Origin of the sequence: Mycobacterium asiaticum DSM 44297 (assembly GCF_000613245.1) — a bacterium.
Lineage (GTDB): Bacteria > Actinomycetota > Actinomycetes > Mycobacteriales > Mycobacteriaceae > Mycobacterium > Mycobacterium asiaticum.
The window spans coordinates 1,381,142-1,425,118 of record NZ_HG964936.1; the positions used below are offsets into that span (position 1 = coordinate 1,381,142).

Annotated in this window: 46 protein-coding genes; 20 read left to right on the top strand and 26 right to left on the bottom strand. The window is 67.3% G+C overall.

The genetic code is table 11. From position 1 onward, the window contains the following. A partial coding sequence (locus BN972_RS06655; RefSeq protein ID WP_148305387.1) for a PE family protein occupies positions 1-896 on the bottom strand: 896 nt, incomplete at its 3' end. A gap of 250 nt (positions 897-1,146) precedes the next feature. Here BN972_RS06655 and BN972_RS06660 point away from each other — a divergent pair. Then, a complete protein-coding gene (locus BN972_RS06660) occupies positions 1,147-1,482 on the top strand; it encodes a DUF3349 domain-containing protein (protein WP_036356787.1) in 336 nt (111 codons plus the stop codon). Here the strand turns inward: BN972_RS06660 and BN972_RS06665 are convergent. Both BN972_RS06665 and BN972_RS06670 read right to left on the bottom strand, forming a co-directional pair. Beyond that, positions 1,471-2,511, bottom strand: a complete 1,041-nt coding sequence (locus BN972_RS06665) for an NAD(P)-dependent alcohol dehydrogenase (RefSeq protein WP_036354274.1) — start codon at positions 2,509-2,511, stop codon at positions 1,471-1,473. The two genes, BN972_RS06660 and BN972_RS06665, sit on opposite strands and share 12 nt — an antisense overlap. Before the next feature lie 89 nt (positions 2,512-2,600). Further along, positions 2,601-3,677 carry an iron-siderophore ABC transporter substrate-binding protein gene (locus BN972_RS06670; protein ID WP_036354277.1) on the bottom strand — a complete coding sequence of 359 codons (1,077 nt, stop codon included), beginning with the start codon at positions 3,675-3,677 and terminating at the stop codon, positions 2,601-2,603. A 201-nt stretch (positions 3,678-3,878) separates the two neighbouring features. Between BN972_RS06670 and ctaD the strand changes: the two genes are divergently transcribed. The 8 genes from ctaD to BN972_RS06710 all read left to right on the top strand — a co-directional run bounded on the left by ctaD (position 3,879) and on the right by BN972_RS06710 (position 12,325). Continuing rightward, on the top strand, positions 3,879-5,639 hold the full coding sequence (gene ctaD / locus BN972_RS06675; protein WP_036356792.1) for an aa3-type cytochrome oxidase subunit I: 1,761 nt from the start codon (positions 3,879-3,881) through the stop codon (positions 5,637-5,639). A gap of 12 nt (positions 5,640-5,651) precedes the next feature. Next, the gene (serB, locus tag BN972_RS06680; RefSeq protein ID WP_036354280.1) at positions 5,652-6,887 is read left to right on the top strand and encodes a phosphoserine phosphatase SerB; all 1,236 of its coding nucleotides are present in this window, start codon (positions 5,652-5,654) and stop codon (positions 6,885-6,887) included. A 43-nt stretch (positions 6,888-6,930) separates the two neighbouring features. Next, positions 6,931-7,782, top strand: a complete 852-nt coding sequence (locus BN972_RS06685; RefSeq protein ID WP_080696717.1) for an ABC transporter ATP-binding protein — start codon at positions 6,931-6,933, stop codon at positions 7,780-7,782. Further along, positions 7,779-8,597 carry an NUDIX hydrolase gene (locus tag BN972_RS06690; RefSeq protein ID WP_036354282.1) on the top strand — a complete coding sequence of 273 codons (819 nt, stop codon included), beginning with the start codon at positions 7,779-7,781 and terminating at the stop codon, positions 8,595-8,597. Before BN972_RS06685 ends, BN972_RS06690 begins: the two co-directional genes overlap by 4 nt. A 1-nt stretch (position 8,598) precedes the next feature. Further along, complete coding sequence (locus tag BN972_RS06695; protein WP_036354285.1) at positions 8,599-9,366, top strand: enoyl-CoA hydratase; 768 nt, start codon at positions 8,599-8,601, stop codon at positions 9,364-9,366. A 10-nt stretch (positions 9,367-9,376) separates the two neighbouring features. Then, positions 9,377-10,360 (top strand): class I SAM-dependent methyltransferase, encoded by a 984-nt coding sequence (locus BN972_RS06700; RefSeq protein ID WP_036356799.1) that lies wholly within the window; start codon positions 9,377-9,379, stop codon positions 10,358-10,360. Further along, positions 10,318-11,550: a THUMP-like domain-containing protein gene (locus BN972_RS06705; RefSeq protein WP_080696798.1), complete on the top strand. Its 1,233-nt coding sequence runs from the start codon at positions 10,318-10,320 to the stop codon at positions 11,548-11,550. Before BN972_RS06700 ends, BN972_RS06705 begins: the two co-directional genes overlap by 43 nt. A gap of 82 nt (positions 11,551-11,632) precedes the next feature. Further along, positions 11,633-12,325, top strand: coding sequence for an esterase (locus BN972_RS06710; RefSeq protein ID WP_036354292.1), 693 nt, complete (start codon positions 11,633-11,635; stop codon positions 12,323-12,325). Between the two features lie 3 nt (positions 12,326-12,328). Here the strand turns inward: BN972_RS06710 and BN972_RS06715 are convergent, their stop codons facing one another. Continuing rightward, on the bottom strand, positions 12,329-13,645 hold the full coding sequence (locus BN972_RS06715; RefSeq protein ID WP_051545103.1) for an outer membrane protein assembly factor BamB family protein: 1,317 nt from the start codon (positions 13,643-13,645) through the stop codon (positions 12,329-12,331). Between the two features lie 79 nt (positions 13,646-13,724). Here BN972_RS06715 and BN972_RS06720 point away from each other — a divergent pair, with 79 nt between their 5' ends. Beyond that, positions 13,725-14,471: an acyltransferase gene (locus tag BN972_RS06720; RefSeq protein ID WP_036354295.1), complete on the top strand. Its 747-nt coding sequence runs from the start codon at positions 13,725-13,727 to the stop codon at positions 14,469-14,471. Positions 14,472-14,511: 40 nt separating this feature from the next. On the opposite strand, the gene BN972_RS06725 is transcribed toward BN972_RS06720, so the two are convergent. The 4 genes from BN972_RS06725 to BN972_RS06740 form a co-directional block, all read right to left on the bottom strand. Then, positions 14,512-14,847 carry a DUF4333 domain-containing protein gene (locus BN972_RS06725; RefSeq protein ID WP_051545104.1) on the bottom strand — a complete coding sequence of 112 codons (336 nt, stop codon included), beginning with the start codon at positions 14,845-14,847 and terminating at the stop codon, positions 14,512-14,514. A 110-nt stretch (positions 14,848-14,957) separates the two neighbouring features. Further along, positions 14,958-16,292 (bottom strand): cryptochrome/photolyase family protein, encoded by a 1,335-nt coding sequence (locus BN972_RS06730; RefSeq protein ID WP_036354297.1) that lies wholly within the window; start codon positions 16,290-16,292, stop codon positions 14,958-14,960. Between the two features lie 9 nt (positions 16,293-16,301). Next, positions 16,302-16,781, bottom strand: a complete 480-nt coding sequence (locus BN972_RS06735; RefSeq protein WP_036354300.1) for a TspO/MBR family protein — start codon at positions 16,779-16,781, stop codon at positions 16,302-16,304. Further along, complete coding sequence (locus BN972_RS06740) at positions 16,778-18,838, bottom strand: MMPL family transporter (RefSeq protein ID WP_036356806.1); 2,061 nt, start codon at positions 18,836-18,838, stop codon at positions 16,778-16,780. Before BN972_RS06740 ends, BN972_RS06735 begins: the two co-directional genes overlap by 4 nt. A 73-nt stretch (positions 18,839-18,911) precedes the next feature. On the opposite strand from BN972_RS06740, the gene BN972_RS06745 reads away from it, so the two are divergent. Next, on the top strand, positions 18,912-19,406 hold the full coding sequence (locus BN972_RS06745) for a MarR family winged helix-turn-helix transcriptional regulator (RefSeq protein WP_036354303.1): 495 nt from the start codon (positions 18,912-18,914) through the stop codon (positions 19,404-19,406). A 27-nt stretch (positions 19,407-19,433) separates the two neighbouring features. On the opposite strand, the gene BN972_RS06750 is transcribed toward BN972_RS06745, so the two are convergent. Together BN972_RS06750 and BN972_RS06755 are read right to left on the bottom strand one after the other, a co-directional pair. After that, on the bottom strand, positions 19,434-19,832 hold the full coding sequence (locus tag BN972_RS06750; protein WP_036354306.1) for a hypothetical protein: 399 nt from the start codon (positions 19,830-19,832) through the stop codon (positions 19,434-19,436). A 9-nt stretch (positions 19,833-19,841) separates the two neighbouring features. Continuing rightward, positions 19,842-20,279, bottom strand: a complete 438-nt coding sequence (locus BN972_RS06755; RefSeq protein WP_080696718.1) for an STAS domain-containing protein — start codon at positions 20,277-20,279, stop codon at positions 19,842-19,844. 405 nt (positions 20,280-20,684) lie between these two features. Here BN972_RS06755 and BN972_RS06760 point away from each other — a divergent pair, with 405 nt between their 5' ends. Genes BN972_RS06760 through BN972_RS06770 form a run of 3 tightly spaced genes read left to right on the top strand, consistent with a single transcriptional unit; the run spans position 20,685 to position 23,624 of the window. Then, complete coding sequence (locus BN972_RS06760) at positions 20,685-21,278, top strand: SOUL family heme-binding protein (protein ID WP_315968785.1); 594 nt, start codon at positions 20,685-20,687, stop codon at positions 21,276-21,278. After that, the gene (gene fni / locus BN972_RS06765) at positions 21,275-22,321 is read left to right on the top strand and encodes a type 2 isopentenyl-diphosphate Delta-isomerase (protein ID WP_036354311.1); all 1,047 of its coding nucleotides are present in this window, start codon (positions 21,275-21,277) and stop codon (positions 22,319-22,321) included. The genes BN972_RS06760 and fni overlap by 4 nt, the downstream gene beginning before the upstream one ends. 10 nt (positions 22,322-22,331) lie before the next feature. Continuing rightward, positions 22,332-23,624, top strand: a complete 1,293-nt coding sequence (locus tag BN972_RS06770; RefSeq protein WP_036354314.1) for a glycosyltransferase — start codon at positions 22,332-22,334, stop codon at positions 23,622-23,624. On the opposite strand, the gene BN972_RS06775 is transcribed toward BN972_RS06770, so the two are convergent. The 12 genes from BN972_RS06775 to BN972_RS06830 all read right to left on the bottom strand — a co-directional run bounded on the left by BN972_RS06775 (position 23,553) and on the right by BN972_RS06830 (position 32,908). Further along, positions 23,553-24,125 (bottom strand): MarR family winged helix-turn-helix transcriptional regulator, encoded by a 573-nt coding sequence (locus BN972_RS06775; RefSeq protein WP_036354318.1) that lies wholly within the window; start codon positions 24,123-24,125, stop codon positions 23,553-23,555. The two genes, BN972_RS06770 and BN972_RS06775, sit on opposite strands and share 72 nt — an antisense overlap. A gap of 84 nt (positions 24,126-24,209) precedes the next feature. Beyond that, positions 24,210-24,545: a DUF3140 domain-containing protein gene (locus BN972_RS06780; protein ID WP_036354321.1), complete on the bottom strand. Its 336-nt coding sequence runs from the start codon at positions 24,543-24,545 to the stop codon at positions 24,210-24,212. A gap of 7 nt (positions 24,546-24,552) precedes the next feature. Then, positions 24,553-24,771 (bottom strand): hypervirulence associated TUDOR domain-containing protein, encoded by a 219-nt coding sequence (locus tag BN972_RS06785; RefSeq protein ID WP_036354324.1) that lies wholly within the window; start codon positions 24,769-24,771, stop codon positions 24,553-24,555. 28 nt (positions 24,772-24,799) lie between these two features. After that, positions 24,800-25,177: a DUF2784 domain-containing protein gene (locus BN972_RS06790; protein ID WP_036354327.1), complete on the bottom strand. Its 378-nt coding sequence runs from the start codon at positions 25,175-25,177 to the stop codon at positions 24,800-24,802. Positions 25,178-25,401: 224 nt separating this feature from the next. Next, positions 25,402-26,412 (bottom strand): DUF5914 domain-containing protein, encoded by a 1,011-nt coding sequence (locus BN972_RS06795; RefSeq protein ID WP_036354330.1) that lies wholly within the window; start codon positions 26,410-26,412, stop codon positions 25,402-25,404. Further along, positions 26,409-27,932: an FAD-dependent oxidoreductase gene (locus BN972_RS06800; protein WP_036354333.1), complete on the bottom strand. Its 1,524-nt coding sequence runs from the start codon at positions 27,930-27,932 to the stop codon at positions 26,409-26,411. Before BN972_RS06800 ends, BN972_RS06795 begins: the two co-directional genes overlap by 4 nt. Next, positions 27,929-28,681 carry a class I SAM-dependent methyltransferase gene (locus tag BN972_RS06805; protein ID WP_036354335.1) on the bottom strand — a complete coding sequence of 251 codons (753 nt, stop codon included), beginning with the start codon at positions 28,679-28,681 and terminating at the stop codon, positions 27,929-27,931. Before BN972_RS06805 ends, BN972_RS06800 begins: the two co-directional genes overlap by 4 nt. Further along, positions 28,678-28,995 (bottom strand): lycopene cyclase domain-containing protein, encoded by a 318-nt coding sequence (locus BN972_RS06810; protein ID WP_036354338.1) that lies wholly within the window; start codon positions 28,993-28,995, stop codon positions 28,678-28,680. The genes BN972_RS06805 and BN972_RS06810 overlap by 4 nt, the downstream gene beginning before the upstream one ends. Beyond that, positions 28,992-29,315, bottom strand: coding sequence for a lycopene cyclase domain-containing protein (locus BN972_RS06815; RefSeq protein WP_036356812.1), 324 nt, complete (start codon positions 29,313-29,315; stop codon positions 28,992-28,994). Before BN972_RS06815 ends, BN972_RS06810 begins: the two co-directional genes overlap by 4 nt. Continuing rightward, positions 29,312-30,247, bottom strand: a complete 936-nt coding sequence (locus BN972_RS06820; protein ID WP_036354341.1) for a phytoene/squalene synthase family protein — start codon at positions 30,245-30,247, stop codon at positions 29,312-29,314. The genes BN972_RS06815 and BN972_RS06820 overlap by 4 nt, the downstream gene beginning before the upstream one ends. Next, positions 30,244-31,764, bottom strand: coding sequence for a phytoene desaturase family protein (crtI, locus tag BN972_RS06825; RefSeq protein WP_036356815.1), 1,521 nt, complete (start codon positions 31,762-31,764; stop codon positions 30,244-30,246). Before crtI ends, BN972_RS06820 begins: the two co-directional genes overlap by 4 nt. 19 nt (positions 31,765-31,783) lie before the next feature. Further along, a complete protein-coding gene (locus BN972_RS06830; RefSeq protein ID WP_099051005.1) occupies positions 31,784-32,908 on the bottom strand; it encodes a polyprenyl synthetase family protein in 1,125 nt (374 codons plus the stop codon). 321 nt (positions 32,909-33,229) lie between these two features. Here BN972_RS06830 and BN972_RS06835 point away from each other — a divergent pair, with 321 nt between their 5' ends. Together BN972_RS06835 and BN972_RS06840 are read left to right on the top strand one after the other, a co-directional pair. Beyond that, a complete protein-coding gene (locus tag BN972_RS06835) occupies positions 33,230-33,928 on the top strand; it encodes a hypothetical protein (protein WP_036354343.1) in 699 nt (232 codons plus the stop codon). Continuing rightward, entirely contained in the window at positions 33,925-35,004 is a 1,080-nt protein-coding gene (locus BN972_RS06840) for an NAD-dependent epimerase/dehydratase family protein (protein ID WP_036354346.1), read from the top strand. The genes BN972_RS06835 and BN972_RS06840 overlap by 4 nt, the downstream gene beginning before the upstream one ends. Positions 35,005-35,132: 128 nt before the next feature. Here BN972_RS06840 and BN972_RS06845 read toward each other — a convergent pair whose 3' ends face one another. The 4 genes from BN972_RS06845 to BN972_RS06860 form a co-directional block, all read right to left on the bottom strand. After that, a complete protein-coding gene (locus BN972_RS06845; RefSeq protein WP_036354350.1) occupies positions 35,133-36,488 on the bottom strand; it encodes a TIGR01777 family oxidoreductase in 1,356 nt (451 codons plus the stop codon). 9 nt (positions 36,489-36,497) lie between these two features. After that, entirely contained in the window at positions 36,498-37,742 is a 1,245-nt protein-coding gene (locus BN972_RS06850) for a glycosyltransferase family 4 protein (RefSeq protein ID WP_036354353.1), read from the bottom strand. Positions 37,743-37,869: 127 nt separating this feature from the next. Next, entirely contained in the window at positions 37,870-39,420 is a 1,551-nt protein-coding gene (locus BN972_RS06855) for a 1,4-alpha-glucan branching protein domain-containing protein (protein ID WP_051545315.1), read from the bottom strand. 35 nt (positions 39,421-39,455) lie between these two features. After that, positions 39,456-40,268 carry a class I SAM-dependent methyltransferase gene (locus BN972_RS06860; protein WP_036354359.1) on the bottom strand — a complete coding sequence of 271 codons (813 nt, stop codon included), beginning with the start codon at positions 40,266-40,268 and terminating at the stop codon, positions 39,456-39,458. 206 nt (positions 40,269-40,474) lie between these two features. Here BN972_RS06860 and BN972_RS06865 point away from each other — a divergent pair, with 206 nt between their 5' ends. The 4 genes from BN972_RS06865 to BN972_RS29495 all read left to right on the top strand — a co-directional run. Continuing rightward, on the top strand, positions 40,475-41,266 hold the full coding sequence (locus BN972_RS06865; protein WP_036354362.1) for an electron transfer flavoprotein subunit beta/FixA family protein: 792 nt from the start codon (positions 40,475-40,477) through the stop codon (positions 41,264-41,266). A 30-nt stretch (positions 41,267-41,296) separates the two neighbouring features. After that, on the top strand, positions 41,297-42,253 hold the full coding sequence (locus tag BN972_RS06870; protein WP_036354364.1) for an electron transfer flavoprotein subunit alpha/FixB family protein: 957 nt from the start codon (positions 41,297-41,299) through the stop codon (positions 42,251-42,253). Positions 42,254-42,418: 165 nt separating this feature from the next. After that, positions 42,419-43,246, top strand: a complete 828-nt coding sequence (locus BN972_RS06875) for a GNAT family N-acetyltransferase (RefSeq protein WP_036354367.1) — start codon at positions 42,419-42,421, stop codon at positions 43,244-43,246. Continuing rightward, positions 43,243-43,977: lysophospholipid acyltransferase family protein (locus BN972_RS29495; RefSeq protein ID WP_036356822.1), on the top strand; the 735-nt coding region annotated here is incomplete at its 3' end. The genes BN972_RS06875 and BN972_RS29495, both read left to right, overlap by 4 nt.

A 43,977-nucleotide genomic window follows, 5' to 3' on the forward strand; every position in this document is an offset into this window, starting at 1 on the left:
TTGCCGCCGCTGCCACCATGGCCGCCACCGGAACCGGTGTCTGCGCCGCCGATGCCGCCCTGGCCACCCTGGCCGCCGCTGCCACCCTGGCCGCCGTCGCCCGCGTGTCCGGACAGGGGTGAGCCTTGGCCCCCGGCGCCGCCCGCGCCGCCGTTGCCGCCTTGGCCGCCGCTTGTGCCGTTGATCGAGGTTGTCGGGGTGATGCCGGACCCGCCGGTTCCGCCCATGCCGCCGATGCCGCCAGCCCCGCCGTTGCCGTACAGCAGCCCCCCATTGCCGCCGGCGCCGCCCGCACCCCCGGCGCCACCGTTGCCGCCCTTGGTGCCCCCGCCGGACACCGAGCCTGTGCTGCCGGTGGTGCCCGTTCCGCCGGCACCGCCCTGCCCGCCGTTGCCGAATAAGAAGGCGTTACCGCCTCTGCCGCCGGGCTGGCCGGGCGCGCCTGACCCGCCGTCGCCGCCATCGCCCCACAGGATGCCGCCGGGGCCGCCGTTCTGCCCGGTCCCGGGCGCCCCACTCGAGCCCTTACCGATCAGCGGGGTCCCCAACAACAGGTTTGTAGGGGCATTGATCACCGCCAGCACGCCATCTTCGAACGTCTGCAACGGCGAGACGCTGGCCGCATCGGCGGCGGCATAGCTAAGCCCGGCCTGCCACAGACCCTGGATGAACTGGGCCTCAAACGCCGCCGCCCGCGCACTCAGCGCCTGATATGCCCGACCCTCTTCGGAGAACAGCAGAGCAATCGCCGCCGACACCTCATCGCCGGCGGCGGCCGCCAGCGAGGTGGTCGAAGCCGAAGCCGCCGCGTTGGCCGCTCTCAGCGATGAGCCAATGCTCGCCACGTCGACCGCTGCGGCCGTCATTATCTCCGGGACCGCAAACACTTGTGTCATCGCCGCCCTCCAACCTGCTCATCACCGGTCATCTGGATACACCTGTAAAAGGTATGAGAACGATGTGAGGAGTGTATGCCTCTTTAGCCGGGTTATTTCGTTTTCCGGACCAGGGATTTTCGCCCCGCGAGCCACGCAGGCGTGAACGCCGTATGAATTGTGCGAAGGTTGCGGCCGCGCTGTAGCGCGGTGAAGCGCTTGCAGTGACACTAGGCGGGTGACTGTGTCCGCTTCCAAGAGCGCCGCCTCGGTGTCCGCGTTCTGTGCCTCGGTGCTGCGGTGGTTGCGCGCCGGTTATCCCGAAGGGGTTCCAGGTCCGGACCGAATGCCGCTGTTGGCCTTGCTGCGCAACACCCCGCTGACCGAGGAGCAGATCAGGCAGGTGGTGCGCGACATCACCGCCGAGGGCTCACCCGCCACCGTCGACGGGGTGATCGAACGTGACGAGATCGCCGAGTTCATTTCCGAGGTGACCCACTACGACGCGGGACCGGAGAACATTGCGCGTGTCGCCGGCGTCCTGGCCGCGGCCGGGTGGCCGCTGGCTGGGATAGACGCCGACGACGCACCTACCTCACAGGGTTGAGATATCGATGACGAACCGGTACCGCACGTCACTGGCGAGCACGCGCTCGTAGGCCTCGTTGACGTAATCGGCTTCGATGACCTCGATTTCGGGCGTCACGTTGTGCTCGGCGCAGAAGTCGAGCATCTCCTGGGTCTCGGCGATCCCGCCGATGTTCGACCCGGACAGGCTGCGTCGCGCCAGCGCCAGCCCGAACGCAGGCACCTCCATCGGGTGCTCGGGAATGCCGAGTTCGACCATGGTGCCGTCGACGTCGAGCAGGTTCAGGTACTGGCCCAGATCGAGGTTCGCCGAGACGGTGTTCAGGATCAGGTCGAAACTGCCGCGCAGTTTCTTGAAGGTGTCCGGATCCGAGGTGGCGTAGTAGTTGCTTGCGCCCAAACGTATTCCGTCTTCCATCTTCTTCAGCGACTGTGACAGCACGCTGACCTGGCACCCCATCGCCGCGCCCAGTTTCACGCCCATATGCCCCAGGCCGCCCAGGCCGATGATCGCCAGCCGGGTGTCCTTTCCGGCCTTCCAGTGCCGCAGCGGCGAGAACAGCGTGATGCCCGCGCACAGCAAAGGTGCGGCGGCGTCCAACGGCAACGATTCGGGGATGCGCACGACGAAGTTCTCGTCGACGACGACCGCCTGGCTGTACCCGCCCTGGGTGGAGGTGCCGTCCTTATCAATCGAGTTGTAGGTGAAGGTCGCGCCGTTCTTGCAGTACTGCTCCAGCCCGGCCACACAGCTGCTGCACTGCCCGCACGAGTTCACCATGCAGCCGACGCCGACGTGGTCGCCGACCTTGTGCTTGGTCACCTCCGAGCCGACCGCGGAAACCACACCGGCGATCTCGTGGCCCGGGACAACGGGATAGTTCGGTACGCCCCATTCGGCTTTGACGGTGTGGATGTCGGAGTGGCAAATGCCGGCGAACTTGATGTCGATGGCCACGTCGTGCGGGCCGGGTTCGCGGCGCTCGATGGTGGTCTTGGTCAGCGGTTCGGTCGCCGACATGGCGGCGTAAGCGTTGACGGTGCTCATTGACGTATCCCTCTTCGGTCGCGTGTACTACAAGAAAGCTTAGCTAAGGTAATGGTTACCGGCCAGCCGCGGGCGGGTGGGCACCGTCACTAGTTGATCGGCGCGCTGATCCAGCCGACATCGGTCAACACGCCGCGGGCGGCGATTAATCCCTCGCCGGTTTGCCAGATCTCGTCGTTGACCACAAAGATCCGGTTGTCGCGGTTGGCGCCCAGTTTGCGCCAGGGGCCGCTATCCAAAACCGTCGCCGCACGCTCGGCGGCGTCGGGGGAGGCGCACGACACATAGATGATGTCGGCGTCGGCTGCCGAGAAGTCCGCATCCTTGGCCAGGTCGGCATCAGTGGCGCCGAACTCGACGAACGGCTTGTCGGTGAACCGCTGCGATGCTGGCCGGTCCACCCCGACCGCCGCCAGCACACTGGCCGGGAAGTTATTGGACCCGTAGACCCGCAGGGTGCTGGTAGTTAGCTGGACCACCGATACCTGAAAGTGGGCCGCGTCGTGCTTGGCTCCCACCTCGGCCGCGCGCTGGGTGAACCCGCTGAGCAGGGCATCGGCGGCGCCGCCGCGGGCCGTCGCACCTCCCACGCCGCGCAGGTTGTCCTGCCAGGCGGCGCCCGGGGCGGCTGTGAACACCGTCGGGGCGATAGCAGCCAGCTGCGGGTAGAGCGACGGGGTGAGTGCTGCCGAGCCCAAAATCAGGTCCGGGCGGGCGGCCGCGATCGCGTTCAGATCCGGGGCGGTGCGAGAGCCAACTCCGGGCACGTCGTGAATTGCCTTACCAAGGTAGGACGGCTGGCCCGACGACCCGTCGGCCAGCGCCGCCCCGACGACCCGCGACTGCAGTCCGAGTGCGCACAGCGCGTCGAGCTGGTCGCCGGAGAGCACCACGATCCGCTGCGGATCGGCGGGCACCTGCGCAACGTCCGGGGTGATACCGGGGGCGTTGCGCGCCGGCCGGGTGGGCGGGCCAGGATCGGGCGCGGCCGGCTCCCGCCCGCACGACTCCTCGGGTTTGCGGTCGTTACCCAGGACGCCGGCGCCGGCGATCTGGGTGGTCGGGGTTACCAACGTCGACGAGGACCCCGTTTTGTCGGAACCGCAGGCGCTGCACGTCAGTACCAGCGCGGCGGCCACGCTGAGAATCAGACCGCCGGATCGCACACGGTCGACGTTAACATCCGGCCAGCTCAAGCCTGGTGAAGCGGGACTGGGCGCCCACCCCTGTTGCTGAAGGCCCCCGCAGGTCCGGCACAATTACGACAGTTTGTAGGACCAGACCTTCCGCCGACCTGATGGCGGGCTAAGATTCGGATAAGTGCGCGCGTTCTGCGCCCCTGTCCGGATGGATGTTTGGAGGAGCTGTTGACAGCCGAAGCGCCCCCCTTGGGAGAACTCGAGGCAGTTCGTCCGTACCCGGCTCGGACGGGCCCGCGAGGGAACCTGGTCTACAAGCTGATCACCACGACCGATCACAAGCTGATCGGCATCATGTACTGCGTCACCTGCTTCGTGTTCTTCTTCGTCGGCGGCCTGCTGGCGTTGCTGATGCGCAGCGAGCTCGCCGCGCCCGGCCTGCAGTTCCTGTCCAATGAGCAGTACAACCAGCTGTTCACCATGCACGGCACGATCATGTTGCTGTTCTACGCGACGCCGATCGTGTTCGGTTTCGCGAACCTGGTCCTGCCGCTGCAGATCGGCGCGCCCGACGTCGCGTTCCCGCGGTTGAACGCATTCTCGTTCTGGCTGTTCCTGTTCGGCGCCACCATCGGTATGGCCGGCTTCATCACTCCCGGCGGCGCCGCCGACTTCGGTTGGACCGCCTACACCCCGCTGACCGACGCGATCCACTCGCCCGGCCCCGGCGGGGACCTGTGGATCATGGGCCTGGTGGTCGCCGGTCTGGGCACCATCCTGGGTGCGGTCAACATGATCACCACCGTGGTGTGCATGCGCGCGCCCGGCATGACGATGTTCCGGATGCCGATCTTCACCTGGAACATCCTGGTGACGTCGATCCTGGTGCTGATCGCCTTCCCGCTGCTGACGGCCGCGCTGTTCGGACTGGCCGCCGACCGGCACCTGGGGGCGCACGTCTATGACCCGGCCAACGGCGGAGTCCTGTTGTGGCAGCACCTGTTCTGGTTCTTCGGCCACCCCGAGGTGTACATCATCGCGCTGCCGTTCTTCGGCATCGTCACCGAAGTGTTCCCGGTGTTCTCCCGCAAGCCGATCTTCGGCTACACGACCCTGGTGTACGCGACGCTGGCGATCGCCGCGTTGTCGGTGGCGGTGTGGGCACACCACATGTTCGCCACCGGGGCCGTTCTGCTGCCGTTCTTCTCGTTCATGACGTACCTCATCGCGGTGCCGACCGGGATCAAGTTCTTCAACTGGATCGGGACAATGTGGAAGGGGCAGTTGACCTTCGAGACGCCGATGCTGTTCTCGGTCGGCTTCCTGCTGACCTTCCTGCTGGGCGGCCTGACCGGTGTGCTGCTGGCCAGCCCGCCGCTGGACTTCCACGTCACCGACAGCTACTTCGTCGTCGCACACTTCCATTACGTGCTCTTCGGCACGATCGTGTTCGCGACCTACGCCGGGATCTACTTCTGGTTCCCCAAGATGACCGGCCGGTTGCTTGACGAACGGCTGGGCAAGCTGCACTTCTGGTTGACGTTCATCGGGTTCCACACCACCTTCCTGGTGCAGCACTGGCTGGGTGACGAGGGAATGCCGCGCCGCTACGCCGACTACCTGCCCAGTGACGGCTTCCAGGGCCTGAACATCGTCTCGACGATCGGGGCGTTCATCCTGGGAGCGTCGATGTTCCCGTTCGTGTGGAACGTCTTCAAGAGCTGGCGCTACGGCGAGGTGGTGACGGTCGACGACCCGTGGGGTTACGGCAACTCGCTGGAATGGGCAACCAGTTGCCCGCCGCCGCGGCACAACTTCACCGAGCTGCCCCGGATCCGTTCGGAGCGCCCGGCGTTCGAACTGCACTACCCGCACATGGTGGAACGGATGCGCGACGAAGCGCACATCGGGCGCCACGCCACAGCGGGCGAGTCGCCGAAGGGATTCGGTCCACGGACTGAGGCGGATCGCGCGACTAGTGAGCAGTAGCGGCAACCTGGGGTGACCTCCTCAGCCAAGGTGTCGGTGCTGATCACTGTCACCGGTGTCGACCGACCAGGTGTGACCTCAGCGCTTTTCGAGGTTCTCTCCAAGCACGGCGTCGAGCTGCTCAACGTCGAGCAGGTGGTGATCCGTGGCCGACTGACCCTGGGCGTATTGGTGTCCTGCGCAGCAGAACTCGCCGAGGGGACCGCGCTGAGCGACGACGTCGAGGCCGCCATCCACGCGATGGGTCTGGACGTCACGGTCGAGCGCAGCGACGACGTGCCGATCATCAGCAAACCCTCGACCCACACCATCGTGGTGCTGGGCCGGCCGATCACTGCGGGCGCGTTCGGCGCGGTGGCCAGGGAGGCGGCCGCGCTCGGGGTCAACATCGACGTCATCCGCGGTGTTTCCGATTACCCGGTGACCGGACTGGAGCTGCGCGTCTCGGTGCCCGCGGACGCATACCGGCCGCTGCAGATCGCGCTGACCAAGGTTGCGGCCGACGAACACGTCGACGTGGCCGTCGAGGACTTCGGGCTGGCGTGGCGCACCAAACGGCTCATCGTGTTCGACGTCGACTCGACGCTTGTCCAGGGCGAGGTCATCGAGATGCTGGCGGCCCGCGCCGGCGCCGAGGGGCAGGTAGCGGCCATCACCGAGGCCGCGATGCGCGGCGAACTGGACTTCGCGGAGTCGCTGGAGCAGCGGGTCGCCACCCTGGCCGGACTGCCCGCGTCGGTGATTGATGAGGTCGCCGAACAGTTGGAGTTGATGCCCGGTGCCCGCACCACGCTACGTACGTTGCAGCGCTTGGGTTTTCGTTGCGGCGTGGTCTCCGGTGGTTTCCGGCGGATCATCGAGCCGCTTGCCGAGGAACTGAAGCTCGATTTCGTCGCCGCCAACGAACTGGAGATCGTCGACGGCAGGCTTACCGGGCGGGTGACCGGACCCATCGTGGACCGGCCCGGCAAAGCCGCCGCGCTGCGGGCCTTCGCCGAGCAGTACGGGGTGCCGATGGAGCAGACCGTTGCGGTCGGTGACGGCGCCAACGACATCGACATGCTGACCGCCGCCGGCATGGGGGTGGCGTTCAACGCCAAACCCGCGTTGCGTGAGGTCGCCGACGCGTCATTGAGCCATCCCTACCTGGACACCGTGCTGTTTCTGCTGGGCGTCACCCGCGGCGAGATCGAGGCCGCCGACGCCGTCGACGGCGTGGTGCGCCGCGTCGAGATCCCGGCTGACTAGAGCGTCTGCTCGCCAGTGGGGCGGTACCTCCCGCTCGCAGGGCATGCGGCACGATGGTCGGGTGGTTGAACACGAGGCCGATCCCGACCTGCTGATCGACTTCCGAAACGTCTCGCTGCGCCGTGGCGGACGCACCCTGGTTGGCCCGCTGGACTGGGCCGTGGAACTCGACGAACGCTGGGTGATCATCGGCCCCAACGGGGCCGGCAAGACGTCGCTGCTGCGCATTGCCGCCGCCTCCGAACACCCGTCCTCGGGTGTCGCCTTCGTACTGGGGGAGCGGCTGGGCCGGGTCGACGTCGCCGAGCTGCGGTCCCGCATTGGGCTGAGCTCCTCGGCGCTCGCGCAGCGGGTGCCCAGCGACGAGCTGGTGCGGGATCTGGTTGTCTCGGCCGGTTATTCGGTGCTGGGCCGGTGGCGCGAGCGCTACGAGGACATCGACTACCGGCGCGCGGTCGACATGCTGGAGAGCCTGGGCGCCGAGCACCTGGCCGACCGCACCTACGGCACCCTGTCCGAGGGTGAACGCAAGCGGGTGCTGATCGCCCGGGCGCTGATGACCGACCCCGAACTGCTGCTGCTCGACGAACCCGCCGCCGGCCTGGATCTCGGTGGCCGCGAGGAACTGGTGGCCCGGCTGGCCGACCTCGCCGCCGACCCCGACGCCCCGGCGCTGGTACTGGTCACCCACCACGTCGAGGAGGTGCCGCCGGGCTTCAGCCATTGCCTGCTGCTGTCAGAGGCCAAGGTGGTGGCCTCGGGTCTGCTGCCCGACGTGCTGACCGCCGAGAACCTTTCGGCGGCGTTCGGGCAGCGGATCGCGCTGGATGTCGTCGACGGCCGCTACTTCGCGCGGCGGGTGCGCAGCCGCGCCGCTCACCGGAGGCAGGCATGAACGGCACCGAAGTACCCCTGACACCACGGCCGGCCGCGACCGTGATGCTGGTGCGCGACACCCCGTCGGGCATCGCGCTGTTCCTGATGCGCCGGCACTCGCAGATGGAGTTCGCGCCGGGGGTGATCGTGTTCCCCGGCGGTGGCGTCGACGACCGGGACCGCAACGCCGATATCGCGTGGGCCGGGCCGCCACCACAGTGGTGGGCGCGGCGGTTCGGCATCGAGACCGACCTGGCCACCGCACTGGTCTGCGCCGCGGCGCGGGAGACCTTCGAGGAGTCCGGGGTGCTGTTCGCCGGGCCCGCTGATGACCCGGAAAGCATTGTCGGCGACGCGTCGGTTTACGCCGACGCGCGCCGGGCGCTCGCCGACCACACCTTGTCCTTTGCGGACTTCCTGCAGACCGAAAGACTGGTGTTGCGCTCCGATCTGCTGCGCCCGTGGGCGAACTGGGTCACCCCAGAAGCCGAGCGCACCCGCCGCTACGACACCTATTTCTTTGTGGGGGCGCTGCCGGAGGGCCAGCGGGCCGACGGTGACAACACCGAATCCGACCGTTCCGGTTGGGCGTTGCCGCAGGATGCCATCGACGATTTCGAGGCCGGGCGCAACGTCCTGCTACCGCCTACGTGGACCCAGCTGGACTCGCTGGTGGGACGCACGGTCGCCGACGTGATGGCCGTCGAGCGCCAGATCGCGCCGGTGCAGCCGATCCTGGAGAAGCGCGGCGACAACTGGGTGTTCGAGTTCTTCGATTCGGACCGCTACCACCGCGCGCGGGAAGCGGGCGGCGCCATGGACTGGCCCCTGTGAAGTGAGTGAGTTCGTCAGCGTCGTCGTCAGCGACGGCACCCAGGACCCCGGGCTGGCCATGCTGCTGCTTTCGCGCTCGCCCACCAACGCGATGACGCGCCAGGTGTACCGCGAAATCGTCTCGGCCGCAGAGGAATTGGGCCGTCGCGAGGACGTCGCCGCGGTGATCCTGTTCGGCGGCCACGAAATCTTCTCGGCCGGGGACGACATGCCCGAGCTGCGAACACTGACCGCCGCGGAAGCGGGGACCGCGGCCCGGGCGCGTCGCGAGGCCATCGACGCGGTGGCCGCGATCCCGAAGCCGACGGTGGCGGCCATCACCGGATATGCGCTGGGGGCGGGATTGACGCTGGCGCTGGCCGCCGACTGGCGCGTCAGCGGCGACAACGTGAAGTTCGGGGCTACCGAGATCCTGGCCGGTCTGATCCCCGGCGGCGGCGGCATGGCCCGGCTTACCCACGCGGTCGGTGCGAGCCGGGCCAAGGAGCTGGTGTTCAGCGGGCGCTTCTTCGACGCCGAGGAGGCGCTCGCACTGGGGTTGATCGACGACATGGTGGCACCGGACGACGTCTACGACGCGGCGGCGAACTGGGCCCGGCGCTTCCTGGACGGACCGGCGCACGCGTTGGCCGCCGCCAAGGCCGCAATAAACGCCTCAGCCGGCGACGGCGCTGACCCCGAGCGGCTCGCCGCCGAGATCCGCCGCTACGTCGACGTCTTCGCCGCCGGTCAAGGCGGTCATGCGGAAGGCGGCCGGCACGGCGGTTAGGCTGCCCTGCATGACGAGGAGTACTGAGATCCCCGCAGACGCGGCTCCCAACCCGCACGCCACCGCCGAGGAAGTCGAAGCGGCCAGGCACGACAGCAAGCTCGCCCAGGTGCTCTATCACGACTGGGAAGCCGAGAATTACGACGAAAAGTGGTCGATCTCCTACGACCAGCGCTGCGTGGACTACGCCCGCGGCCGTTTCGACGCGATCGTGCCCGACAAGGTACTCCGGGAACTGCCCTACGACCGCGCGCTGGAGCTGGGCTGCGGCACGGGCTTCTTCCTGCTCAATTTGATCCAGGCGGGGGTCGCGCGCCGCGGCTCGGTGACCGATCTGTCGCCGGGCATGGTCAAGGTCGCCACCCGCAACGGGCAGTCGCTGGGCCTGGACATCGACGGCCGGGTCGCCGATGCCGAAGGCATCCCATACGAGGACGACACCTTCGACCTGGTGGTAGGGCACGCCGTGCTGCACCACATCCCCGACGTCGAGCTGTCGCTGCGCGAGGTGATCAGGGTCCTCAAGCCCGGCGGCCGGTTCGTCTTCGCCGGTGAGCCGACCAGCGCCGGAAATGTCTACGCACGAGGCCTGTCCACCCTGACCTGGCGGGTCGCCACCAACGTCACCAAGCTGCCCGGCCTGGCGAGCTGGCGCCGGCCGCAGGAGGAGCTCGACGAGTCGTCCCGCGCCGCCGCGCTGGAAGCCGTCGTCGACCTGCACACGTTCACCCCCGGTGATCTGGAGCGGATGGCCACCAACGCCGGCGCGGTGGAGGTGGAAACGGCCAGCGAGGAATTCACCGCCGCCATGTTCGGCTGGCCGGTGCGAACCTTTGAAGCCTCGGTGCCGCCCGGCCGTCTCGGTTGGGGTTGGGCGCGGTTCGCATTCAATGGCTGGAAGGCGCTGAGCTGGGTGGATGCCAACGTCTGGCGCCACGTCGCGCCGAAGGGCTGGTTCTACAACGTGATGGTCACCGGGGTCAAGCCCTCCTGAGTGCTAGCGGGCTACGGTTCAGCGCCGCCGACGTCCGATATCTGCGCTCGGCTCCTGGCGCCGCGGCGCTTGCGGCGGTCGCCGGATTCGAACTGAGCGACGCCACCAGGATCGCCGACGTCGGCCTCGTGCGCGACAGGTTCGGCGACCGGGCCGCGGTCCTGGTGGAGACGACGCTGTTGCGCCGCAAGGCCGCGGACAAATTGGGCGGCCTGGGCGACGTTTCCCGGTGGCTGTTCACCGATGAGGCGCTGCAGCAGGCCACCGCCGGACCGGTGGCGTTGCACCGCGCCGCCCGGCTTGCCGGTCGGGTGGTGCACGACGCGACCTGTTCGATCGGCACCGAGTCGGCCGCTTTGCGGGGCTCGGCGGCGCGGGTGATCGGCAGCGACCTCGACCCCGTCCGGCTGGCGATGGCGCAGCACAACCTGGCCGGCACCGTCGAGCTGTGCCGCGCCGACGCGCTGCATCCGGTGACCCGCGACGCCGTCGTCGTCGCGGACCCGGCCCGGCGCAGTGGCGGCCGCCGCCGCTTCCACCCGGCCGACTACCAGCCCGCGCTCGGCCCGCTGCTGGATTGCTACCGCGGCCGCGATGTGGCCGTGAAATGCTCTCCGGGAATCGATTTCGATCAGCTCAACCGACTGGGATTCGATGCAGAGATCGAGGTGACGTCCTACCGCGGCTCGGTGCGGGAGGCTTGCCTGTGGTCGGCCGGCCTAACTGTGCCAGGGGTGCGACGGCGGGCCAGCGTGCTGGATCAGGACGAGCAGATCACCGACGCCGAGCCAGACGACTGCCCGACGAGGCCCCCCGGACGGTGGATCGTCGACCCCGACGGAGCCGTGGTGCGGGCGGGGCTGGTGCGCCATTACGGCTCCCGCCACGGACTCTGGCAACTGGACCCCGAGATTGCCTACCTGTCCGGTGACCGGCTGCCCGCCGGAGTGCGCGGTTTCGAAGTCCTCGAGCAACTGCCCTTCGACGAGCGGCGTCTGCGGCACGCGCTGGCTGCGCTGGACTGCGGCGCGCTGGAGATCCTGGTGCGCGGTGTGCAAGTCGATCCGGACGTGCTGCGCCGACGACTGCGGTTGCGCGGCGGTGCGTCGCTGTCCGTGGTCATCGCCCGCATCGGCCGCTTCGGGGCCGGCAATCGAGCGGTGGCATACGTCTGCCGTCCGGCGCGGTAACGCCGGGTACGCTGACGGCGATTACCTGATGAGGGGCCACCGCCATTCTTGGTGGGCTGGGTATTGAAGGAAACAAGCAACGATGCGTTATCTGATAGCGGCCGCAGCACTGATGGGTGCGGCCGTCACCGGCTGGCCGGCCTTCTTCACGGCAACCGCCGTGCCGCCGTCGTGCGCCGGCATCGGCGGATCCGTCGAAGCCGGGCAGATCTGCCACATCCACCAGTCCAGCACCACCTACACCCTCGACATCACGTTTCCGGTCGACTACCCCGACCAGCAGGCACTGACCGACTACATCACCCAGAACCGTGACGGGTTCGTCAACGTGGCACAGGGATCAGGACGGCGTGACCAGCCCTACCAGATGGACGCCACCAACGAACAACACACCTCTGGGCAACCACCGCGCACCCGCAGCGTGGTGCTCAAGTTCTTCCAGGACCTCGGCGGGGCTCGCCCATCCAACTGGTACAAGGCCTTCAATTACAACTTGGCCAGCAAGCAGCCCATCACCTTCGACAATCTGTTTGCGCCGAACACCAACCCACTGGACACCATCTATCCGATCGTGCAGCGCGAACTGGAACACCAGAGCGGGCTGGGCGTGGCGATCTCCCCGGGGGCGGGCCACGACCCGACCAACTACCAGAACTTCGCCATCACCGACGATGCGCTGATCTTCTACTTCGCCCAGGGCGAGCTGCTGCCGTCGTTCGCCGGTGCCACTCAGGTCCAGGTGCCGCGCAGCTCGCTCCCGCCGCTGGCCGTGTAGCGCCTACTCCTGATCGAAGGTGTAGATCTGCCCGTCGCCGGTGACGGCAACCACCCGCCGATCTTTGCCGAGTGACACCCCGACCGCGGTTCCGGTGGCCGCCGGAAGCGGATAACTGTTGACGGTATGCCCGTCTTTCGTGTCGAAGACAAGCAAAGACATGCCGGGGCCGCCGTTCTGCGGGGGAAGGGCAACCAGGGCATAACCGACACCGGACCCGGCTAACGTCGCCGACGACAACGGCGTTACGTCGTCGCGTCGCCAGGCCGGATCGGCGTGGTTACCGGCATCCCGGAAAGCCGCCAGACGGGTGTCGGGGCCGCCGCCGGACACCACCAGCCCCTGTGGGGTGACCGCGGGCGGGGTCTGCGCGGTAAAGCCAAGCGGCGCAGACCATTTCACCTTGCCGTCGGTCGCTTGCAGGGCCCACAGCCGTTGATCGCGGCCGTTCACGTAAACCGTGCCCCCGTCGGCGGACAGCACCGGGCTGGCCAGCACACCGGCGGTGACGGCGTCGCTGGTCCACTCCCGGGCCAGTTGTCCGCCGCGGTACTTGAGTCCGACCAGGCCGGCGGCCGGCGCCCCGGGTTGCCACACGCTGACCACCGCGGTCGCGCTGGACTCCGAGAACGCGGGTGCCGCCGCGACCGGGCAACCCGGCCGGGCCGCCGCGCAGTCGGCCAGCCCACGGGTCGCGTCGGCGGGGTCGACACCGTCCACCAGGTCCAGGGCCGTGCCGACCACCGCGCCGCGGTGGGTGTCGAACACCAGCATCTGCCCCAGGTGCGTGCTCACCAGCAGGTGGCCGTCACCCAAGAAACGCGGAGTCGTCGGCATGCCGATGACCGGCTTGCGCCAGCGGGTCCACTGCGTCGTGGGGAAAGAGATGATCGCGCCCGGCTGCCCGACGTAGATGTTGTCGAAGCGGTCGAACAGCGGGCCACCGAAGCCGCCGCCCTGGACCAGGCGGGTGCACCAGCGTTGCCGGCCATTGCCGCTCTCCCACTGCATGAAGGAGCAGCCGGCCGGGGTTTGCGCGTTGAGCGCGAGATAACCGCGGGCACCCAAGGCGGGCCCGGACCCCAGGGTTCCTTTCGTCGAGCGCGTCCACTGCAGCTTGAGCTTGCTGGCGCCCGTGGCCGCGGTGTATCCGCTGTTGGACGCGTCGCCGTACTGCGCCGGCCAGCCCTCTGCCGGCGCCGCATCCACCCAGGAATCCGTGTTGCCGCAAGCACCGATGCCAACCGTGAGCGCAGCCACCGAAACGGCCGCCAGGAGACGTCGCGCGAACACGCTTTCCTCTCTGGTTCGAGTCTTCATCGAGCAGCGATCAAGTACAGGTGAGGGTAACCCGCCGCCCGTAGCTGAACGCCGATTGCCCGCCGGTAGGCTTTTCGCCATGACGAGCATGTGGGGTGCTCCGCTCCATACCCGGTGGCGTGGCGGGCGACTCCGGGACCCGCGCCAGGCCAAGTTCCTGACCTTGGCGTCGCTGAGGTGGGTGCTGCGCAACAAGGCGTACACACCGTGGTACCTGGTGCGGTATTGGCGGTTGCTGAAGTTCAAGCTGCAGAACCCGCACATCATCACCCGCGGCATGGTGTTCCTGGGCAAGGGCGTCGAGATTCACTGCACGCCCGAACTGGCGCAGCTCGAGATCGGGCGCTGGGTGCACATCGGCGACAAGAACACCATCCGCGCCCACGAGGGCTCGCTGCGGTTCGGCGACAAGGTGGTCCTGGGTCGCGACAACGTCATCAACTGCTACCTGGATATCGAACTCGGCGACTCGGCGTTGATGGCCGACTGGTGCTACGTGTGCGACTTCGACCACCGGATGGACGACATCACGCTGCCGATCAAGGATCAGGGCATCGTCAAGTCGCCGGTGCGTATCGGACCCGACACTTGGATCGGAGTGAAGGTTTCGGTGCTGCGCGGCACATCCGTGGGACGGGGTTGTGTGCTGGGCTCGCACGCCGTGGTCCGCGGTGTCGTGCCGGACTATTCGATCGCGGTCGGGGCACCGGCCAAGGTGGTCAAGAACCGCAAGCTGTCCTGGGAGACGTCGGCGGCCCAGCGCGCCGAACTGGCCGCCGCGCTGGCCGACATCGAACGCAAGAAGGCGGCCAACCAAACCCCGTGACCCTGGGCCGCATCCGCTGACCGCCGGCGGCGTGAGGCGGCTAGGAATCCTTCGCCATCTGCTTGACCATGTCAAACTTGACGTCTTTGCCCTCGACGCTGGTCACGGTGACTTTGACGTTGTATTTCACCTCGTTGATCTTCATCTCGCAGGTCAACTCCGCTCCCACCTTGGCCGGCAGGTTGCCCGGGCACTTGACCGAATCGGGCTTGTTGCCATTCACGTCTGTCATCTTCGCTTTGATCTGCGCTGCGACATCGTTCTTGCTCACGCTGTGGGATGAATCAGCGTTGAAGGAGAAGTGGCACCCGCCGGCACCAGCAATCACGCCGGCGGCGGCAACCGGAACAAGCAACGTTCGAATCATGCGGGCCATATCGCCACCTTTCTGGCGTTGAGACCTGAAGTTTGCTGATAATGGCACGCCGCGCGATTTTGCGAAGGCGAAATCCAGAAATCGAAATGGTCGCCGCAGCGACGGCGATTTCAGCCGATGTTGCCGTAGCGGCGTAGCGCCTCGGACCGCTGCGCGGCGTGGTCGACGATCGGCTCGGGATATCCCGGCGGACGGTCGCCCTTGCGCAGATGCGGGTCGTGCGCGTCGCGCAACTGCGGAACCCAACGGCGGATGTAATCGCCTGCGGGGTCGAACTTTTCGCCCTGGGTGAGGGGGTTGAACACCCGGAAATACGGCGCGGCGTCGGTCCCGGAACCCGCGCACCATTGCCAGCCGTGCTGGTTGTTGGCCATGTCGCCGTCGACGAGCTGTTCCAGGAACCAGCGTGCGCCCCACTGCCAGGGCAGGTGAAGGTCTTTGACCAGGAACGAGGCGACGATCATGCGGACCCGGTTGTGCATGAAACCGATTTCGCGCAGCTGTCGCATCCCGGCATCGACGATGGGATAGCCGGTCTCGCCTGCTTTCCAGGCCTGGAAGCGGCGTTCGGCCGCGGCGTCGGTGTCGGTTTCGATGGAGTCGAAGTTGCGGTTGAAGTTCCACCAGTCGCTGGCGGGCCAGTAATGCAGGACTGCGGCATAGAAGTCGCGAAAAGCCAACTCGCGCAGATACGCCGCGTCGCTGCGCTGCCGCAGGTTCAGATCCGAAACCAGGGTCCGCGGATGAATGGTGCCGAACTTCAAGTGCGCCGACATCCGGCTGGTGCCCGACAGGTCCGGCCGGTTGCGGTCTGCGGCGTAGCGCTGCAGGGCGTCGTGGACGAAGGCTTCCCACTCCGAATGGGCCGCTTCCTCACCGGCAGCGAGGTCGAGTGTGGCGCCCGGGTCGGGTATTTCACACCGCTGAACCGACACATCCGCCGGGTCGAGCCAGCGGGCCGTCTCAGCGCCGGACTGTGCCGGAGCCCGCCAGCCGACTTCGCGCCACCGCCTGAAGAACGGGGTGAAGACTTTGTACGGAGTGTCGTCGTCCTTGGTGACCCGGCCCGGTGAGACCAGATACGGCGATCCCGTCGCCACCAGCGGTACCGCACCGAGCATTTCCCGTACCCGCTCGTCGCGGCGCCGCCCAAATGGCGCGAAATCCTCCGAAATGTGAACCGATGACGCACCGATTGCCCTGGCAAGTTGTGGAATTCGTTGTTCGGGACGACCGCGGGTGACCAGCAGGCGACCGTCGAGATCGCTGTTGAGTTGACGCAGCGAGTCGCCGAGAAACTGCAACCGCCGCGCTCCCGACGAGGCTTCGAGCCGCGGATCGAGCACGAAGCAGGCCAGCACGTCCTGGTCGCTCTCTGCCGCGGCGACCAGGGCCGGATGGTCGCGCAGTCGCAGATCACGGCGAAACCACAAGAGCGACGGCATGGTTGACTCCTAGCGGTTCAGACGCCAGATGTGCGTGGACAGCACCGTGGCGAAGGCACACCACAGCGGATACGGCGACAACGCCACCCCGGCCTTAGGATCGGCGTCGGCCGCGCGGCGGGCAAGATCGGCACTGCTCGCCGTGAGCGCCGCGGCGCCAAGCGCCGAGGCGCCCAGCTTGTGAAAGCGGAAGAAGAGCCAACTCCAACCGGCGTTCAGGACCAGGTTGACCGCCAGGGCAATGCTGTAACTGCGCGCCTCGTCCTCGCGCCCCGTGGCGCGCAGGCGGTCGATGGTCACCGCAGAGGTTGCGGCGATGTCGGTGTATAAGGTGGTCCAGACCACGGGGAACACGACCCCGGGCGGCTGGTAGCGCGGCTTACGAATGCGTGCGAACCAGACGGGGTTGTGTCGCGGGCTGGCGATGCTGCCGGTGCCCGCCGCGGTGGCGACCGCCAGGCCGGTGGCGGCCACTGTTGCCTTGTTCATGTTGACTCCCTTCGGTTTTCGGTACGGCTGACGGTGGCGGGCCACCAGATGCGGTCACCGACGAGCGCGAACAGCGAGGGAATCACCAGGGTCCGCACCACGAAGGTGTCGAGCAAGATGCCCAGCCCAACGATGATGCCCAGCTGAGTCATCACGATCAGCGGCAGCACCCCGAGCACGCAGAACACCGCGGCCAGAACGATTCCCGCGCTGGTGATGACGCCCCCGGTCGCGGCCACCGCGCGAATCATGCCGTCCCGCGCCCCGTGGGCGGCCGCCTCCTCGCGCGCCCGGGTGACCAGGAAGATCGTATAGTCGACGCCCAGCGCGGCCAGGAACAGGAAGGCGTACAGCGGGGCCGAGTTGTCCAACGCGGGGAAACCGAATATGCGCATGCTCGCCCAGCCACCGAGGCCCAGGGCGGCCAACGCCCCCAGCATGGTGGCCGCCAATAGCGTCGGCGGCGCCAGTGCGGAGCGCAGCAGCGCATAGAGGACAACCAGGATGACGGCCAGGATCGCCGGGATCAGCAACGAGCGGTCATGGATCGCGGCATCGCGCACGTCGAGTGCCTGTGCGTCTGGTCCACCGATCATGGCGCCCGTCGGTGCCGTTGATTTCCGCAGTGCGGCAACGGTATTGAACGCTTGCGGTGATGACGGCGGGGCTTCGATCACCACTGACCACTTGCTCAGGTCGCCGGCCTGCCCTATCTGCGTTGCCGTGACCACACCCCGGGTGGAGCTGAGGTCCTGTTGCACCTGTGCGGATTGAGCCGTGGGCGCAACCACGACGGTGGGGTTGGCCAGCCCGGCCGGAAAGTGGTCCGCCACAATGTCGAATCCGCTGACCGAGTCGGCCTGCACGCGGAACTGCTCGGTCTGGGCAAGTCCGATACGGACCCCCAAAAGACCGGTGGCGAGCACCACCAGCAGACTGATCGTGACCGAGGCGACCACCACCGGCCGGCGGGCAACCCGCTGCCCGATTGCATACCATACTCCGCTGTCCAGCTTCTCGGTGTCGCCCGACCGCGGCACGAAGGGCCAGAACAACCGCCGGCCGCACAGCGCGAGCAGTGGCGGCAGCAGCACCAGCACCGACACCGCGGCAACCAGCAGCCCACAGGCCGCCAACGCGCCGAGGCTTCGGGTGCTCGGCGTGGCTGCGAAGATGAGGGTGAGCAGCGCCAGCACCACCGTGGCGTTGCTGGCAACGATCGCCGGGCCCGCCATGCGCACCGCGCGCCGCAGGGCGGCACGGTGGTCGTCGTGACGCCGAAGTTCTTGGCGGTAGCGCGAAATCAGCAACAGCGCGTAGTTGGTGCCGGCGCCGAACACCAACACACTGGTGATGCCCGCAGTGGACCCGTCGAAGCTCAGGCCGGTGAGCGATGCCACCGCGGTGCCCACCGAACTGGCGACCCGATCGGCGAACCCGATCACCAGCAGCGGCACCAACCACAGCACGGGGGACCGGTAGGTGGCGATCAGCAATAGGGCGACCACTGAGGCCGTCGCCACCAACAGGGTGATGTTGGCGTTGGTGAACGCGTTGGCTATGTCGGCGCCGAATGCCGGGCCGCCGGTGACATGGGCTTCCATCCCGGGCGGTAGGCCGTCGTTGGCGGCGGCACGCAGGTCTGACACGGCATCCGTGAGCTTCAGGCCGGACAGGCTGGCCTTGATCGGCACCACCGCGGTCGCCGCCTTGCCGTCGGCCGATACCGAGGCGGGCACCGCTGGGGCAGCGGTCTGCGCTACCGCAAGCATCCGGTCGCGCGCCGCTTCGGCGGCACGGCCCAGCGCCCCGGCGTCGACGCCACTCTGGCTGCTCACCACCACGATCAGTGGTACCCGGTCGCCGCCGGGGAACTGCGCGGACAACTTCTCGACCTTCGCGGAATCAGATTCGGTGGGCACCGCAAGCGGAGCTTCGGTTGCAGCGGCGTTCCCGCCGATCAACACCATGAAACCGCTCGCCAGCAGAAAAACAACCAGTGCCAAAAGCCATGAACGTCGCCCCGTCAGCGTCGCGGCGAATCCCTCCCACGCCACCACTCAAGCATTTCAGTCATTTAAAGATTAATCAACTGAAATGAAGCGCCGATCAAGTTATGCTGATCACGCAATGAGTCCCGACGAGCAGGCCCACGGCCGCGACGCGCTGGAATCGCTGATTTCGGCGGATCTGCGGGAGATGTCGACCGAGTCCGACCAGATCGGCCGGCTGTTCGCGCTGTCACAAGACGTGCGGCCCACCGACTTTCGTGCCCTACTCCACATCATGGTTGCCGAAACGGCCGGCCGTCCGATGACCTCGGGTGACCTCAGCCAGCGCATGGGCTTGTCCGGGGCCGCCATTACCTACCTGGTGGACCGACTGATCGAGTCCGGTCATATTCGTCGTGACTCTCATCCCGAAGACCGCCGCAAGGTCATCCTGCGCCACTCCGAGCCCGGTCTGGCGACCGCGCGTTCCTTCTTCACCCCGCTGGGCCAACACACCCGTGCGGCGCTGCACGATCTGCCCGATGCCGACCTCGAAGCGGGGCACCGCGTCTTCAGCGCCCTGATTGACGCGATGCGCCGGTTTCAAACCGAGCTGGGACCGACTGCATCCTGAGGTCGGCACGAAAAGCATCGATCATGACTAGCCTTTTGCCGCCTCGGGTTTGAGTGCCTTGAGTAGGCCTTCCGGGTCGGCAACGGTGACCGTGAGCGCGGAGTGGTCTTTGAGCCCGATCACTCGGCGAATGGGCGGCTCGAAGTGGATGCATACGCCGGCCTGAGCGTTGGTGCCGAACGTGAGTCCGTCGTCGACGAACGACAGCCGCGGGCCGACCGCGGTCCACCAGCGAAAGGGTCCTGTTATGTGCGCGTCGGCCACCTGGGAGAGCTGAGCTTCCGCGCGCAGGGGGCCATACCTGGCAATCAAGCGACCATCGGCGGTGATTGTCACCCCCTGGTTGCCGCCCCAACGGAAGGGCAACCACAGCGGCGCCAGCCGTCGTTCATAGCGATAGGGAAAGTGGCGGGTTGAGTTGGTCACAACATGTTTCTAACGCACGAGACGTTGCAGCACCTGCCGGCGCCCGGCCAATGCATCCTCGATGAGCTGCAGAGCTTCTGGAACCGATTGCACTAAAGGCAATCCGTGGTCGCTGACGATGCGCAGCACCGGGCGCATTGCCGATCCCACGACGACAGTGCAGTAAAACCCCGCCGCGCGATGCTCGTGGTTGAGCGCGAGGAGCGCCTGGAAACCTTCCATACCCATGAACTCCAGATGACTCAGATCCAGAATCATGGGTGCTTTGACTCTGCCGAAACGGCGGATCTCCGCCGCCACTCGGTCGGCATTGCAGCCGTCAATCTCGCCGTCCACCCGCAGCACGGTGGCAAGGCTGCGTGCGTAGATGAAGATCTGAGCTCTGCCGCAGTCGATGGCGTAGCGGTAGCGGGGCTCGGTTTGCCCAGAGGAATTAACAGCATCCATGTGAGGTGCCCGTCTATTTTGTGATGCGTTTGGCAGCAGCTGTTAACTCAACTGCTCTTAGCTTAGCCCGTTCGCGGGCCGACCGGTGCGCTTCTTCGCTTGCTGGATAGTCCACGCGAATGCGACTGAATTACCGAGTTAGACAAGGGAATACGGCGCAGAGACAGCTGGCGGGCGGGGCACTCAAGTGCCGCCCGGATCGCGGTGGGCCCGAGGCCATCGCGCTCGCCGTGTCTGCGCCAGGCCAACTGTAACTTAAATCTATTAACCGTTCAATAAATTAACAATATCGCCAGGATCGCGTAGCGTGGTCAGTATGGCTGTGCGTCCAGCCGTCCAACTGCCTATTCGGCGCAGTTCTGGGTAGTACAACACGATGGCATCGAATGGGGTGAGGCAGCGGTGGTGACCAAGCTGGTGAGTTGGAGCCGCCGGGTCGTGGCCGCGGCGGGAACGGTCGTCGGTTATCGCGGCGGAACCGAGGAACCTGCCTACCGCACTGAAAGCCTGACGCGAGCCGTGGAAATCCGCCGCTATGACGCGCGGAGTGCGGCGGAAACCACGGTGGCGGCCGCCGAGCAGTCCGCACGCGAAGTCGGCTTCCGTCGACTTGCCCGCTACATCTTCGGCGCCAACGGGTCCCGTCAGAAGATCGCGATGACGGCTCCGGTCGCACAGCAGTCAGCCCGCGACAATTGGGTGATCCGTTTCTTCATGCCTGCCGACAAAACGTTGGAAATGTTACCCGAACCCGACGACGGTGAGATCAGGTTGGTCGCCGTGCCGCCGCAGACGATTGCCGTCCGGCGATTTGCCGGCAACGCCGGACCCCACGAGGTTGCCAGGCAGACCGACAAGCTGGTGCAGACACTGAAAGAGTTCGGATTCGAGATGACCGATACGCCGGCCGCCTGGTTCTACGATCCCCCGTGGACCCTTCCGCCGTTGCGCCGCAATGAAATCGCCGTTCCCGTCGCACCCGCCAACCAGAACTCATGACGACCGAACGACGCGAGATGGCGGCCCGCAAACGTCGGCACATCGACGTGTGCCGGTACGACGACGTCGACTATCGAAGCGTTACCACCGGGTTGGACCGATACCGGCTGCCGTTCAACGCGCTGACTCAAACCAACCTGGACGACATTGACCTGTCCGTCGAGTTCCTCGGCGCGCGGCTACAAGCGCCTGTGCTGGTAGGGGCCATGACCGGGGGTGCGGAGCTGTCCGGCACCATCAACCGCAACCTGGCCGCCGCGGCGCAAACCCTGGGTATCGGAATGATGCTGGGATCGCAGCGTGTCATGCTCGACAGTGCGTTGGGTGAGCGGGCGGCCGCCAGCTTTGCCGTGCGAGATCTGGCGCCCGACGTGCTGCTGTTCGGCAACATCGGGCTGAGTCAGTTCACCAAGGACGCGCTGCCCGACATCGTCCAGGCTCTCGACCGCGTCGGCGCGAATGCCCTTGCAGTGCATACCAACCCGTTGCAAGAGGCTATGCAGCACAACGGCGACACGAATTTCGCCGGTTCGCTGGACCGGTTGCACGACGTGACCGCGCTGTTGGATTACCCGGTCTTGCTCAAGGAGGTTGGACACGGGATCGGTGCGCGAGCCGTCGGCGAACTGCTGCGGTTCACCGACGAACCGCCCGTCGCCGCGATCGACGTGGCCGGGGCCGGCGGCACATCGTGGTCACGCGTCGAGCAGTTGGTGCGTTACGGCGAGGTGCGCTACCCCGACCTGGCTGACTGGGGGATCCCCACTGCGCAGGCTCTACAGGAGGCGCGTGCGGCGCTCCCTAGACTCCCGCTGGTCGCCTCCGGCGGAATCCGGACCGGCATGGATGCGGCCAAGGCGCTGGCGCTGGGCGCAGATGTGGTTGCGGTGGCCCGGCCGCTGCTGGCGCCCGGGATCGAGTCCGCCGCTGCGGCCGCGGCGTGGCTGCAGAACTTCATCGATGAACTTCGGATCTGCCTGCACGGTTGCGGTGCCGCCGATCTGGCCGCGCTGCGCAATCTGGGCGTGGCACCAATCACGTAGGTACGCGCGGATGGCGGTAATTCTGGCTTACGGATCGCCGGCACTGGGGCACCTGCTCCCGCTCGGCGCATTATTGGTCGAGCTGATGCAACGCGGTAACGAGGTCCATTTGCGGACAATGGCCGGCCAGGTCCCCGGCATGCGGGCCGTCGGTGTGCACGCCGAGGCGATCGATCCGCGGATCGAGGCGATCGACGGACAGGACTGGTTGGCGCGCAACGCCTTCGGTGTCTTGGAGCGGTCGATAGACGTGCTCTGCAGGCGCGCTGTCCTCGAGGTCGAAGACCTGCGGCGGGCGATCGCACGCGTTCAGCCGGATGTGGTCATCGTCGATGCGAACTGCTGGGGGGCGATCTCGGCGGCCGAGGCGGACAACCGGCCGTGGCTGGTGTTCTCGCCGTTCACCCCTTACCTGCGCTCGCGGAACGCACCGCCCTTCGGCCCGGGTCTGCGGCCGCTGCCAGGTATCACGGGTGCGGTGCGCGACGCGGTGATGCGCCCGTTCGTGAGCCATCTGTTCGATCGGCCGATGGCGCCCCGGATCAACGCCGTTCGTGCCGACCTGGGCGTCTCACCGATCGATTCCGTGGACGCGCTGATGCGGCGGGCTCCGCTGTTGCTGGCGGTGGGCGGTGAGCCGTTCGAATATCCGCACCCGGACTGGGGAGACCTGGTGCAGTTCATCGGGGCGTGTGTGTTTGAGCCGACCGCCGATGCGGCGCCGCGCTGGCTGGATGCGATCGAGGGCCCCGTGGTGTTGGTCAACACCTCGTCCATCCCGCAGGCCGATGCGAACCTGGGCAGCGTCGCATTGCGTGCGCTGGCCGACGAGCCGGTGCACGTGGTGGCGACCTTTCCGGCCGGCGTCCCGACCGGACTACCGCAACCGTCCAATGCCAGCGTCTGCCGGTTTGTGCCGCACGGCCCGGTGCTGGACCGTGCCGTCTGCGTTGTCACGCACGGGGGCATGGGGACCACGGTGAAGGCGCTCGATCGCGGCATTCCGGTCTGCGTAGTGCCCTTTGCCCGCGATCAGGCCGAGGTCGCCCGGCGAGTGCAAGTAGCCGGTTGCGGCACCCGCTTGCCTGCCAAGCGCCTCACACCGGCGCGCCTGCGGGACGCGGTCCTGCGGGCGGCCCGAATGGCCGACGGGGCAAGACGGGTCGCGACGGGCTTCGCCGCCACCGGTGGCGTGGCGCGTGGTGCGGAACTGATCGAACAGCGATTGCTGTCAACGAGCGCTGGACCGAGCCGTTCCCTGCCGCCGGCGCGGGGTCGGAGCGCTTCGCCCAAGCTGTGGTGACTCCTCGGGGGCGTGCAGTTCGTCCTCGAACGTCGACATCGCCGTGAGCATGGCGAGGAAAACCCGATGGGCTGCAACGAGATCGGCATCGGTCAGCTCGGACATCGCCGAACTCATGTGGCTGCCCAACGGCCGGAAGAAGTCGTGGGCCAGCGACATGCCGCGACTCTCGTAGCGCAGCAGCCACTTACGCCGGTCTTCCGGGTCGGGCTCGCGCCGGATGTGTCCGGACTCGATCATCCGATCGACAAGGTAAGTGATCGCCGGGGGAGAGACGTCCATTCGTTCGCGTAGCTGAGCCAGAGTCAACGGTTTGCCGGCGGTCTCGGCCACCATGATGTGCAGCAGGGCATGAAAGTCGTTGCTGCTCACGTTGTTGAGCCGGGCGAAGTGGCGCCCGACGCGGTCGGACTGCGCGGTGATCGCGCGGATATCGGCCGAGAGCTGTCTTTCGAGCTCGGCTCGGCCAGGCGAGGTCTCGGTTGTTCGCCGCTTATTCACCTATGCGCATCCTTCATCAGACACACAGGATACGGCGTGCCGGGTCGTTTCCTGCCGCCGGCGGAACGTGGCTACCCCTGGGAACTATGACTTCACCGGGTCGTGACCCCAGTTCATCAGCGAATAGCGCCACGCCGACTCGTCGATATCGCCGCTGGGTCGTTGCTTGAGATGCCGTTTCGCGTAGCCAACGACCTTGCGCATGTGCGCGTAATCGTCGTCGTCAAGATCGGCGCGTTTGGTGCCCAGAATCGTCACGATGCGCCGGCCGCTGGCATGACCGGTGGATTCCTTGCCTCCGCGCTTTTGACCGACACTTTGCGATTGCTCTGTCTTGAGCCATTTCTCGAGTTCGCGGGCGGTCATGTTGACGGTTTGTCTGAACTCTTTCCAGGTGGTGTCGCGATCCTTGGTGGCCATGTCTGACCTACTTGTCGGAACGCTTGAGCGCGCTCGGCTTGTGGACGGCGTCCTTGCCCGTCTTGTCACTGCGCACTTGGTATTGCGGTTCGTCCTTGGATGCCCGCACCGTGCGGCCCGCTGCCTCGGTGTCCGAGGTGATCTTGCGCTCGACCTTGCCTCGCACCGTATTGCCGTGGCTCTGCCACTCGACACTGTCGCCCTTGCTGAAATTCTTCTCGGTCACCGTGCGTCTCTTTCATCCGTTAAGTTCCTTAACTAATCGGATACCCCGCTTTGCGTCGCTGAACCGCCAGCGCCAGCCAGGACGCCGCGGCGGCGGAAAAGGCGAGTTTCTGCGCGGTTCCGATGCTCTCGGTGGGAAGCAGGACACCGCCGACATATCGACCGATGAATCCGGTTTCGGGCAGGGGAGCCATTCCGGCGCGCTGTCGCGCCCACGCCTCCAGCGAGGTCAGCGGACACTGCAATCGCAGTCCCACCACGCCGACGCCCCAGCACACGCTAAGCACGTGCACCCAGAGTGTGCGCCGCCAGCGCAGTGCCAGAAAGCCGCCGCTGGGCAGATAGACCAGATACGCCAGGTGCGCGCCTGCGGTCGCGACGACCACGGTGGAATATGCCTTCCTCATCGCTGATTCACACTAGCGCGCAGCGTTCGCGACCCGGCGCACACGACCATTTAGCTGCGCAGACATCTCGCATGCGACAAACCTCGATGAGTGACGCCACGGTTGCGTTCGAGGGCTCAGGGAAGCGAATACACCAGATGATCTCGGGAAGTCAGTTACACCTGATACCGGGTGCACCGCACGGCTGCTGCACCAGCCACGCCCCCCAGTTCAACCGGGCCTGCTCAGTTTTGCGGCGAAGTAGTGCCCGCTCGCACTGCGTAACGGCGTTCGGCGTAGTCCATGTCGTCCCGCCACAGTCGGTGGGCGGCATGGCGCATCAGCGGTGTGATCAGCGCAGCGGCATTGAGCGCCATTTTGAATCCGGGCCGCGGGGACTGCGCGACGACGGCTTCGATGACGGCGACGCGGGGCCGGCCGTCGGGTCCCGGACCGATCGGGGTCGCGTGGGTTTCGACCACGCTCCCGGCGCCTTCGCCCTCGACGATGCGCATCACGATGGTGCGTGCTTCCGGACAGGTGAACTCCGCGATCGTGGGAACGCCCAGCCGGCCGACGCGGAAGGTCACCGAGACGACGAAGCGGTCGTCCTCCTCGGTGGGTGTGGTGAGCACCTCGAGCCGCGCGAACGAATACGGGTGAAACCAGCTGCCGTGCCATGGGTCGAGGCGGTTGGCGATCACGTCGCACGGCTCGCAGACGCCTTCAACACGCGTGACGGCCGCCAGGGTGTCGGCGGTCGGCCGCTCGGGCAGCACGGGCGTATCCAGGGGCGTCTCGCCCCCGGCCGAATCGAGTCGCACCCACGCCAGCACGCCGTCGTCATAACTGGGCAGCGGGGCCCACCCGAGCTTGCATTTCTTGCCGTCGAGCGCCAAACCGTGCCAACGGCACCACAGGATGCCGTCGGAGACGATGCCGGTGGCCAGGTCAGCGCCGAGGTGTGGGCACGCTCCCGGACCGACCCGCAGTTGCCCAAGCCGGTCCCGCCAGGCGACCAGTTCGACGCCCGCGACGCGGGTGCCGAACGGGCGGCCGGTACGCACGTGGCGGCTGGCCGCGAAGACATACCAGTTGCCGGTGGGCCGGCGCTGGGATCGATCCAGGGCCGCGTCGATGATCGCCGGCTGGGCCTGACCGTAGGTCGGTCGTTGCTTGGACCATATCTCGGGTGAAACCACCTGCAATGGCCAGTCTTTCGGCCACCGACGACGGATCCGGTCGATCCCGCTCATCGCCGCACCTGCCGTTGCCGCGCGGCCAGTGTGCGCAATAGTGCGGACCGGCCGCGAACCGGAACGGTGTACAGGTCATGGCCGGCCACCCCCCACCCGCCCAGTAGGTGATTGGCGGCAGCCCAACCGGTGGTGGCCGCGCGTTCCATCAATGCCACCGGCAGGTCTACCCGGATCCCGTCACCGGCGAGCGCCAGGCCGGGCTGCGGCGTGGCGACCGTGGGGCGGCGAGTGTAGGTGCCCGGGGTGAACAGTGGGCAATCGCTGCGCTGCAGCACCCGCTGGTGCATCACCTTTGCCGCCGCGGTCTCGGGGTAGAGCTTGTGCAGCTGCGCCACACCGTCGTCACTCGTTGTGCTGGAATCCATTGCGTAGGAATGCAACTCGACCACCGATCCGCCGCTGTGGGCGGCCCATACGGCGGCCTCCCGCTCATAGCGCTCGAGCACGCTGATGTTGTCCAGCGGTTGATGATCCGCGGTCCCGAGGAAGGGGGCGCGGGTCTGGTCGACGGGACGGTCGAGCCACAGGCGGTGTACCAAAAACGGCGGAGCGGTGCGCAAGCGTCCTATCTGGCCGCGCCAGGAATCGTTGCCGAGTCCGGGCGACGCCGCCACGATGCGCTGCAGTCCACCGACGTCGACGGCAAGCACCACGGCGTCCGTCTCGATAAGGTCACCGTCCTCGATCTGCACCCGAAAGCCGGTCGAGCCAGCCGGGTCGATCCGCTGCACCGGGGCGCCGATGCGGAACGTGACGCCACGATCACCGAGATAGTCGCGTAGCGGATTCCACAGGCTCTCATTGAAATTCGCGTTCGCCACATCGAAGATCAGCCCTTCGCTGGAGCCCAGGAAATAGATATGGAACATTGTCGCGAGCTCACCGGCTGACAGCTGCGACGGCTCGGCGAAGAAGCTGCGACTGAACACCTCGAAGGCGAGATGACGCGCGGACTCCGGGAAATTGATGCTTTTCAGGAAGGTCTCTGCGTCCACATGGTCCAGCTGGTGGTAGATGTCGGGCACCGACACCGCGGCCAGCGGCGCGGCGGCTTTGGCGTCGATGCGCACCAGATCGGAGAGTCGGAAGGTCGGGCTGCGCAAGGCGAACGCCAGCGCATTCAGCGGTGGGGTTCGGGGCAGCCCCCGGAAACTGTCGCGCCGGCCCGCGCCATCGATCAACGGGTAGTCGGTGACAGGGGTCAGCATCCGCAGCTGCGGATCGACGCGGCGCAACAGGTTTCGCAGGTTGTAGTACTGGCGGAAGAATGCGTGAAATCCGCGGTTCATCGCGAGCTCGGCGCCGTCATGCCGCTCGGTCCAGCCGCCGACCCGTCCGCCGAGATAGCGTTCCTTCTCCACGACATCGACTGCGACACCCCGCTCGGCGAGGCCGGCGGCGGCCGCCAGACCGGCGATGCCGGCGCCGACCACCACCACCCGCGGCGGCGAGGACAGTGCGGTGGTATCGGCCAAACCCGGCGAGGCCGGCAGTCGGTGCCGTCGGCGGTCGGTCATGGTGATGCTTTCCCCTCAGGCCCTACGGGCGCCTCGGGCGCACGGCCGATGAAGGTGTGCACGATGTTGCGTTCCCAACCCGGCACCGTCTCGCTGCGCACGTCGGTGAAGCCGGCATCAATCATCCGTTGGCGGAAACGAGCGGCTCCGTCGAAGGACAGCACACTGCGCCACAGGTGCCGGTACAAGGTGGTGCTGCGGGTCCGCCACCATCCGGCGGGAATGATGATGCCCCAGCACACCCCGTGCCAGATGCGCTGCGCGACAGGCGAATCGCGAACGGAGTACTCATGCACGGCCAGTGTCGCGCCCGGCCGCAGCAGCGTCGTGAAGGTGCGCAGCTGGGCGTCCGGATTCGCGAGGTTGCGCAGCAGATATGCCGCCAGGATGCCGTCGAACGGTCCGGTGATGCCGTGTTCGTGCAGATCCTCGATGCGGGTGTGCACGAATCGGACCGACTCCGGCCACGATTTCGCCTGCGCCGCATGCAGCATGCCGGCCGCCGCGTCGACGGCGACGATCTCCGCCTCCGGCGCCGCCTGCACCAGCGCCGCGGTCGATGCGCCAGTGCCGCAGCCGGCGTCGAGCAGCCGCAGGCCGCGGCCGCGATCTGGAAGGTCCATCCGTGACACCGATAGCCGCAGGTTGGCGTGGTAGCCCGGATTGGCGCCCACCAACTGGTCGTAGGCGTCGGCGCCTACGTCAAACGCTTCCGGCACGTCACTGCGGGCAAGACCGGACTTCTTCATGCCGACCTGCCCACACGCTGGCGCTCCCATCCCAGCAGCACCCCGGTGACCAGGGCGAAGCCGAACAGGAAGTCTTCGACGGGAATGTCGAACGGGAACCGCAGGCCGCTGGTGTGCCGCTCGTTGTAGATGACGATGGGCGCGCTGAGCTTGGTCAGCCAACCGTCGACGGGAATTTGGAAACCCAGCACAATGACCATGGACAGCCAATAAGCCGGCCGCCGGAACAGCCCGGTGTGCAGCACGGCGAACTCCAGCGCGCACACGGCCAGCACGGCGATCACCGCGGGTAGCGTGTATCCAAGCCCGGTCATCGCCGTCTGCTCCAGTCCAGAATCGTGCTCACTGCGTTGTAGGTCAGCAGCCCGCACACCGGGATCACCACGAAGAACAGCACTTCTTCGATGGGTATGTGCGGGGGAATCTCGATGCCGGTCAGATAATTTCCGTCGTAGGTCCATACCTTGGCTGCGATCGCCACCGCGTCCCACACCAGGAATATCGCCGCGACCGGTAGCAGCGCCCGAAGGGCCCGACGAGCCTGGCGGTAGACCCCGTTGCCGAAGATCTCCAACGGAGCTGTGATTGCCAAGCACAAGCCGAGCACAATCAAATACTGCCAGCGATCGTTCACGCCGCGCCAGCCTGTCGGCGGACCCGCCATGATCGGAACAACGCACCACCGGCCACCTGCAGACGGCGCGTGGTCCCCACCGTGGCGCGTTGACTGAACACCGAGAAGTCGCTGCTCTCAATGCAATCCAGGATCTCCGAGTACAGGGTCAGCGCGGTTGCCACGCAGGGCCGTGACCGCGGTGCCAACAAAGAGATCCCGTCGGCGGCGAAACGATAGATCTCCCTGACCGTTTCGTGCTGAGCGGCCAGCGCGTTGCGGACCCTGGCGTCGGTGCGGCGATGAGTGTGACACCACATCAGCAGCTCCCGGTCGACGCCGTAGGCCGCGAGTTCATCGGCCGGCAGATAGATGCGATTGCGCAACAGGTCCTCGTCGATGTCCCGCAGGAAATTGGTGAGCTGGAACGCGCGGCCCAGTGCGGCGGCATACGGCGCCGCTTCCTCCGTGTCTCCGACGGTACCCAGCACTGGAAGCATCTGCAGTCCAATGACTTCCGCCGAGCCACGCATGTACCGGTTGAGCGCGATCCGGTCCGGATAGTCGGTGACGGTGAGGTCCATCCGCATCGAGGTAAGGAAATCCTCGAACAGGTCGCCCGCAATGCAATAACGCGAGATGGTGTGATGGACCGCCGCCAGCACCGGCTCGTCGAAATGTGCTCCGCCGGCGAAGAACCGATCGGACAACTCCTGCAGTCGATTCGCCCGGTCGTCGACGTCCAGACTCGGGTCGAGCTCATCGAGGATGTCGTCGGCGTGCCGGGCGAACGCATACAGGGCATGAACGGCCGGACGCTGGTCGGGGGCGAGCAACCTGGTGGCCAGGAAGTACGTGCGACCGTGTTCCGCCGCGATCTTGCGGCAGCGGCGATACGCGGTGCGCAACCGCGGGTCGTCAATGCCGGCGGCGTCAAGTTCGGTGCGGATCATGGCAGTCGGGCTTTCATATCGATACGGGTGGCGGACCGGTCCACCGCTCCGGTGATGCGGTCGGCGGCCAGCCGGCCCGATATGAGCGTGGTCGGCACCCCCACACCCGGGACGGTGGACGAGCCGGTCAATACGGCGTTCTCGATGCCGCGCACCATGTTCGCCGGCCGGAACGGCCCGGTCTGGGCGAAGGTGTGCGCCAGCGCAAACGGGCTGCCGGCGGCCATCCCCTGGCGGGCCCAGTCGGCGGGAGTGTCCACGTGCAGCACTTCGACGTCGTCACCCAAGCCGGGCAGCAGGCGATCCTGGACCGCTTCGATCATCGTCTGGGTGTACGGCTCAGTGGTGGTGGACCAGTCGATTTGGCGGCGCGACAGGTTGGGTGCCGGCGCCAGCACATAGAGCAGGTCACGGCCCGCCGGAGCAAGGCTGGGGTCCCCAGCCGTGGGGCGCGTCACGAGCAACGAGGGATCCCGCATGAGCTGCCCGTCGCGGATGATGTCGGTGAAGGTGTGCTCCCACGCATCGCCGAACAGGATGGTGTGGTGCGCCTGCGGTTGCGTCGCGGCCCGGCAGCCGGCGTGCAGCACCACCGCCGAGGGCGCGGCACGCATCCGCAATGGCCGCCTCGGTCGCCGGCCCAGCAGTTCGTAGGTGCGTGGTAGCTCGGTGCTCAACACCACCGCGTCGCAGCCGACGCGCTGGCCGTCCGCGGTGACCACGGCGGTGATCCGTGCGCCGTCGCGCTCCAGGGCGGTGACGGTGGATCGGTAGCGGAACCGCACGCCGGCGTCTTCGGCCGCCGCCGCCAGCGCATCGGGCAGCGCCCGGACGCCGCCGCGCGGAAAGAACACCCCCGACACGGTGTCCATGTAGGCGATCACCGCGTAGACCGCCAGGGCGTGCTGCGGGGCGACTCCTGCGTAGAGGGACTGGAAAGTGAAGACCCGCCGCAGCCGCGGATCGCCGATGTAACGCCGGACCATCGTGTCCCAGCGCCGGAACCCGCCGATGGCAGCGAGCCGGCCCAACTGCGGGGTGAGCATCGACAGCGGCGAGTCGAAGTTCGACGCGATGAAGCCGTCGAACTCGGTGCGGTAGAGCCGGGCCAGCCAGTTGCGCAGCTCTCGGTAGCCGGCGGCCTCCTGCGCTCCACTGAATTCCCTTACCGCTTCGGCCATTCGGTCGGCGTCGGTGTGGACGTCGATGCTGCTGCCGTCGGCGAACATCGCCCGGTAGGCCGGTTCAACCGGCAACAACTCCATGCGCTGACTGGATGTCTCACCGACGGCGGCGAACGCCTCGTCGATGAGGTCAGGCATGGTCAGCACCGTGGGACCGGTGTCGATGGAGTAACCGTTGATGTCACGGCGACCCGCACGTCCGCCCGGCCACGGTTCCCGTTCCACCACGGTGACCTCGCGACCGCGGCCGGCCAGGTGCAACGCCGCGGCGAGCCCAGCAAATCCGGCGCCGACAACCACAACGTGATCGCTTCTGCCCTGCACCGTGCGCATCAGTGCCACACCCCCGCGTTCATGCGGCGCGCCGAGTGCATACGCCCGCCATATCCGCCAGCGCGGCCTTGATCACCATGTCGATTCCGCTGGCTTCCAACGCTTTTTGCGCGATGTCCACCCGCTCGGTGATGAGCTCCTCGATCCACTGCACCGCGCCGGTGGCGAAGATCAGGCCGCGCCAGTGGTCGAGTGCGTCATCGTCGAGCGTCTCGGCGGTGATCAATTCGCCGAATTCGCGCCGAGTCGACGCGTCGGCCATTTCGTAGGCGGCGACCACCACGCTGGTGGCCTTGCGCTCTAGCAGGTCTCCACCGTTGGGCTTGCCGGTGGCCGCCGGTGAGCCGAAGATGCCCAAGATGTCGTCGCGGAGCTGGAAGGCCTCGCCGACCGCGGACCCGTAGTTCCCGAGCCGAGACAGCGTGGACTCGTCGCAACCCGCCATCGCCGCACCGATCTCCAGCGGCCGGCGGACGGTGTAGTTGCCCGACTTCATCCGGGCCACCCCGAGCACCGCCTCTAGCGTCGGCAGATTTCGCAAATCCAGTGTGAGATCAGCGAATTGACCCACCGCTAGCTCGGTGCGCATGGCGTCGTACCGGGGCCAGGCCCGCTGTAGCTGATGCGGTTTGAGGCCGCAGTTGCGCAGTAGCTGCTCGGCCCAGATCAGGCAGAGGTCACCAAGCAGGATCGCGGCTGATTCCCCGAACCGGCGCGAGGAGCCCGACATGCCGTGCCGCCGATGCCAGTCGGCGAACTGCACGTGTGCGGCGGGACGCCCGCGGCGCGACGGCGAATCGTCCATCACGTCGTCTTGGAGCAGGGCGAAGGTGTGCAGCAATTCCAAACTGGCGGTCGCGGACAGGGCAGCGTCGCTCGGTGGCGCGCCGCACATCCACCCCAGGTACATGAAGGTAGACCGCAAGCACTTACCGCCTTCGACGAACTTCAGCAGGATCTCTCCGGCCACGTCCACGCCACAGTCCAGCAACTCGTCGGCGCAACGGGCGGAAACGAACTCTGCGATCTCGGCCAGCACCGAGCGTCGCAAGCCCTCTCGCCATGAGTCGAATTGGTCTGGGGAGGTCAGATAAGCAGCACTTGCCCGCGGGGCACCGAGGCGGACCCTCGGAAACTCGTGCACAGCCCCCACCGAAGCCCCCCTCGGAATTTGTGTCAGCGAATGGGTCAACCGCTGACCCGAACGGCCCAGATCCACGCCGTCTACCCCCTCCAAACGAAAACAAACCACCGACCCGAGTAGTACCCACCGCGGGAACTATCTTCACTTAATTAATCGTTAATTTACTGAATGATCCTGTGGGTCGCCACTCCGAGGTGCGGTTTGAGCGGGTACCGCCCGGGCGCTGTCTGCCCAGCAGCAGGCGGTCCGTCTGGTCAGCATTGCGCGTCCCCGCGGCTGAGCTAGGTGTTTTCTGGCTCGCAGAACGGGAACCCGGCGCCGGTGAAGGTTTCAGATCTGGTCGCTTTGCCCTTCCAGTGGGGTTCAGCAATCCGCGGCAAAAGGTTCTTCCATCCGATCGGCGTGGTGGCAGAGGGTTCGATCGAGCGGATCGCTCCGAAGGACAGGGGATTGCCGATCCCGTCGTCCGATGTGGTTGCCCGGTTTTCCAAGGCGACCGGCACCCCCGCGGCGTTGCCGGACTTCATCGGCCTGGCGATCAGAGTGCCGTCGGGACCCGCGCAGTCCCAACCCTGGGACGTTCTGCTGGTCTCCGCCGGTTCGGGGATCCTGACCCGGGCGCTTGCGCTGCGTCCGGTCACATCTTGGAGCGGACCGAACTTGACCACGCTGATGCCGCTGAACTACGGCGGAAACAAGTGGTGGCTGCGGGCCCGCATCGAAACCCCGATCGACGGAACCGGTGTATCGCTCGACAACGTGCGCGAGCGAATCAGCCACGGCGGCGTGGAAGTAGCGATCGAACAGGCCCGCGGCAGTGCCGATTTCGAGAAGCTGGCCCGAATGAGGCTGGACCGGGTGGTGGACCTGGGACCGGGCGAGGATGTCTCGTTCGACCCGGTGCTCAACACCGCTCCCGGGGTCAAGCTGTATCCCGGGTGGCTGGCCGATCTGCGGGCGAGTGCATACGCGCGCAGCCGCGACGGGCGCGACGCAGACGATTCGGGCGACGCCCAGTGACCAAACGGATCGTCGTCACCGGTGCCAGCGGCAATCTGGGCACGGCGGTGCTGCAGCGGCTCGGGGACGACGACGCCGAGTACGAGATCGTCGGTATCGCTCGCCGTGAGCCGCCGCAAGAAGACGTGTACCGGCGTGCGGACTGGCATCAGCTTGATGTCGTAGAGGACGGCGCGGAAGGCAAGCTGCACAACATTTTTCGCGAGGCCGATTGCGTCGTGCACCTGGCCTGGGGGTTCCAGCCCACCCGCAACATCCGTTATCTGTACGACGTCGGCATCCGCGGGACTTCGGCGGTCCTGCGTGCTGCCCACAGTGCGGACGTGCCGCACCTGGTGCACATGTCCTCGCTGGGCACCTACGCGGCCGGGCGGTACGGGGAGAAGGTCGACGAGTCATGGTCGACGGACGGGCTGGGCACCTCGGTCTACAGCAGGTCCAAGGCCGCGGCGGAGAAGCTGCTCGACGACTACGAGGGTAAGCATCCCGATGGCGTCGGCATCACTCGGCTGCGGCCCGGCCTGATCCTGCAGCGCAAGGCCGCGGCCGGTCTACGGCGATACACGCTGCCTGCTTACATCGATCCGGCATGGTTGCGCTGGCTACCGGTGCTGCCGGTGGACCGCTCGCTGACCGTGTCCATGATCCACGCCGACGACGTCGCAGACGCCTGCGTGCGGGTGATCGAGAGACGCGCCCTGGGGCCGTTCAATCTCGCCGCCGAACCGCCGGTGACTCGCGACGATGTCGCCAAGATCCTCGGCGCCAAGCCCATTCACGTTCCTGCGGCGCTGCTTGGGCCGCTGGTACAGGCGTCCTGGCTGGCGCGACTGCAGCCAATCGACCGCGGCTGGTTCGACATGGCCTTCGCGGCACCGCTGCTCAGTACCGAGCGGGCCCGCCGTGAGCTGGAGTGGTCACCGCGCCGGTCTGCACTGGAAGCGCTGGAAGAACTGATCGACGGTCTGGTGCACGATACGGGCACACCGAGTCCGGTCCTGCGGCCGCGTTCCTTCCGCACCGCCATCATGCGCAACCTGTCGCGTGGCCCGGTCACCACCAGACAGGTCCCGTAAGCGACTGCCGCTCGAATCGGTCGAAGATCTCCACCGAGCGTCACGCGAGTGTGGCATTCGACGCCCAACGTCACCCCAGCGTGACGCTCGGCGCGCTGCGCAAGGGATCGACAAGATCAGCCGGCGCTTTAATCCTGTTGGCTGCGGCCGAGTAGGTGGCGCAGGGCCGACTCGAGGTCGGGCCGGCGGAATTGGTGTCCGGCCGCGACCAGTCGCGCGGGACTCACCCGCTGATTGGCCAGGGCCAGTTCGCGGGCGCCCTGCTCACCGAGCAGGACCCGCGGGCCCAGCGGGGGCACCGGCAAAACCGCCGGCCGGCGCACCACCCGAGCCAGCGTGCTGGTGTATTCGCTGTTGCGGACCGGTTGGGGCGCAACGGCATTCACCGGGCCGGACAGGTCGGTGTCCCACAGCCCGCGGTGATAGACGTCGATCAGGTCGTCGATCCCGATCCAGGAGAACCACTGCCGGCCGTCCCCTAGCGGGCCGCCCAGTCCGGCGGTGAAAAGTGGCCGCATCAACCGCAGGGTCCCGCCGCGCGGGGACTGCACGATGCCGGTGCGCACCAGCACCACACGTGCTCCCGCCTGCTCGGCCGGGGTGGTCGCATCCTCCCAGTCGGCGACGACGTCGGCGAGAAATCCGTCGCCCCGGTCGCTACCTTCTGTCAGCGGCTCGTCGCCGCGGTCGTATCCGTAGTAGCCGATCGCCGACGCCGAGATGAGCACCGCGATACCGGTGCGCGCCACCAGTTCGGCAAGCCGGCGGGTCGGGTCGATTCTGCTGTCGCGGATCGTCTTTCGATGCTTGTCTGTGAATCGGCCGGCGATGGAGGCGCCGGCCAGGTGGATGACCACGTCCACACCATTCAGCAGGTCCGGGTCGGGGTCGGCCGGATTCCACCGTCGCTGGTCCGGCCCTTGAGCCACGCCGCGCACCAGGCGGATGATGCGATGGCCACCCGTGCTCAGGAAGGCGGTCAACGCGGTGCCGACGAGTCCCGACGAACCCGTCACCGCCACCGTGGATGGCCGCAGACCGTGCCGGTCTGCGCGGGCGTGCGCGGCGAGATCATCGGCCAACTGACGGTGCCGGTAGGCGAACATGGCGCGCAACGCCGATGCCGGCACCGTGGTCTCGACCCGGTCGATAACCCGCGTCTTGTTCGCGCTGATCTCCTCGAAGTCATGCGTGTGCCGCCAGCGGGCGACCAGGCGCGGCGGCAGCGACGCCAACCCGTCGCTGCTGATGGCATCGGCGAAACACCTTGGTGGATCATAGGAATCGGGTTGGTGCTGGGCGATCCAGCGCAGGCCGCCGGGTAGTGCGAGGATGGCGCGGCCGTCCTCGAGCGATTCGGCCTCGGCGATCAAGCGCATCGGCGACCACGGCGGGGAGAGCCGATTGAACGCACCGGGTCTGGCGTACCAGGCGAACACCTCGTCGCGCGGGGCGTCGATCACGCTGGAATAGTTGATCCCCATCCCATGACGTTACCGGGCCGGCAGCGCGTGCTCGACGATGGGCAACCGCGGTAGCGGTTGGCGTTCACCGCGCTTGGCCGCCAGATAGACCTGCGCGGTTTCGTTTGCAATGGTCTGCCAGTCGAAGTCGGAGGTGAGCCGCTTGCGGGCGGCGCGGGCACGCCGTTGGGCGGCGGCGGGGTCGTCGAGCACCGTGCGCACCGCGGCGGCCAGCGCGGCCACGTCGCGCGGCGGACACGACACCCCGGTGACGCCGTTGATCACCGCCTCACCCAGCCCGCCGATATTCGACGTCACCAGCGGGATGCCGGCGGCGGCGGCCTCGAGTGCGGCAAGCCCGAACGGCTCGTAGTGACTGGGCAGCACGGCCGCGTCGGCCCGATGCAGCAACTCGAGCAGTTCGGCGTGCTCGCAGTGACCGGCAAACCGGATTGCCTTGAGCACCTTGTGTTTACGGGCCTGCTCGACCAGCCATTCCTGCTGAGTGCCGTCGCCGGCGATGGTCAGCGTGGTGCCTGGGTGGGTGCGGCGAATTCGCGGCAACGCCGCAATGGCGTCGTGCACGCCCTTCTCGTATTCCAGCCGACCGACATAGAGCAACTCGGCCGGCCCGGTGCGGGTGCGGCGATCGGCGAATGGCCAGCGTTCCGCATGGATACCGTTGGGAATCACCGTGGTCGCGGACAAGGCGGGCCCGAACAGCTCGTTGATCTCCTCGCTCATCGAAACCGAACAGGCGATGAGCGAATCGGATTCACGCACCAACCACGACTCGACGGCGTGCACCTGACGGCTGATGGGGCCGCTGACCCAGCCCGAGTGCCGACCGGCTTCGGTGGCGTGGATGGTGGAGACCAGCGGCACGTCGTAGTGCTGGGCCAGCGCGACCGCGGGATGGGCCACCAGCCAATCGTGGGCGTGTACCACGTCTGGGCGCCAAATGCGTTCGCCGTCAGACTGTTTCAAGCAGAGGCCGGCGCGGGTCATGGCGTGTCCCATGGCCAGCGTCCAGGCCATCATGTCGGCGGTGAAGGTGAACTCGTGCGGGTCGTGCGCGGCCGCGATCACCCGCACGCCCTCGCTGACTCCCTCGGACGTCGGATGGGTGCCGGCATCGGTGCCGGTGGGGTGACGGGACAACACCACGACGTCGTGCCCGGCTGCGGCCAGGGCAGTCGACAGATGGTGCACATGCCGGCCGAGGCCGCCGATGACCACCGGCGGGTACTCCCACGAGACCATCAGAATCTTCATGCGCCCGCCCCTTCGCTGTGCGAGGGTGCGCGCAATGCCGCCGTGCGCGGCGTGTCGCCGTACCAACACGCACGCTCGCGACGAGAGGGGGACCAAAAGGAGCTAGCCGTGGCGGACGCGGCGGAGTTCACCGGGGCAACCTGCGGGCATCGAGGGCGCCGAACAGGCCGTCGGCCCGGTTCCACCCGTCGGCCAGGCGCTGCGCGGCGTCGCGCCGGCCCGACGCCAGCGTGCCGGCAATCTCCCGGGTGGCGTGCGCGTGCAGATGGGCCCGGTAGCGGGCGTAGTCGGCGGCAGAGTCCTTGCTGACCATGAACGGCCAGTCGCTGGACACGGTCAACAGCGTCTCGCGCAGGATCTGGTCGGCGACGTGATCGCGGGGGATGGGCCCGTCCAGCGACGCCGTCTGGGCCAGGGCCTTGTCGACAGTGGACAGTGCGGTGTCGACCACCTCGGCGTTGAGCTGCACCAGATCGGCCACCTGCTCGCCGTTCCACACCTGCCAGTCTTTGCCGGAACCCCATGAGCTGGGCGGCAATTCGACCGGTGAGCCGACGAATCCGGCGGCCATGGCGTCGTTGAGCGTGCCGATCTGAACGCCCGCGGCTGGCAGCGCCCGCAGTACCCGCGCCAGCCAAGTAGGCCCCTCGTACCACCAGTGCCCGAACAACTCGGTGTCGAACGCGGCGACGACGTGGGCCGGACGGCCGATCCGCTCGGACTCCGACAGCAGCCGATTGCGCACCACGTCGACGAAGTCGGCGACATGCATGTCGACCGCGCGGTCGGCACGTTCGGGGTCATACGGCGCCTTGCCCTCCGACGCGACGCCGCGGCCGGTGACCCGGGCCGGCTTCAAGCCGGTGAGGTGGTCGTAGGTGTGGAAATCGCGGTAGGCGGCATGTCCGGGATACCCCGACTTGGGCGACCACACGCGGTAGCTCACCTGCAGGTCCCGCCCGAACGCAACCACGTCGCTGTCGCTGACGGGTCGGCCGAGCGCGGTATCACCGTGCAGCGAGGGGCCGTCGACCATGAAGTGACTCACGCCGGCGGCCGCGTACTCGGTTTCCAGGCCGGGGGCATAGGCGCACTCGGGCGCCCAGATGCCGGTGGGGCGCTGGGCCATCCGCAGCCGGGCGTCGGCCAGACCTTCGCGCAGCGCGAACTCCCGCAGTCGCGGGTTCAGCAACGGTTGGAACGGATGGGCCAACGGGCCGCCGAGCAACTCCACCGTGCCGGCGTCGATCAGCCCGCGTAGCAGCGGGCTGCCGCCATGCCGCCACAGGGTGGCGAAATCCTCCAGCGCCTGCTCGGCCTCCGCGGACTCGCGAACACCGAAGGCCCGCAACGCTTCCGGCGTGCACGACAGGTAGCCGGCCGATTTGGAACGCGGCACGGACCGCACGCTGGCGGCCTCGCCCGCGCGCAGCCGCCAGTTGGCCAGCCAGTGGTACATGCCGTCGAGGCAGTACGGGTCGTCGAGTTGGGCGTTGACCACCGGTGTCATCCCGAGGGTGATCAGGCCGCGGCGATCCTCCTCGGCCAGCTCACGAAGCACCTGAAACAACGGCAGATAGGACGCCGACCACGACTGGTAGAGCCATTCCTCGCCGACCGGCCACCGGCCGTGGTGGGCCAGCCACGGCAGATGCGTGTGCAGCACCAGGGTGAACATGCCCGGTACCCGGTCCCGCCCGGCGGCGAAGGTGTTCAAGCGCGCACCGCGATCGCAACTAGATCGAGGCTGTCGTCGATGTGGCGCTCGCCGCCTGCCCGCACGAGATCGAAGTCGGCGGTAGTGACCGCGGCGACGTCGGCCACCAGCTCGGGCGGCCAGGGCGCATCGGCGACCGCCCGCTCGATCTGCGCGTCGATGATGGAGCCGCCATGGCGGGCATCCATCTCCTGCAAGCGTGACCCGTGGAACAGCCCGGACATGGCGACTTCACCGAAGCCGCCGTCCACCAGCAGTTCGGTCAGCTCGTCAGCGTTGAGTTCGCGGGTGTGGAAGGGGTTGATCGGGGTGTCCCGGCCGGGGGAGAAGGTGATCCGGTTTGGAGTGGACATCATCAGCAGTCCGCCCGGCCGCAGCACCCGTGCGCACTCGCGGACGAACTGGCCCTGGTCCCACAGGTGCTCGATGACCTGGAAATTGACCACCACGTCCACCGACGCGTCGGGCAGCGGCAGCTCGGCGAGGTTTGCCCGCATCACCTCCACCCGGGGGTAGCGGGCCCGGACATGGGCCACCGCGGACTCGTCGTAGTCCACCGCAATCACCCGTTGGGCGACTCCGGCGATCAAATCGGCGCCGTAACCTTCGCCACATCCGGCCTCGAGCACCTCGCGGCCCGCGCAGCGCGGCGCCAGACGCTCGTACACCACTTCGTGCCGGCGGAACCAATAGTTCTCAATGTCCAGGTCGGGGATGGTGCGCTCGCCCGTGAGCGTCAATACCGCGGCAGCCTCCGCCGAAGAATCGGCGGGGATCCGGTCGGGTCCGTCGGGGGCGAATGCGCTCATTGCTAAGGCAGGCTAATGCCTAGCGCCCGATTCGCGAACCGGGCAGCCGATCCAGGCGAAAGAATGCCCAGCACTACCCGCTATGGTGTGATGGCAGACCGCAAAAAGTTACCGCCTAGTAACATGCCTGTGCGGTCGCATAAACGCGTGACCTCAGTCCCGCAGCCAACGCTGTGGGACTCCGTCAAGGAGGACGAACCACACTTATGACGAACATCGTGGTCCTGATCAAGCAGGTCCCAGACACCTGGTCGGAACGCAAGCTTTCCGACGGCGATTTCACGCTGGACCGCGAGGCCGCCGACGCGGTCCTGGACGAGATCAACGAGCGCGCCGTCGAAGAGGCGCTGCAAATCCGCGAGCGCGAGGGCGGCGAGGGAACGGTGACCGTGCTGACCGCGGGCCCCGAACGTGCCACCGAGGCGATCCGCAAGGCCCTGTCCATGGGCGCCGACAAGGCCGTCCACCTCAAGGACGACGGCCTGCACGGTTCCTGTGTCGTGCAAACTGCGTGGGCCCTGGCCCGTGCGCTGGGCACCATCGAGGGAACCGAGCTGGTCATCGCCGGTAACGAGGCCACCGACGGCTCCGGTGGCGCAGTGCCGGCGATCATCGCCGAGTACCTGGGCCTGCCGCAGCTAACCCACGTGCGCAAGCTGTCCGTCGAGGGTGGCAAGGTCACGGCCGAGCGGGAAACCGACGACGGCGTCTTCGCCCTCGAGGCCACGCTGCCCGCGGTGGTCAGCGTCAACGAGAAGATCAACGAGCCGCGTTTCCCGTCGTTCAAGGGCATCATGGCCGCCAAGAAGAAGGAAGTGACCGTCCTAACCCTGGCCGAGATCGGCGTCGAGAGCGACGAGGTCGGCCTGGAGAACGCGGGTTCGACGGTGCTGTCCTCCACGCCCAAGCCGCCGAAGACGGCCGGCGAGAAGGTCACCGACGAGGGCGAGGGCGGCAGCCAGATCGCTCAGTACCTGGTGTCCCAGAAGATCATCTGAGCGAACTCCCGACTAGAGAGCAGATAACCCATGGCTGAAGTACTGGTTCTCGTTGAGCAAGCTGAAGGTGCCCTCAAGAAGGTCACCTCTGAACTGATCACCGCCGCACGCGCGCTGGGCGAACCCGCCGCTGTCGTGATTGGCGCCCCCGGCACGGCCGAGCCGCTGATCGACGGGCTGAAGGCGGCCGGTGCCGCGAAGATCTACGTCGCCGAGTCCGACGTCGTCGACAACTACCTGATCACCCCTTATGTGGACGTGCTGGCGGCGCTGGCCGAGGAGTCGACCCCGGCCGCGGTGCTGCTGTCCGCCAACGCCGATGGCAAGGAGATCGCCGGCCGGCTCGCAGCCCGGATCGGTTCGGGCCTGCTGGTCGACGTCGTCGAGGTCAAAGAGGGCAACAAGGCCGTGCACTCCATCTTCGGTGGTGCGTTCACCGTCGAGGCGCAGGCCAACGGCGACACGCCGGTGATCACGGTCCGTGCCGGTGCAGTTGACGCCGAGCCGGCCGACGGTGCCGGGGAGGTCGTCAACATCGAGGTGCCCGAGCCCGCCGAGAACGCGACCAAGGTCACCTCGCGCGAGCCGGCGGTTGCCGGTGACCGCCCGGAGCTCACCGAGGCCACCGTGGTGGTGTCCGGTGGTCGCGGTGTGGGCAGCGCGGAGAACTTCAGCGTCGTCGAGGAACTGGCCGACTCGCTGGGTGCCGCGGTCGGGGCGTCGCGTGCGGCGGTCGACTCCGGCTACTACCCGGGCCAATTCCAGGTCGGTCAGACCGGCAAGACCGTGTCCCCGCAGCTCTACATCGCGCTGGGCATCTCCGGGGCGATTCAGCACCGCGCCGGGATGCAGACCTCGAAGACCATCATCGCGGTCAACAAGGACGAGGAAGCGCCGATCTTCGAGATTGCCGACTACGGGGTGGTGGGCGACCTGTTCAAGGTCGCGCCGCAGCTGACCGAGGCAATCAAGGCGCGCAAGGGCTGATTTAGCCCCCGCGAGCAGACGCTTAAGCACCCGACACGCCGTGCGTGCGGGTGCTTAAGCGTCTGCTCGCGCATACTTGCCGCGCCCTCATTTCGTCATCTGGCGTGCACCGACATGTCAGCACGCCGATGCCGACTGGCTCACCGACTGCGTCACGTTGGTGGCATGAGCATCGCTTCTGTCCTCATACCCAGCGAGAAACCACGCGGCCCGGTAACCAACGATGCACCCGGGCCGCACTACTCCCTCCTGCTGTCCACCGACGAGGCCCTCATCGAAGCGGCGCAACGGCTGCGCTACGACGTCTTCAGCAGCACTCCCGGATTCGTCCTGCCCGCCGCCGTCGACGGCCGCGACGCCGACCGGTTCGACGAGTACTGCGACCACCTGCTGGTGCGCGACGACGACACCGGTGAACTGGTGGGCTGCTACCGGATGTTGCCGCCCTCCGGCGCCATTGCCGCCGGCGGCCTTTATACCGCAACGGAATTCGACGTTCGCGCCTTCGACACCCTGCGCCCGTCGCTAGTGGAGATGGGCCGGGCCGCGGTACGCGAAGGGCACCGCAACGGCGCTGTGGTGCTGCTGATGTGGGCTGGCATCCTGGCCTACCTGGACCGCTGCGACTACGAATACGTGACCGGATGTGTCTCGGTGCCGATCGGCGGCGACTCGACCGGCCAGGCACCGGGCAGCCGGGTCCGCGGGGTGCGCGACTTTGTGCTGAACCGGCACCGCGCGGACTACCGGGTGCACCCGCGCCGGCCCGTCCGCATCGACGGCAAGAGCCTGGACGAGATCCCGGCGCCCAAGCGGCCGGAGGTCCCGGCCCTGCTGCGTGGCTACCTGCGCCTAGGCGCACAGGTCTGCGGCGAGCCGGCCCACGATCCCGACTTCGGCGTCGGCGACTTCTGCGTGCTGCTGGCCAAACATCACGCCAACACCCGATATCTCGAGCGGCTGCGCTCGGTTGCGGCGGCCTCGGCGCTGTGAACACGGCCGGGCACTCCTGGCTGCCCCGCGCCTCCTGCGACGCCGAGTGCGTGCGGATAGCCGAAAGCGCTGGGGCGCAACCATTTCAGACGGCACTGCGGGTGTTGTTTCGGGTCATCTGTGCGTTGTTGCTGGCGCCGGGAATACCGTTGCTAGGGGTGCCGCTGCCCGGTAGTACCCGGGTGCAGCGCACCTACTGCCGGTTGGTGCTGCGTTGTTTCGGAGTGCGAATCAAGGTGTCCGGCAACCCAATTCGTAACTTGCGCGGTGTGCTGGTGGTGAGCAGCCACACGTCCTGGCTGGACGCCTTCGCCATCGGCGCGGTGCTGCCGGGGTCCTTCGTCGCCCGCGCCGACATGTGTACGGCCGGGCCGGTCGGGATCCTGGCCCGGATCCTGCGGGTCATCCCGATCGAACGGTCCAGCCTGCGACGGCTGCCGGACGTGGTGGACGCGGTGGCCCGCCGCCTGCGCGCGGGGCAGACGGTCGTTGCGTTCCCCGAGGGCACGACCTGGTGTGGCCTGGCGTCGGGCCGCTTTTACCCGGCCATGTTTCAGGCCGCGATTGATTCCGGCCGCCCGGTTCAGCCACTTCGGTTGAGCTATCACCACGCCGACGGCAGCGTGTCGACGGCGCCCGCATATGTCGGCGACGACACCCTGGGTCGGTCGGTCAGCCGGTTGCTGCGGGTGCGGCGCACGGTGGTTTCGCTACGGGTGGAGTCACTGCAG

Coding starts and splice junctions, on each gene's coding strand:
- BN972_RS06665 (WP_036354274.1), bottom strand. CDS start 2,511: ATGAGCACCGTCAACGCTTACGCCGCCATGTCGGCGACCGAACCGCTG.
- BN972_RS06685 (WP_080696717.1), top strand. CDS start 6,931: ATGCGGCACGATGGTCGGGTGGTTGAACACGAGGCCGATCCCGACCTG.
- BN972_RS06690 (WP_036354282.1), top strand. CDS start 7,779: ATGAACGGCACCGAAGTACCCCTGACACCACGGCCGGCCGCGACCGTG.
- BN972_RS06700 (WP_036356799.1), top strand. CDS start 9,377: ATGACGAGGAGTACTGAGATCCCCGCAGACGCGGCTCCCAACCCGCAC.
- BN972_RS06710 (WP_036354292.1), top strand. CDS start 11,633: ATGCGTTATCTGATAGCGGCCGCAGCACTGATGGGTGCGGCCGTCACC.
- BN972_RS06715 (WP_051545103.1), bottom strand. CDS start 13,645: ATGAAGACTCGAACCAGAGAGGAAAGCGTGTTCGCGCGACGTCTCCTG.
- BN972_RS06720 (WP_036354295.1), top strand. CDS start 13,725: ATGACGAGCATGTGGGGTGCTCCGCTCCATACCCGGTGGCGTGGCGGG.
- BN972_RS06725 (WP_051545104.1), bottom strand. CDS start 14,847: ATGGCCCGCATGATTCGAACGTTGCTTGTTCCGGTTGCCGCCGCCGGC.
- BN972_RS06730 (WP_036354297.1), bottom strand. CDS start 16,292: ATGCCGTCGCTCTTGTGGTTTCGCCGTGATCTGCGACTGCGCGACCAT.
- BN972_RS06735 (WP_036354300.1), bottom strand. CDS start 16,781: ATGAACAAGGCAACAGTGGCCGCCACCGGCCTGGCGGTCGCCACCGCG.
- BN972_RS06745 (WP_036354303.1), top strand. CDS start 18,912: ATGAGTCCCGACGAGCAGGCCCACGGCCGCGACGCGCTGGAATCGCTG.
- BN972_RS06755 (WP_080696718.1), bottom strand. CDS start 20,279: ATGGATGCTGTTAATTCCTCTGGGCAAACCGAGCCCCGCTACCGCTAC.
- fni (WP_036354311.1), top strand. CDS start 21,275: ATGACGACCGAACGACGCGAGATGGCGGCCCGCAAACGTCGGCACATC.
- BN972_RS06770 (WP_036354314.1), top strand. CDS start 22,332: ATGGCGGTAATTCTGGCTTACGGATCGCCGGCACTGGGGCACCTGCTC.
- BN972_RS06780 (WP_036354321.1), bottom strand. CDS start 24,545: ATGGCCACCAAGGATCGCGACACCACCTGGAAAGAGTTCAGACAAACC.
- BN972_RS06790 (WP_036354327.1), bottom strand. CDS start 25,177: ATGAGGAAGGCATATTCCACCGTGGTCGTCGCGACCGCAGGCGCGCAC.
- BN972_RS06795 (WP_036354330.1), bottom strand. CDS start 26,412: ATGAGCGGGATCGACCGGATCCGTCGTCGGTGGCCGAAAGACTGGCCA.
- BN972_RS06800 (WP_036354333.1), bottom strand. CDS start 27,932: ATGACCGACCGCCGACGGCACCGACTGCCGGCCTCGCCGGGTTTGGCC.
- BN972_RS06805 (WP_036354335.1), bottom strand. CDS start 28,681: ATGAAGAAGTCCGGTCTTGCCCGCAGTGACGTGCCGGAAGCGTTTGAC.
- BN972_RS06810 (WP_036354338.1), bottom strand. CDS start 28,995: ATGACCGGGCTTGGATACACGCTACCCGCGGTGATCGCCGTGCTGGCC.
- BN972_RS06820 (WP_036354341.1), bottom strand. CDS start 30,247: ATGATCCGCACCGAACTTGACGCCGCCGGCATTGACGACCCGCGGTTG.
- crtI (WP_036356815.1), bottom strand. CDS start 31,764: ATGCGCACGGTGCAGGGCAGAAGCGATCACGTTGTGGTTGTCGGCGCC.
- BN972_RS06845 (WP_036354350.1), bottom strand. CDS start 36,488: ATGGGGATCAACTATTCCAGCGTGATCGACGCCCCGCGCGACGAGGTG.
- BN972_RS06850 (WP_036354353.1), bottom strand. CDS start 37,742: ATGAAGATTCTGATGGTCTCGTGGGAGTACCCGCCGGTGGTCATCGGC.
- BN972_RS06855 (WP_051545315.1), bottom strand. CDS start 39,420: ATGTTCACCCTGGTGCTGCACACGCATCTGCCGTGGCTGGCCCACCAC.
- BN972_RS06860 (WP_036354359.1), bottom strand. CDS start 40,268: ATGAGCGCATTCGCCCCCGACGGACCCGACCGGATCCCCGCCGATTCT.
- BN972_RS06865 (WP_036354362.1), top strand. CDS start 40,475: ATGACGAACATCGTGGTCCTGATCAAGCAGGTCCCAGACACCTGGTCG.
- BN972_RS06870 (WP_036354364.1), top strand. CDS start 41,297: ATGGCTGAAGTACTGGTTCTCGTTGAGCAAGCTGAAGGTGCCCTCAAG.
- BN972_RS06875 (WP_036354367.1), top strand. CDS start 42,419: ATGAGCATCGCTTCTGTCCTCATACCCAGCGAGAAACCACGCGGCCCG.